The sequence below is a fragment of the Exiguobacterium sp. J17977 genome, from assembly GCF_018616375.1.
GTDB lineage: Bacteria > Bacillota > Bacilli > Exiguobacteriales > Exiguobacteriaceae > Exiguobacterium > Exiguobacterium mexicanum.
In genome coordinates this window covers 1-56,222 of the sequence record NZ_JAEQBB010000005.1, presented here as the reverse complement: position 1 = coordinate 56,222, position 56,222 = coordinate 1, and the positions used below count along the sequence as shown (strand labels likewise).

The following is a 56,222-nucleotide window of genomic DNA, read 5'->3' as shown; positions in this document are numbered from 1 at the left end:
CGAATGGAACTTCAATCAATCAAACAATTTATTGAACAGCACGGGCTTGAACAAGGGGATGACATCTTGGCGGCGTTCACGAAGCGCGTTAACTTGAAGTTTGTACCACGAACGACACGAGAAGAAGTAGCGATTGGTCATTCAAAATTTGGAGGCTATCCAGATTTGCCGAGTGCGTCGGACCACCCTGGAGAGAGCTTGACGTTTCTGGCGCAATTTCGACTTAGTGACTTCGCTGGATTTGAATCGGTCGAAGCGCTTCCGAAAGAAGGCATGTTATCGTTTTTCTATGATTTGGACGAACAACCGTGGGGGGATGGGGACGAACGTCACCTTTGGCGCGTCTTCTATACAGAAGCGACGACACTTGAACGGATCCGAGTCGGCGAGGCGCTCAAGGAAAGGGCGATCACATTCGAGGAGGGCTATGGGCAGAACGCTCACGACTTATTTGATCTTATGAGTGAGGATGAATATGCCGCCTTTGAGGAGTTATTCGATGAGGACGAGGCGCATGCGGTAGGCGGGCATCCGGACGAGGTGCAAGATGATGTGTTTGAAGAGATTGAAGAAACGCATGGGGGACGATTCAGTGACCCGTTCCTCCTATTCCAAATGGATTCAAGCGAAGAACTCGACATCATGTTCGGTGACGCCGGCATCCTTTATTTCCTCATCCCGACTGAAGCGCTCCGAGCCAAGCGCTTTGAAGAGGCGGAAATCATCATGCAATGCTACTGAACGCCAAAAGAGAGTCGACCCCAAAATCGGGTCAACTCTCTTTTTCGTTACACTTCTTTATTCTTACGGAACCGTGCGAAGAACTCATACACGATTGGGACGATGAGGAGCGTCAACAGCGTCGAACTCGTCAATCCGCCGATGACGGTCACACCGAGACCTTTCGAGATCAAGGCGCCGCCTTCAAGGCCGAGGGCGAGCGGTGCGAGGGCACCGATCGTCGCGAGCGCCGTCATGAGAATCGGACGGAGACGCGTACCGGCTGCCTCAAGCAAGGCATCGCGTGTTGAGAAACCGGCCGCTTCTTTATGAATGACGCGGTCAATCAAGACGATGGCGTTCGTGACAACAATCCCGATCAACATGAGCGCACCGATTAAGGCAGATACCGAAATCGTCTCACCCGTGATGAGGAGAGCGACAAGTCCCCCGATAATCGCGTAAGGGAGCGAGAACAGGACGACGAACGGCGTGACGGCACCACCGAACGTGATGACGAGCACCAAGTAGACGATGGCGACGGCCGCGAGCATGGCGAGACCGAGCTGGGTGAACGATTCTTGAATCTGTTCGGTTACACCACCGACGTCATACGAGACACCAGTCGGGAGTTCGATATCAGATACACGTTCCTCGATGGCAGCCGAAGCTTCCGTCGCTTTGTCGGTGCTGAGCTCGACGTTGACGCGAGCTAGGAGCTTCCCGTCACGTTGGACGAGCGTATCCGGTGTCGTGCCTTCCTCGACTTCGATGAAGTCCGAGATTGGGCGAGGGCCGAACGGCGTCGTCACTTCTTGTTCCTGCAAGTCGTCGATGCTGTCGTACGTGACTTGTTCCGTCGGAATGATGACACCGAGCTGCTTGCCATCGATTGTCACGGTCGAGAGCGGGCTTTCTTGTGCTTGGAACTGTCCAATCGTCTGGGCGAGCTGAGCAGCCGAGACACCTGCCTCAGCAGCAGCCTGCTGGTCGACGTTGAACGTGTATTGGACGTACGATTCGCGAAGGTCAGACGTTGCTTGACGGACATAATCCGTCTCTTCTTCAATCGTCTCAATGAACGTCGGTACAATCGCTTCAAGCTCTTCAAGTGAGTTGGCATAGACGTTATACGTCACACCGCTCGTTCCGGCACCGCCGGCGAAGTCTTGTTCTTTCCACTCACCGCCAGAGGCGAGTTCGTTCAAGCGTTCGACGTCAGCGATTTTGACATCGGCGAAATCTTCTGTGTCCGGGTCATACTGGACGATGAAAATCCCTTGCTTGTTGTTCCCAGGGTTGAGCGGGTTTTCGCCACCGACCGTGAACTGAACGTCGGTCGCGTCCGCTTGCTCTTCCATGAAATACGTCTCGGCGATTTCGGCCGCCGCGATTGAATCGTCAAGCGTTTGACCCGGTTCTGGGTCGAACGTGACGTAAAGCGTCTTCTCCGACTCCTGGTTCAAGAAGTTGACGCCGATGGCCGGGACGAGGGCGAAACTTCCGATTAAGAGAAGCGTCGCGAGTCCGAAGACGACGAGTTTATGGTTGAGTGACCAGTTGAGGACGCCGCGATACCATTCAGCGAGCTTTCCTGGTCCTTCTTCCGGTTTCAATTTGTCGCGGTTCTTAAAGAACGAGTCGGCCATCATCGGTACGACCGTGATCGCGACGAGTAGCGACGCGAGCAAGGCGAAGACGACGGTCAAGGCGAACGGTAAGAACAGCTCGCCGACGAATCCTGTGACGAAACCGAGCGGCAAGAAGACGGCGATCGTGACGATCGTCGACGACGCGATCGGAATGAACACTTCTTTCGTCGCGGCGATAATCAGTTCTTTACCGCGCAACGTCTCGTTCGGACGGGTGAGACGACGGTAAATGTTCTCGATGACGACGATGGAGTCATCGACGACCCGCCCGATGGCGACGGTCATCGCGCCGAGCGTCATGATGTTGAGCGTGATGTCGAGCTGTTTCAAGACGATTAACGCCATGAGGAGCGAGAGCGGGATGGAGATGACCGCGATAATCGTCGAGCGGAAGTTACGAAGGAACACGAGAATAATCAAGATGGCGAATAGACCACCGAGCAACGCTTTCGAGACCATCGTCTCGACCGATTCTTCAATCGGTTGACCTTGGTCGAGCGTGACCGATACTTTGGCCGTGTCATAGTCGGCTTCGAAGTCGGCAAGCACATCTTTGACGGCGTTGACGACGTCGACGGTGTTCGCGTCTTGTGTTTTCGTCACTTGAATCCCGATGGAACGTTCCCCGTTCGACCGTGAAATCGATTCCTCGACGCCGCGGTCTTCAATCGTCGCGAGTTCGCTCAAGGCGACGGTCGGGACGGTTGTCGGGACGTTGGCAGGTGGGACGGCACCTGGCACTTCAGTCGGGACTTGTGGGGTCTCACCAGTCGGAAGTTCCGTTGGCGCACCTGGAACTGGCTGTTCCGTTTGTGCGGGTGAGTACGGGATTTGGAGATCGCGGAACGCTTCGAGCGTCTCCGACTTCCCGTCGATGACGACTGCTTGCTCCGTATCGCCGAGTTCATATAGGCCGAGCGCGATGCGGGCATCGTTCGCTTGAATCAACTGTTTGACCGTGTCTTCCGTCAAGTTGTATTCGGCGAGTGCCTCCTCATCGAACTGAAGCTCGACACGACGAATCTCTTGTCCGGCGATTTGGACGGTCTGAGCACCTTCGACCCCTTCAAGGGCTGGTTGTAACTCATCCTCGACCAATTTCGTCAATTCGGCCAAATCGAGACTCTCATCTGAGACGGCTGCCCCGATGACCGGGAATGCGTCAAAGCTGAGACGCGACACTTGCGGGTCTTGGACGGCTTCCGGCAACTCGACGTTGCTGAGCGCTTCTTTGACGAGTTGTTCAGCTTCTTCCATATCGGTGCTGAAATCGTAATCGATTTGAATGTTTGAAGCGTTCTGGAACGAAGACGATCGAACTTGTTCAACCCCGTTCAAGCTCTTCAACCGTTCCTCGAGCACGGTGCTCACTTCGTCGAGCACTTGTTCAGGTGAGGCTCCTGGATAAATCGTCGTCACCGAGACGGTCGGTGTCGTGATGTCAGGCAATGTTTCTAGTTTCATCGTCAAGCCGGCGAAAATTCCGGCGGCCGTCAAGATGATCGTCATCAACCAGACTGCGAACTTGTTGTTGACGGAGAAGGACGTGATTTTCTGCATGGGGTTCATTTCTCCTCTGATGGCTTAGTCTGTTTTACCCGAATCGATATTCCGGGCCCGCTCGATCAAGCGAGCGATAATGTCGTGTTTTAAGGCGGGAGGGGCGACGCCGACGTTGAAGTGCTCGGACATCATCATGCCTTCGAGTGCATAACGGATAATCATCGTCTCGACAGGGTCGCTCGTCTGTTGAAACGCTGCGAAGAACGTGTCGAGGTCGTGCTTCCACCGTTCCGCGTATTCCTGGTCGACAGCGAAAAGCGTCAAGAAGGCAATCATTTTCTCGGCGTCGATGTGAATCGGTGAACGCTCGGGATGGAGTTTCGTCTCGTCAAACAGGCGGACGAACGCTTCGACAGGACCATTGCCGTCGGCTTGAAGCGATTCGTACAAATCGTTTTGCTCGGTTTGAAGCCGTTCGACGATGGCGGTCAACAGCGCTTCTTTGGATGGATAATGATATAAGAGACCACCTTTCGAGACGCCAGCCGTCTTGGCGACTTCATCTAATGTAAGATGATGCACACCATGCTCCATGATGATATCCGTCGCGGCATCCAACAATTTCTGTTTCGTGATCATTGATCGGTTTGTCATGTCATGCCTCCTTTCTGTACCGACCAGACGGTTTGTTCTCTTCTACTATAGGGGGCTGGTCATTTTGAAGTCAAGACATGATGACGTCAAAACTGTTAAGTTATGTGTTTATAACTATGGTAAACGATTTCAAAAAAAGGTTGACGTGAGAATGATTATCAGTGATGATAGTAACTGAGAGTAATTATCATTACCAACTAATAGAGATGAATAAGTGGGGGATTATGAAATGAACAAAAAGTACATGGCACTCGGCCTCTCGGCTGCGCTCACAACATCGCTTCTTGCGGCTTGCGCCAGCACAGAAGAAACGACGACTTCAAGCGACAACGAGACAGCAGAAGAGTCAAAAGTCGTTAACGTTTACTCGAGCCGTCACTATGATGTCGATAAAGAGCTTTACAAGCAGTTCGAAGAAGAGACAGGCGTGAAAGTCAACGTCGTCGAAGGGAAGAGCGATGAGTTGCTCGAGCGTTTGAACACAGAAGGCGACAACACGGAAGCCGATCTCTTCATCACGGCGGATGCCGGGAACTTGTATCAAGCGAAAGAAGCGGGACATCTGCAAGCGGTCGATAGCGACGTGCTTGAGTCGAATGTCCCTGAGAAATACCGTGACACGGATAAAGAATGGTTCGGTCTTACGAAACGGGCCCGCGTCATCGTCTATGCGAAAGACCGCGTAAAACCAGAAGACTTGTCAACGTATGAAGCACTCACGGAAGAACAGTGGAACGGCAAAGTACTCGTCCGTCCGTCTGAGAACATGTACAACATCTCGCTCCTCGCCTCGTTCATCGAAGTGAACGGTGTCGACCAGGCAAAAGAATGGGCGAAAGGTATGGTCAACAACTTTGCACGCGACCCACAAGGGAACGACCGTGACCAAGCGAAAGCAGTCGTGGCCGGTGAAGGTGATGTCGCCATCATGAACACCTACTATATGGGTCTCATGTTGAACTCGGAAGACGCGGAAGAGAAGAAAGTCGCTGAGCAACTCGGCGTCTTCTTCCCGAACCAAGACACGACGGGGACACACGTGAACATCTCAGGAATCGCGATGACAAAAGCATCGAAGAACTCAGACAACGCGAAGAAACTCATGGAATTCATGTCTGACCCGTCAGCACAAGAACAGTTCGCGAGCGCGAACTATGAGTATCCGGTCAACGAATCGGTTGAACCGAACGAACTCCTCCAATCATGGGGTGAGTTCAAAGAACAGGACATCAACCTCTCGGCACTTGGAGAGCACCAACAAGAAGCCATCCGTCTCTTCAACGAAGCGGGCTGGAAATAAGAAGACTTCGGCTTGAACGAACGTTCAGGCCGAAGATTTTTGCGTTTCTCGACACGCTAGCGGTACAACGAGAGCGTTGAACCTGATATGATGGGACAGGAAGTGACTGAACGAAAGAACGGGAGTTGTACGACATGAACTGGTACGCGCTGAAACGACAACTGAATGGATGGGCCATCCTCAGCTTTATCGCGCTGGTGTTCATCGTCCTGCCAGGCGTCGTCGTCTTGGTCGAACTGTTCGCACCGGTCAACGACAACTGGCAACACATCCGCGAGTACTTGTTGCCGACTTACGTGCGCAATACGCTGTTCATCATGCTCGCGACCGGATTGTTGACGACCATCATCGGGACGAGCCTGGCCTGGTTCGTCACTGTCTATGACTTTCCGTTCCGTCGGTTCTTCAAATGGGCGCTCATCTTACCGCTCGCTATCCCGCCTTACATCGGGGGATATACGTATCACGGCATCTTGAACTATACGGGCGTCATTCAGACGACGCTGCGCAATGAGTTCGGCATCACCGTCGACCAGACGTACTTCAACATCATGACGATTCAAGGGACGGTGTTCATCTTCACACTGTTCTTGTACCCATACATTTACACGATCACGCGGGCCTTCCTGCACAATCAATCGTCCTCGATGATTGAGAACGCCCGTATCCTCGGCCGCGGCTCGTGGGACATCTTCTTCACCGTCGTCATCCCGATTTCGCGTGTCGCCATCATCGGTGGGGTCAGCCTCGTCTTGATGGAAGTATTGAACGACTATGGGGTCGTCAAATACTTCGGGATTCAGACGTTCAGCACGGCCATCTTCAGTACATGGTTCGGGATGAAAGATACGTCCTCGGCGCTCAAACTCGCCGGGACGCTCATGATTCTCGTCATCGCCATCTTGACGATGGAACGGCTCGTCCGAGGGCGGAAGCAGTTCAGCTATGCGACGACAAAAGTGAAGCCGCTCAAGCCGAGACAATTGACCGGGTGGCACCGCTACGCCGTGTTCGGCTATGTGGCGACCATCTTCGCCGTCGCGTTCCTCATCCCGTTCGTGCAGCTCGTCGCTTGGACGGTATTGACGTTCGAACAAGTGTTCACGGCCGAGTTTTTCCGCCTCGTCTGGAACACGGTGAGCGTGGCGTTCATTGCGACCGTGATCATTCTCGTGTTCGCGCTCATCATTGCGAACTACACGCGCCTGTTCCCGTCGAACATGACACGCGTCATCTCGAAAGTGACGACGCTCGGCTATTCGATTCCGGGAGCGGCCATCGCCATCGCCGTCATCACGTTGTTCTTGCTGCTTGATGAGTGGGTGCTGAACGTGGCGCTCGCCTTGGATTTAGGCCAGACGTTCGTGTTCAGGACGACGCTCATCATGCTCATCTTCGCCTACGTCATCCGCTTCCTCGCCATCGGCTATAACTCGATCGAGAGTGGATTTGAGAAAGTCGGCAAGTCGTTCACGGAAGCGTCGCGCATGCTCGGGTGGGGGACGGTGCAGACGTTCTTCCGAGTCGACATCCCGATGATTAAAGGGGCAATCATGAGCGCGTTCATCCTCGTCTTTATCGATATTATGAAAGAATTGCCGCTGACGCTGTTCCTGCAGCCGTTCAATTTTTCGACGCTCGCCACACAGGCGTTCAAATATGTCAGTGACGAGAAGATACATGAGGCCGCGCTCGCCTCAATCGTCATCGTGCTCATGAGCGGACTGTTGATCTTTGTGTTCCATAAGGTGCTTGATAAGGAGGCCGACTAATGTTTGTTCAAATCAACGATTTACACTTCAGCTATAAAGGTGCGCAAGCCGAGACGATTAAAGGATTCTCAATCTCGATCACGAAAGGTGAAATCGTCTCGCTTCTCGGTGACAGCGGTTCTGGGAAGAGTACGATTTTACGCCTCATCGCAGGACTTGAGATGCCGAATCAAGGCGTCGTCGTCGTCAACGACTGTGTCTGTTGCGACGATTGCCAGTTCATGCCGCCTGAACAGCGTGGTGTCGGGATGGTGTTCCAAGACTATGCGCTCTTCCCGCATATGACCGTTGAGAAGAACATCCGCTTCGGTCTGCATAAATTGAGCCGGAAAGAGCGGAACGAGCGTGTCGAAGAGATGCTGACGCTCGTGAACTTGTCCGAGTTCCGTCATCGCTATCCGTATGAGCTCAGTGGTGGTCAGCAACAGCGTGTCGCGCTCGCGCGTGCGTTGGCACCGAAACCATCGCTCCTCATCTTGGATGAGCCGTTCAGCAACTTGGACACGTCGCTCCAACATCGCATTCGGGACGATTTGCGCCGCCTCCTCAAACAGACGGGAACGACGACCATCTTCGTTACCCACGATGAAGAGGATGCGGAGGCGCTCGCCGACCGTATCGTCTATCTCGGAGAAGGCAAAATTAAAAAGCAGGTCATGACGGAGAACAATAAGACGTTTAACCCGCAGATTCCGTGTTTCGTATAAAACGTAAGAACCCGCAGACATAAATCGTCTGCGGGTTCTTTTATGGTTATTTCGTCTCTTGAGAAGGACTCGACTCGTTCCCGAGTTGATCGATCGCTGTCACATAATAAGCTGCCTGCTCGTTCGTGACTTCGATGCTCTTCCGGGCGTGCGACGGGATACTTTCGATATGCGTCGCTTCACCGTCGACGACTTCATAGACGCGATAGCCGATGACGGCGTCGTCACGGACGGCATGCCACGTCAATAAGTTCCCGCGGAGTTCGACGCTCGTTGGTGCGTCAAGTTCGACTTCGGTATTGATCTTGGTATCGACAAGCTCGGTATAGACGACGAAACGCTCGTCATAACCGCCGTCACCGAACGTACCGGAACACGTGATCAAATTCAAATGTCGGCTCGACGTGGCCCCGAAGATATCTTCGATTGGTGCATTTTTCGTATCGTAATTCTCTGTTTTTGTGACACGAAACGTCAACGTGTTGCCATTCTCATCAATAATTGTCACGTCATCGCCTGTCTTCAGCTGATCGAGCTCATAGAAGACGGCGGGGCCGGTCTTACTGTCCACATGTCCGGCGATGACGGCATTCCCTTTACTGCCTGGCTTGACGCCGGGCTCGAACCAACCGACTTGGTTCTCGTTTTTTGGGACGCCCATCTGTCCGTTGTCGAGTACGCCGACCTGTTCGATTGCGGTGTCGACCTTGATTTTAGGAATTTGAAGTTGGACGGGTGTCGCGGCCTTGGCACTTTCCTCTTCCTCGGCTAATCGGAGCTTCTTCACCTCTTCCTGTAGAAGTGAGAATTCAGCCGATAAATCTGGGCTCTCCTCTATTTGTTTTTCTTCTACAGGTGGTGACGACGATTCTTGGGCGCTCGTCCACGTCCAGAAGCCAAAACAAAAGAGAGAGAGCGCCAGAAACAAATGGCGCTTGTTCATGGGGCTCCCTCCTTATTGAATTATTGTTCAGACACTTTACGGTTGCGAAGCGTTACGAAGGCGAGTAAGATTCCGCCAAGTACAGCAAGGCCAGCGTAGAGCGTGTTCATTGATTGTTCTTGTGCACCACCGAGACCTGTTTCAGGCATCTCTTCAGGCATTGTTGTTTCAGCGAACTTGTCAGGCATTTGTGTCACGATCGCGTTACCGAGTGTCTCACCAACACCGAACATGAACGCGTATCCTTCACGGAATGACATCCAAGCGGCATCCGCATCACCAGCTACATACTGATCGAACGTTTGAAGCACGAGGGCCTCATGTTGTTTGATGGCTTCTTGGCCAGCTTCTTGTGGCAAGTTACCTTCTGTCGCTGCATCGAGGAATGTGCTGAAATCGACAGCGAACTGGTCGAGCTTCATGCGTGCTTCTTCAATTTTAGCTTCGTCGCCTTCGAGTGTAGCGGCAACGATGTCACCTTGGGCTGTGATGTGGTTCCCGTTCCATACTTTTTCGAATTGGGCCGCACCTTCGTCACCATAGACTGAACCGATGGCTGCTTTGAAATCGAGTGTGTTCTGATCTTCAGCCCAGCTCACGTAGTCGAAGTCTTCTGCTTGATCGTAGCCTTTTTGCATGCCGATTGCTGCGAGGGCGAAGTGCTCACCAGCAAGGCTGTTCAATGTTGAACGAAGCTCGACGGCCGGTGTGTCAGCAGCAGTTTCAAACTTGTCAGGCATCTGTGTGACGATTGCGCCTGAGAGGGCTTTACTGATGTCGAACATGAGCTTGTACCCTTCGCGGTACGTCATGTATGCCGACTCGTAATCACCTGCGACGTAGTTGTCGAATACTGAGAGAACTTGGTCTTCGTGAAGCTCAAGTACGTCAGCGGCTGCGTCTTTTGGTAAGTTACCTTCTGTTGCTGCATCAAGGAATGTTGAGAACTCTTCGACGAATTCATCGACTTCAGCTTCAGCGTCAGCGCGAAGCTCTTTGTCTTCTGATTTAGCCGCTTCGACGAAGTCAGCTGAGTAGTCGTTGTGATCAGCGAAGATTTCTTCGAACTGGGCTGCACCTTCATCACCGTAAATTGAAGCGATGGCCGGTGTCATGTCGAGTGCGTTTTGATCGAGGGCCTTCATCGCGACTTCGGCGTCAGGTGCTCCATCATAAGCTTTCATCATCGATGTGACGGCTAAGACGTAATGCTCAGACAGTAATTGGTCGAGCGTGGCTCGTAAGTCACCTGCTGGTGTGCTTGCTGTCGGCGCGTGATCCGCTGCCTGTGCATTCAATGGTACGAGTAAGCCGAGTGCGAGTGCCGGTGCTACAATCTTGTTCATTGTTTTCTTCTTCATGGGTAATCGCTCCTTTTTTTGAGTGGTTGTCGTTGTTTACACCCATCTAACGGAGCGGTTCAAAAAATGGATCACTCTTTTTTTATTTTTTTTCGTTTTTTTGTTGAAGTGTGCGATAAACCCCTGGTGCGACGCCATATTTTCGTTTAAAGATTCGATGAAAATATGGATAGGAGCGGAATCCGGACAGCTCGGCGATCCGTTCGAGAGAGTGTTGGGTGTACTGCATCTGTTCTTCGGCGAGCTGGAGTCGAATCGATTGGGCATAGGCGACAATCGTCATACCCGTCACTTCTTTGAACAAGTGGACGGTCCGCGATACACTGAGCCCGACCGCGTCGGCGACGTCCGCCACTTTGAAGTCGCTTGTGACGTTTCCTTCTATATAACGCATCATGCGTGACACGACCGGGGGCCGCACGTTTGCTTGCACTTCTTGGACGGAACGGTCCAGCATGAGAAGCAAGGCTTCAATCAGTGTCTCAATCAAATCCGGACTTTGTTCAGTCGTCGGGCGTCGCGCCTCTTCGGTGATATGCTGCCAGAGTGACAGCATGCGAGGGTCGATTGAGATGGACGTGATGCGGGAACGGTCGATCGCCGCCCACCATGCATCGAGTGTCGGACCATCACAGAAGAGATGATAGTCCCCGCTTGCCGGAGTGTCGACATGCAGTTCGTACTCGTCACCAGGTTTGACGAGCAACAAATCGCCAGGCCGTGCCGTATGCGTCTTCCCATTGACGACGATGCGCGCCGTGCCCTCCGTCTGCAAACGAATCAAATACGTCTCCAATCGATTCGGGAAAGGAAAAGTGTAGGTCGTTGTATGATACGAATAGCCACAAAAGCCGATTTCCATCAAATCATCCTTTCTTAATAGCAAAATCGTGCATATTCTCATCATATCATGGATAGAAATCAAGGCGACGAGCGGGTACGATGAAATCGACAGAACGTATGAGGAGGATGAAACATGAAACAATGGTGGAAAGAAGCGGTCGTCTATCAAATTTACCCGCGCAGCTTTAATGACTCGAACGGTGACGGGATTGGGGACATCCCTGGAATCACCGAGAAGATGTCGTATTTGGCGGAACTCGGAATCGATGTCATCTGGCTATCGCCGGTGTACGATTCACCGAACGACGACAACGGATACGATATCCGCGATTACCGTGCCATCATGGATGAGTTCGGGACGATGGACGATTTCGATGCGATGCTCGAAGAAGCGCATCGTCACGGCATCAAAATTATGATGGACCTCGTCGTCAACCACTCGTCGGACGAGCACCAATGGTTCATGGAGTCGCGCTCCTCAAAAGACAGCCCGTATCGGGACTATTACATTTGGAAAAAAGGCGAGAACGGTCAGCCGCCGACGAACTGGGGCGCTTTCTTCGGAGGGAGTGCGTGGCAATACGATGAGGCGAGCGACGAATACTACTTGCATCTGTTCAGCAAAAAGCAACCAGACTTGAACTGGGAGTCGGAGACGTTGCGCCGTGAAGTATACGATTTGATGACATACTGGCTCGATAAAGGGGTCGACGGTTTCCGGATGGACGTCATCAACATGATCTCGAAAGACCCGAGCTACCCAGACGGCGAGACGCGGGGGACGGGTTACGGGGACGGCACACCGTTCTTCTTCAACGGGCCGCGCATCCATGAGTTCATGCAGGAGATGAATCGTGAGGTCTTGTCGAAATACGATACGATTACGGTCGGTGAGATGCCGGGCGTCAGCGTCGACGAGGCGAAGCTTTATACGGGAACAGACCGTGACGAATTGAACATGGTGTTCCACTTCGAACACGTCGACGTCGGCAACGGTAGTTTCGGCAAATGGAACCCGACGGACTGGAAGTTGACGGACTTGAAGACGATTTTCTCGCGTTGGCAAGAAGGGCTCGAGGAAGATGGCTGGAACAGTCTCTATTGGAGCAACCATGATCAACCGCGAGCCATCTCACGATTCGGGAACGACTCGGATGAGTACCGTGTCGTCTCCGGCAAGATGCTGGCGACGCTTCTCCACATGTTGAAAGGGACGCCGTACATCTATCAAGGTGAAGAGTTCGGGATGACGAACGTGGCGTTCGACTCGATCGATGAGTACCGTGACATCGAGACACTCAACGCGTATCGGGATTACACGACAAATGGATTGTTGACGCATGATGAGATTTTCCGCGGCATTCACGCACGCGGACGCGACAACTCACGGACGCCGGTCCAGTGGTCGGCTGAGGCGCAAGGCGGCTTCACGTCCGGCACGCCTTGGATCGGGGTCAACCCGAACTATGTGACCGTGAACGCGGAAGCGGCCCGGCGTGATCCGGACTCGCTCTTCCATTACTATCGTCAGTTGATTCAGCTCCGGAAACAACATCCGATTGTCGTTTACGGGAAGTATGAACTGTTGCTGCCGGACGATGAAGCGGTATACGCCTTTACACGTACGTTCGAAGGCGAGACGTGGCTCGCGCTCTGCAACTTCTCAGCTGAGACGGTGACGCGTGAGCTCCCATTCGACGTGAAAGAGCGGGTGATTGGGAACATGGAACCGATCGAGCCGTTCACGCTTCGTCCGTACGAAGCGCAAGTGTATAAAGTGTGACGAAAAAACTCGCCTCCGTGGCGAGTTTTTGTTGTGTCGTTAGTAAAGGTGACCCGATTCGGGAATAGGGATAGTAGAGTCTGACCGAAAGGGGGAAACGCGATGAATACGTTAATTGCTTACTCGACCCGCTATGGGACGAGTGAGAAAGTCGCCCATCTGTTGGCCGAACGGCTACCAGGGAACGTCCACGTTCAAAACGTGGTCGAACAGCCGGAGGTCGAATGGGCGACGATCGACCATGTGATCGTCGGCAGTTCAATCCGGATGGGGAAAATCCAAGATGAGATGACGGCTTGGTTGCACATCCATGAAGCCCAATTGCTTAAACGCCCACTTGGCCTCTATCTATGTGCCGGGACGCCGACCGCGGCCGAACGGCAACGGGAGCTCGAGGACGCGTATCGGGAAGTGTTGCGCGTGCACGCTTATTTCGTCGAGGTCGTCGGCAACGGCTATGACTTCGAGCGGATGGGCTTTCTCGACAAAGCCATCGTCCGCATGATGGCAAAACAGACGGTGAGTTCGCTCAATTTAGACGAGACGATGCTCGATGAACTCGTCGAGGCGGCTCAAGCGTCGTTGCGTACACGGTCTGAGAACCCGTAAGCAAACAAGTCGTGGGCCTCGATTGGACTACTCGTGGAGATGAGCACATCTCCACTTTTTTGTTCGCCTTCGATTCGCTGGAGTGTGATATTCGTCAACTGGCCACCAATTTTCAAGGCGACCGGGGCCGAGTTGCGACAGATGACGTCCTCGATTGTGACGTGGTCGGTCCGGTTGTCGCCTCCAAACAGTTCAATGTCGGCCCGACCTGAAGCAAATCCGCTCGTCGCAATCCGTTTCAAGCGTACGTTGCGGGATTTATATTGGACGGCGAGGACTGGATTGGCGCGATAGTCGTAATCCGGATTGCCGATGGCCGTGAATCCATGAATCAATACGTCCTGATACGCCGACACGACGAGGCTGCGTGCCGAAGATTTCGTATACAGCTTCGAGCGGATCGGTTCCATCGACACGAGATTCGTGCCCGACAGGAAGCGAGCCGTCTTCGACTGCGGGTCATCGGCCAAGTGATGGCAGATGTGACGGAAATTGAACGACCGATTGTCGTGATATGAAAAGTGTCCGAATATGTGGACGTCGTGAGCGGCTGAAGACGTCCCGTGCGCCTTCACTTCGACGCCCCCGAAACAACCTTCGCTCATATTATTGACGAGTGTGACGTGGCGTGACCCATCATCGATCTCGATTCCGTTCGAGTTCGAGAAGCCATGGGCGTGCGTGCGTCCGTGTGGATGATGGCAGTAACAGTTCGTGATATAGAGGGCGTCGCTATGATGGGTTGTAATGCCGTCGTCCCCGTAATTCGTCGCTTCGCAATGGTCGAGCCACACGTACCGGCTCCCTTTTTTGGCGCGAAGCCCGTCCCCTAAGTAATGATAATGAGGAGATGTGATATCGAAGGCATGCAGTCCCGCGTTTTTCGCCGTGACATGGTGAATCCAGCCGAATTTGACGTGCGCGAACGTCAACGCGCTCGAAGCGGTATCGCCACTAGAGGTCCGATCGACGTCACCGAGGCGTTCCACGTTCCAATCGAGCGTCAAATGTGAGACTTCAATATGATGATTGCCGGCGAACGGGGTCGCGTTTCGAAGCAACCGTCGATGTTTCGGGGCCCGGTCCGACAGCTTGATGATTGTTTCCTGCTGGCCGGCGCCTTCGAGCACACAGTTCGACGGGATGCGGATGCCGCGGACGATATACACGCCGGCCGGTACGTGGACGTGACGGTTCGACCGGAGAGCGAGCCGGAAAGCGAGTGTGCAATCGGTCAAACCATCCCCGATAGCCCCATACTCGGTGACGTCGACATAGTGGCGTGTCGCTTGTCTCAAGTTCAAGTGCTCGGCGTCGAGCCGGCGCATCCATACCGGGCGGACGATTCCGTCCACTGTCTCGAGGGGTAAGGAACTTGTCACCGGGATGATGCGTTCGGTCATCGGCAGGTGGGAGAGATAGGTTTTCGCTTGGTCGGGATAGTGCGCCTGTCGTGTCGCTTCATGCCAATCAAGTGTTTCTTTCAATAGATCACCGAGCGCCCAATTCGAATGGTGGGCGATGGTGGCAGCGATATTCGAGCGATCAATGTGTGCGGTCATATGGTTCATCCTCCTAGCGTTCACTACAATTGAATGTACCCGTTTTAAAAGTATTTTTAGCAAACCGAAGTATTTAGTAGACAGAAGCATTTATCCATGGTATATTCTATATGTGCTTAATTAAGAATAGCTGGAAACATAATTCACAAAACGCTTTGGATTATTTTTCGTTTAAGATAATCCTAGAGGTTTGTGCTTTTTTTTGGTCAGTTTTTTCTAGTAAGGCACTACTAGAACGCACAGCGTTTATTTCAGGAGGGTTCATTATGAACACAGGTAAAGTAAAATGGTTTAACTCAGAAAAAGGTTACGGCTTCATCGAAATGGAAGGCGGAGACGACGTATTCGTACACTTCTCAGCAATCCAAGGCGACGGCTTCAAGACACTTGAAGAAGGCCAAGCAGTAACTTTCGAAATCACTGACGGAGCTCGTGGACCACAAGCTTCTAACGTTGAAAAAATCTAATCTTCCTTTCTAAGGAATTTTATAACCTGCTCGCTTCGGCGAGCAGGTTTTTTGTTGTCCGCGTGTTTAATCACTTGTCCCAGGGGAATCAATATACGAGTGACTATCACAAGGAGGTTTTTCAGAATGGATGCAATGCAAACGGCAAGACAGATTTTAGATCATAGTAACGTGGGCACGATGGCGACGGTCTATAAAGGCAAACCGCATAGCCGTTATATGACGTTTTTCCATGATGAACTCACACTCTACACGGCAACGTCGAAAGACACGGATAAAGTAGATGAGCTGAAAAATAATCCATATACGCATATTCTGATTGGCTATGACGGCGATGGCGTCGGGGATACGTATCTCGAGATTTTGGGGGAGACAACGGTATCCGATGACGAATCGATGAAAGAGAAAGTCTGGAACGAGAAACTCGAAGGCTGGTTCGATGGTCCGGACGATCCAAAACTCGTCATCTTAAAAATCGAGCCACAGTCGATGCGCGTGATGAATAAAAAAGGACAGCCGCCTCAAGAAGTGAACCTGTAAATCCAACAAAGACGTCCCTCGTGGACGTCTTTTGTAATTGACCAATTTCCAAAAAGTGACTGACCTGTGACACACATATGAACGAAACGTGAACTCTTGTACTAACCTATGTGAAAAGTTGAACATGGATGGTATATTGTGAATGTAATCACATATAAGTTATCATTCACTCATTCAAAGGAGGAATTATCATGTTCACAAAATTTTGGCAGAACCACAACATCGCCACCGGTATATTGACCGTCCTTCGTCTCTGGCTAGGCTACCACTGGCTCACGGCAGGCTGGGGCAAAATCACGGGCGGATTCGCTTCAGAAGGTTTTCTCAATAACGCACTGACCCTGGCGACCGGCGAACATCCAGCCGTAGCGAGTTGGTGGGCAGCATTCCTTGAAAACTTTGCGATTCCTAACGCCCAGCTCTTCGATATTTTGATTCCATATGGTGAATTTTTAGTCGGCCTCGGTCTCTTGCTCGGTGCCCTCACACGTAGCGCCGCTTTCTTCGGTCTCGTCATGAACATGGCGTTCTTGCTCTCAGGTACGGTCAGCACGAACCCGACGATGTTAATCGTCTCGGTCCTCATTCTCGTCGCCGGCTACAATGCTGGTAAACTTGGTGTCGATGGATTGTTCCTTCGCAAGTTTGTCGAAACGAAAGTGCTACATCGTTCACCAAATCGTCAAATAGCGTAACGACTTTATGACGTTCTCTTGTGACAAACATCACCTCTTTCGGCTACGATGGACGTAGCATCGATTGAAAAGGAGAACGAATATGAACGCGACACGTTTTAAATGGCTCGGATACACAGAAGGGATGTCTTTCTTACTCTTATTGTTCATCGCGATGCCGCTTAAGTATTTGGCGGGTATGCCGCTCGCTGTCAGCATCGTCGGCGCGGCCCACGGTTTCCTGTTCGTCGCTTATGTGGCGGCAGCCGTCTATATGGCATGGCGTTTCAGCTGGGGCTTCAAAGTGTTGGTCCTCGCGGTCATGGCATCCGTCATCCCGTTCGGACCGTTTTTGTTAGAGAAACGAGTCCTCCCATCTACAGAAAAGACATCGAATTGAGGTTCGATGTCTTTTTTGCGTTCATGCACTCTCTGCTTGCGCTGACACAGCGGCTTTTTCGGCAGTGATGTCGTGACGGATCCGATACATCGCGAACAACGTGATGGTGAGCAGGCAGAGCATGCAAATCGTATAGAGTGAAGCGACCGGCATCCATTCGCTTAATAGGCCAAACACGATGAAGCCGAACGGTGTGATGCCCATCGCGAGGGATTCGAGGACACCAATCACGCGACCGAGATAACTCGGTTCCGTGTTCGTCTGTAAATAGAGCTGGATGGGGATATTGACACGGATGATGAAGAACCCGCTTAATAAGGCGAAACCAGCGAAGAAGACGATAGCTGGTGTGACTGAGAAGTCGAAATAGAGCGGGACGGCCGGTCCGATAAAGAGGCAACTCATAATGATGAGCGCGGTTCGGGTCGTGGCTAGCCGATGTTTGATTTGAAAGACCGGCAATGCATGGGCGAGCGAGGCGACTAAAAATCCGACGGCGAACATGCTTTCTAAAAATCCGAATTGAAGCGGGCTGACGCCGATTTCTTGTAGGGCGGCAATCGGGAACAGCACTTCGGTGGCAACAAAAAAGAAATTGAGCAAGGCGGCCAAGAGGGTCAACGTCCAAAGTACGCGCTGGCGTTTCAAGTAGCGGAAGCCAGACCGGACCTCGGACCAAGTCGATTGCTCGCTGGGGACATGGTCGTACGCTTTAAAGTGGAGACGAGAGGCGACAAGAGCGGCGATCATAAATAAGAGAGACGAGCTGAAGAGAAACGCTGATACCGGAAGTAACGTGAACAGTGCCCCGGCGAGCAGCGGCGTGCCGATGCTTGAGATGGAGATGGTACTTTGAATGAGGGAATTGGCGCGTTGGAGTCCGTCTTCGTCGAACAAGAATGGAATCGAACTCGATAATGTGACGGATAAGAAAGTCGAGACGACAGAGAGCAGACATGTGATAATCAAGAAAGCAGGAACGCCGAACGTCCAGACGAGACTCGCGATGCCGGCAGCTAAAAATAATAAGGCGTTCACGGACTCCATCGTAATGATCACGCGCTTGCGATCCAGTTTGTCGGCAAACGCCCCAGCAAACGGAGATAATAAGACACGTGGCACTGTGCCGGCAAGCAAGACGAGTGCGAACTGTAGTCCCGAACCGGACGTCGTCAGAACCGTCAGTCCCGCGACGAACGTGAAGAGACTGGATGCAAACAACGACATGAATTTTCCGAGCAATAATACATACAAGTTTGATGAAGTGGTCGTCATATCGATTCTCCTTTACAGTTAAGTTCAATCTGATTTAACTTTATAGTAAACGATGACACTCGATTTGTATACAATAAGTTCAATTAAATTTAACTTTTAAGAGGTGCTCTATGATTGGACAACGGATTAAAGCGTTACGCAAAGAAAAAAAACTGACGCAAAGCCAGCTCGCTGAAGGCATCATCACGAAATCGATGCTCAGTATGATTGAGAACGGCAAAGCAGAGACGTCGATGCGCAGCCTTCGTGAAATCGCGAAACGACTCGACGTGTCGGTACAGTCATTGCTCGTCGATCCTCGCGAGGAGGACTTACAGAAAATCGTCGAGGAGATTGAATATACGCAAGGAGGTCTCCACTCATGGGAAGACGAGGCCGTTCAGAAGGCGCTCCTCCCTTACGTGGACGTTGAGATGAACTCGGTATGGCAAGGGAAGGCGTACACGTTACTCGCGGACAGTGTATTTTATAGTGGGAATCAACAACAACTGTTGGAGTGGTATGATCGGGCAATCGCGGTGTTTGAGCGGCTCGAGGAGAAAGAAGAATTGATTATGGCCCGCATCAGCCAAGCGTTTTATCTGCTTATGTGGAATCGGTTTGATGAGGCAATTGAACGGATCGATACGATTGAATTGATTGATTCGAGAAGCATGAAGACGAAGACCCGCGTCGAATTCAGCATGTTGATGGTGTTCCGAAATATGTTGTATGACGACGATTTACCGGGCGCGATTCGTCGTCTCGAGGACACGCTCGATTATATGAAACGAACGAAAATGTATTATCGGGTCGACGATGTGTATCGAACGATTGCGATTTGTGCCCTCTATTTGAAAGATGAAGCGGCGATTGTCGATGCGCTGCAAAAAGCGAAACAATACACGAATTTCACGGACGACGTGACGATGAAAATACGCTTGGCGATGACGGAAGCGCTCTATGCGATTGAATATCGGAAGACGGAGCTGCTCCATCAACAGATTGTGGTCATGAACCAACTGCTAGACGGAAATACAGAATTCATCGCGGCGTTCGAGATGAGTAAAGGTGTCTATTTCGCCTTGACCGGTGAGACAGAGGCAGCCCGGCAATCGTTTTTGAAACTGTTGGAGCATCATGATCAATGGTCGAAGCATGGATTTGTCGATCAAGCGATTTATTTCGAAGGGTTATTAATTGGAACGAGTCACGGGTGTGGGGATGAATGGGTCCCGTTGATCGAACGAGAAGTGGGTCTGTTCCCGGAAGGTCGTTTCCGCAGCCATCTGATGTCGCTCATCAAAAAAATCAAGGGCTGACGCGTCAGCCCTTGAACGTTTGAATGAGTGTCCCTTTGCCGTCCTCGACTTGAATCGAGGCGTGGGCACCGTTGATGAGTGTCATTTGCGGCGGGACGTGCCCGCAGTCGATATCGTAAATGACAGGGACGTCGAGCAAGTACTGCAGTTCCGCATACACGTCTTCTGCCGTGTAGCCTTGGACGGGCTGTTGGGCCGCGCTACGCCCGAACAGAATGCCAGACGTATGATTGAACCAACCGCCCCACTTCATTTGAAGCAGGGTCCGTTTGAGTGCCGGGACATCGAGCTCGGCGTTTTCGAAATACCAAAGGATCGGCTCCCCGTTCAAATGGGTCTGTTGGAACGTGGCGACGTCGCCGTACGGTGTACCAATCGTATGCATCAGGACATCGATACAGCCGCCGAGCAGTCGTCCGGTCGCTTCTGTCCCGCCGAGTGATTTCCACTCCGTCGGTTCGGTCAAATGATAGACGTGCGGGCTCGGGTTCTCATGTTGCCACTCTTTTTGGAACTGTTCCGAGGCGAGCTGGATGACCGTCTCGCCTTCTTTCGCTGAAACGACGTCGAGCCAACGTGAGCTCGTCGCATCCCATTCTTCGCCGCGCAGGTCGACGAGGTTCGTCCCGTGAGCAGAGGCGATGCCGGTCTTGAGCGTATACACGAATAGGAATAAGCTGACGTCCGAATAGCCGAGCATCCATTTCGGCGGGAGCGCGTCCCAGTCAATCGAGTCTAGCAACTCAATCAAAAGGACGCCGCCCCATGGCGGGATAATTAAATCGATGGCGTCATCGTGGAACAAACGCGTCAATTCATCGGCCCGGACTTTTGCCGGTGCCGATTTTGCTTTGTCTTGCGTCCAGACCGATGGCTCGAATTGGAGCGTGAACCCGTGGCGGCTGAATGTCGCCTCGGCTTCATGGAGCAGGCCGTGCAATTCAGCGGGAACGCCAGATGAAGGGGCCGTCACACCGAAGTGATGTCCGGTCAATTGTGGATAACGAATCATGTGAGCCTCCTGTGGATAAGTGATAGATGGGAATACGGAAACGAGTTATCCACATGTGGACAATCATTTTTGGCGCATCCGTTCTGCGTGTTGGATGCCCCAAGCGTTCATCGTCTCGAGCACTGGAATCAATGTCTTCCCATACTCGCTCAAGCGATAGTCCACACGGGGCGGCACTTTGGGATAGACGGTGCGGATGATGATGTCTTGCTCCTCTAAATCGCGAAGCTGTGCCGTCAAAATCTTTTGGCTGATATTCGGGAGCGAGCGTTTCAACTCGCTGAACCGTAACGTGTCTTCATTGATGAGCGCGAGTAAAATCGACGGTTTCCATTTTCCCGTGATCATCTCGAGCGCGGTATCGACTTCGCAACTTGAAATCAGTGGCATCAGTCTCACTCCTCTCTAAAGTATCCTTTAGGTAACTATACCACCTTTTTGTGCCGTCTTCTGTCGATTCTACTTAGCGGGTATACTGAGGATAGAGGTGATCAAGGATGAACTTAACAAACATTAAACTCGGCGCCGTCACGTTGCGCGTCAACGATTTAGAAACGATGAAAACGTATTATGAGCGCATCATCGGAATGGATGTACTCGAGACGTCAGAACATCGCGTCACGCTCGGAACGAAGGAAATGGCGCTCGTCGTCTTACATGAAGTGAGCGGCGTGCGTCCAAATCCACGAACAGCGGGCTTGTTCCATATGGCCATCCTATTGCCAAACCGCGTCGAACTCGGACGGATTCTCCGTCACTTGATTGAACAACGAATCGAAGTCGGACAAGGTGACCATTTGGTCAGCGAGGCGTTCTATTTGAGTGATCCGGAAGGTAACGGCATCGAGCTCTACGCCGACCGTCCCCGCGAGCAGTGGGAATATGAAGCGAATGGTCATGTGAAGATGTCGACGGACCCCGTTGAGTATGAATCGATGCTCGAGGCGGCAGCGGATCGTCCGTTCACGGGTCTGCCGAACGGGACGACGATGGGACATGTACACTTCAAAGTACGTTCCCTAGAAGCGGCAAAATTATTCTATCAAGATCGTCTCGGTTTCACGGTGACGACCGATTCATATCCGGGTGCCTTATTTTTAGCGGCCGATGGTTATCATCACCACATCGGAACGAACGTCTGGGCCCGGCCGAGCCAACCGATGGGACAAGAGGCCGGTCTGGAAGCGTGGACGCTCTTGGTCGATGCGGCCACGAATCGCGAACTCGGTGGGACGACATCGGAATGGTCGCTCACCGATGACGACGGCATCACGGTCAATATAAAAAGCGTGGACTAATGTCCGCGCTTTTTTAGCGTGCTGAAATTTTCTTTTGACTTGAATCAAACGAGAGGCGAATGCCGCGCTTTTGATACGCTTGTTCGACACGTTTTGAATTGATGCTGAGCTCAAGATGAGCGAGTTTCAAATGTTCAAGTTCTGGCACCGTGACATCGAGACGGACGAGCTCCATGTTGCGCTCGGCCTTTTTACGTGTGCGTCTCAAGTTACGGGGCACTTCTTCTGACGTCAGTGCCGCGATCGTTTCATTGATCAATTGTCGTTTGTCGCCTTTGACGCTGAGCGCCGTATAGAGCTTGTCGAGCGAACCGAAGCGTTTGATTAACTGGACCGATTGACTTTCATCTAATCCGGCCACAGGTGGAATCCCGTCTGAACGGTCTCCTGTCAATGCTTTGACTGCTGAGAGCTGTTTTGGCTTCAATCCCTCGTACAATGCCGCAATCTCCTCAGGGCGAATCTCGAGATGTCGCTTGAGCGGGAGCGGGCGATTGTCTTTGATGTCGCATCGAGCCTGCATTTGTTGCAGCTCTTGCGTTTGAAGCCAGACGGTGATGCGTGGGCTCACGAGCTGAAGCAAGTCCTTGTCTTTCGTCATGATGACGACAGGGGCGCTACAGCTGAACTTCCGAGCGATATGAGCAATCAAATCTTCACCTTCATAGCCTTCGACTTGATATTGCGGAATGCCGCTCTCTTCAAGCAATTGGCGCATGAGTTCCATTTGTGCTTTCAACTCGGGTGGTGTCTGGCGGCGACGGCGTTTATAGCCTGGATAAAGCTCGCGGCGCCATAATGTTTCACGTGAGACGTCCCACACGACGACAAAATGAGTCGGACGATGTCTGCGTAGAATCGTCCGGATGAGGCCGGTCATACCGATGACGGCACTCCGATCGTTTTTAGATACCTCGCGTCCTTTTTTCGTTCGGCTCGCGGCGGCACCATAGTAGGCACTGGCCAGCATGGAGTTTCCGTCAATTAAAAATAGTTTACGTTCCATGCGTAACCTTCTTTCTGTAGTTGTTGGACCGAACATTGATGAACTGTTCGGTGATGTTGTGTCAATGAGTGACACGCACTCAAATTAGCAACATATGTGCAGTATATCACGACAGGACATGAAAATATAGCGACAGTTCGACCGCTCCACGAAAAGCCCTCCCCGAAAAATCGGGGAGGGCGGTCCATTGAGTCAGTCGAGTTCAGGTTGAATCTCGTCTTTATGGGCTAAAATCAAATCGACGAAAACGACGCGGTGATTGTCGATTTCACGGACGATCAGTTCATGTTCGCCCGGTAAGACGAACCGTTCACCGGTGCGGGCATTCGCTTTTTGCGATAAGACGAATCCGCCGATTGTATCGACGTCATCCTCGATTTCGATGCCGAACCGTTCTTCAATCTCTTGCGTCAAGACGAGACCGGACAAGCGGTAATGACCGGGTGTGACTTCGGTGATTTCAGCCTGTTCGTCACGGTCGAACTCGTCACGAATCTCTCCGACGATTTCCTCGAGGATGTCCTCGATCGTGAGAAGACCGGCCGTACCGCCGTACTCATCGATGACGAGACACATCATCGTCCGCGCGTTCTGCATTTTCACCATCGCTTCTTGGAGCGGTGTGAATTCCGTCACGAGCGGAAGCTGATGAATGAACGTCTCGAACGGGGCATCGCTTTTGACGAGTTGAGCGGTGAATAGCTGTTTGGCGTTGATGAAGCCAAGCACGTCATCGCGGTCGCCCTCACGCGTGACCGGATAACGGGTGTATTGATGTTCTTGGACGGTAGCGATAATCGTCTCAATCGAGTCTTCTTCGTCGATGGTCACCATGTTCATTCGTGGGACCATCGCGTCCTTGGCGATCCGTTCGTCGAAGGAGAAGATGTTTTGAACGTAGGCGAGCTCATTCTCGTTGATTTCTCCGCTGCGGAAGCTCTCGGTCATGATGATCTTAAGTTCCTCTTCCGAGTGCGCCGTCTCTTGTGCGGTCGTCTGCACGCCGAACAAGCGCAACGTCAACCGGGCCGTCCCGTTCAACACATGGATAAACGGATACAGTAATTTCGTGAAGAAATAGAGCGGTCGGGCGACGAGTAACGTCAAGCGTTCGGCTTCATGCACAGCAAGCGTTTTCGGGACGAGTTCCCCGATGACGACGTGTAGAAAGGCAATCAGCAAGAAGGCAATCAAGAAAGATAGGATGGTCGCGAGCGACGATGAGACGTTCAAGCGGTCGACGAGCGGTTGAATCATTCCTTCGATTTGGTCCGCGCCAATCCAGCCTAGCCCGAGGGCTGCGAGTGTGATGCCAAACTGTGAGGCCGATAGCGAGTCATCGAGATTCTCAATCACTTTCTTGGCGACAGCGGCCCGTCGGTTCCCTTCGAGCACGAGTTGGTCGAGTCGGGCACCGCGCACTTTGACGATGGAGAATTCGGCCGCCACGAAAAAGGCGGTCATAAAAATGAGCAAGGCGACGATCAATAAGCTGAGTAACATGGGACTGTCCAAAAATTCCCCCAAAAATCGGGGAGTCACCTCCATTAACGTTAAGTCGTATGTCGTTCAGGAGAATCCCTGAAAACGAATAGTTTGTTTCAGTATAGTAGATTTACCAAAAATATTCAAAAAACAGGCGGAAAGGTTTCACCAAGAGGGGAATGAGGGAACTACAAATCGAGAAGAGACGAAGGAGGAATTGATATGGCTAACTATCCAGAACTAAAAGGAAAAGTCGCGGTCATCACCGGGAGTTCGAAGGGACTCGGGCGAGCCATCGCGGAACGATATGCGAAAGAAGGGGTCCATGTCGTCTTGAACTATCGTAGCAGTGAGGACGAGATGAACAAGGTCATTGAAGGCATCGAGGCCGCTGGCGGGAAAGCGGTCGCGGTCAAAGGGGACGTCGCGGAAGAGGGCCTCGCCGAGAAGATGATTGAAACGGCCGTGTCCGAGTTTGGGAAGATGGACATCTTTGTCAACAACGCCGGCGTACAGGTCGAGGCGAAAACGCACGAGATGGAGCTCGATAACTGGAAGAAAATCATCGACACGAACTTGACGGGAACGTTCCTCGGTGTACGTGCCGCCCTCAAATACTTTGTCGACCACGAGATTCAAGGAAACATCATCAACATGTCATCGGTGCACGAAGTGATTCCGCGTCCGGGCTATACGCATTATGCGGCGAGCAAAGGTGGCGTCAAGATGTTCACGAAATCGGTCGCGCTCGAGTACGCACCGAACAAAATCCGTGTCAACGGCATCGCGCCAGGTGCCATTGATACACCAATCAACGAAGAGACGATGCAAGACCCTGAAGAGAAGAAAGGGCTAGAGGCACTTATCCCGACCCATGAGATTGGACGTCCGGAACAGATTGCGGCCGTTGCGGCATGGCTCGCTTCAGACGAGTCATCGTACGTCACCGGCGCAACGATTTTCGCGGACGGAGGCTTGTCGCTCTATCCATCATTCGGTCCTGAAAATAAAGTGCAATGACAACAGGGAGGCTCCGCGTCAAGCGAAGCCTCCCTTTGTTTATTAACTGCTTAGTTGATCTTCCGCCGCGTATTTGGGCAAGATGATGGTGAACGTCGAGCCGTGGCCGACGCTCGAATCGACGCGAATCGTTCCGCCGTGTCCTTCGGCAATTTCTTTACAGATGGCGAGGCCGAGGCCCGTGCCACCGATTTTACGACTAGCCGAGTTGTCGACGCGATAAAACTTGTCGAACAGTTTCGGCAGCGCCGACGTCGGAATGCCGATGCCGGTGTCTTGAATCGAAATCTCGATGACATCGGACTTGTCATTCGTGACGCAGACGGCGACTTTTCCGCCTTCTGGTGAATATTTGATCGCGTTGTGGAGCAAGTTCGTGAACAGTTGACTCAAGCGATCCCGATCACCGTATACATATAGATTCGTATCACATTCGAGGTCGAGCTGATGATGTTCACTCGCGCCTTGATGGATAGCAATCGTCTCTTTCAAGATGGCATGTAGGCTCTCGGGTTGGCTATGGTACGTCTGTTTTCCGGACTCCATCCGTTGCACATCGAGCAGGTTGGAGATCAAGTCTTCGAGACGGAGCGTCTCTTGGTGAATCATCCCTAAATATTGATCGATGCGCTCCGCGGGCATCGTCCGATAGCGAAGCAACTCGGTGAAACCGATGATGCTCGTGAGCGGTGTGCGCAGTTCGTGCGACACGGTCGACACGAGTTCCGTTTTCAAACGGTCGACCTCGGTCTCTTGCGTCACATCCCGGAAAACGAGCATCGTGCCGTGACGGGTGCCGCGCAAGTGGATTTTCTCCGCATACATCTGAATGAAGCGTTCTTCTTGATTCATCGAGAACGTCACACTTTCTTCCATGCTCTCGCCATCAAACGCGCGGCGCATGAATGAGAAGAACGAGTCTTTTTGATCGACTTGGAAACCAAGTTCTTCTAAATCGGCATCCAAACGATACAAGTCCATCTCGTTCCGTTTCGTGGCGGCTTGATTGAACATGATGAAGAGGGCCTGGTTGGCGAACTTCTCATGTGTCGTATGCTCGACATAAATGACCGCATCACGAATCGAGTGCAGGAGGCGCGCCGTTTTCTCGCGTTCTTCCTCGACTTGGTTGCGTTGTGTCGCGAGCGAAGAGGCCATTTGACGGAATGAGTTCGTCAATTGTCCGACCTCGTTTCGTGAAGATACGGCCGCTGGAATCGGAATGATGCGTTCATCCGCCAATCGTTCACTGTTGACGATCAACTCTTGAAGTTGACCGGTTAATCGTTTCACGTAAGGACGAGCAGCGATAAAGAGGACGAGCAACACGGCGAGGAGGGAGAGGAGCCAGAGCACTTGCGCCCACTTTGTATGAGTGGCGAGTTGTTCTCGCAACTGATTCTCTTCTTCATTCAACGAGTTGCGGTATTCGGTGAACACCGTCTCCATATCGACGATGCTCGCACTCATGTCAGCTGCACTTTTTGAGTTGATTTTAAATTTGCGGTCGGCAGGCGGTTCCGCTTGCGGTGTCACTTTACCGAGCGTCGGCATTTTCAAGAACGGTTCTGTGACCGTCCCTTCGCGTTTGGCGATGACATATCGCTCTAGACTCGGCATGACGCGTTGTTGATAGGCCGAAAAGAGCGTCCGCGCGTCGCTTGCATACGTTTTCTCTTTTTCAGTGACCGCGTTCGTCTCGAACCATGCGGTCTGAATCTCAATTAAGTCTTGTTTTTCTTTCACGCGAGCGAGCATCGCCTCGTCGCCGAGGATGACATACCCGCGCATTTCATATTGCATCGACTGCCACGTCTCGAATAGTTCAGTCGCGTTCGTGCGACGTTCACTAATGTTCTCGAGCGATGACGTCGTTTGTTCGATTCGGTTTTCCGTATACATGTACACGGCGAGTGAGGTAAGGAGGATCAGTCCGATGAATAAATAGAAGACGAATAAAAACTGTCTTCCGATCCGCTGGTCAATCCATGCTTTCATAAAGACCGTTCCTTCCTGGAACTGCGTACGTTCCTACTGTGACAAATATCCTGCGAGTGTCGTTCCTTCATTGTACAGATTTGAACCAGTTGTTTCCACCAATCAAGAAATAAGCGGAAATTTAACTATTATCTATTGAATAATAGTGAATGATAAGCTATTGTTTAATGTATAGTAGAGGAGGCGAAGAAATGAACCCTCAGTTCAAGAAAGGCGTACTCAATTTATGTGTGCTCGCGCTCGTCGAGACGCATGACCGCTACGGGTATGAGCTCGTACAAGCCATCTCGGCAAAAGTCGCCATCTCGGAAGGGGCCGTCTATCCGCTCCTGCGGCGACTCACCTCGGACGGGTACTTCACAACGTACTTAAAGGAGTCGGCAGAAGGACCACCGCGAAAGTATTACACGATCACAGAGCAGGGGAAAGCTCATTTGGCAGAACTACGTGCGGAATGGGAAGCGTTCACGACCGGTGTCAACGAATTGATTGAAGGGGGAACGGACAAATGACAGAAGAACAATATTTATTGGAACTCGAACGGTTACTGATGGGAATGAGCGTCATCGAGCGGGTCGACATTTTACGGGATGTGTCGGAATACTTTGCGAGTGGACGAATCGACGGGAAGACAGATGCGGCGATGATTGAGGAACTCGGGGCGCCAAGCGCGCTCGCGAGCGAGTTGCTCGAATCAAACGAGGCCTCGTCTGAGGTGCGCAAAGAACCGGCCGTTGTCAAAAGCCAGAACGTGGCGTTTCGCAACGTCTCAATCAACGTCCTGCAAGCACACGTCCAAGTCGTGCCGTCTCATGACGGCTTTGCCTACGCCACGCTCGAGACGGAACGGGATCATGGGGTGACGATGGAAATCGTCGGGGACACCCTGGAGATTCGAATCGAGTCGGAGCGCCGGTTCGGTCTGTCGAACTTGTTTGCCTGGGCGGTGACCAAGGCACCGGTGTTACACGTCGAGCTGCCACGCCATGCGTATGAGCAGGTCGTCTTGAAAAATCGTCTCGGCTCCTGTGATGTGCGCAATCTCGAGGCTGCATCGGTCGAGGTCGAGAGCGAGAACGGGACCATCACGGCCCATACCGTTAGCGCTAAGCGAGGCTCATTCCGCTCTTCGAACGGGAAAGTCAGTCTCACGTCGATGACAGGCCAGGACCTTGACGCGCAATCGTCGAACGGACGCGTGGAAGTGCTTGGCTCGACTGTCGATCGTCTCGAGGTTCAGTCGTCGAACGGCCGTCTCGATATTCATGACGTGACTGGGACGGTCGAGGCAAAGACATCGAACGGACGCATCGACTGTGTCATCGATGCGCTCGAGCATCCGGTCCGTCTGAAGACGAGCAACGGTCGCATCGATGTGCGTCTGAAGCGAGATCCGCGTGATGCCGTCATCCGGGCCAAGACACGGAACGGCAAAGTCGAACTGTTCGGAGACCGGGCGAACGAGCGAACGTTCGGCGACGGGACGGTCGAACTCAAACTGACGAGCTCGAATGGGAGCATCACTGTCGAATAAGCATGAAAAAAGACTCGCGCGTGAGTTGTTCACGCGCGAGTCTTTTTGTTTACAGATCATGGACGAGCACGTAGGCGACACGAATCGGTCCGTGTACCCCGACAATCAAGTTCATCTCGATATCGGCCGAGTTCGATGGGCCCGAGATGAAGTTGACCCCGTTTGGCGACGCGAGGTCCCCGTCTCGATCTAACGCACTGAGCCGTTTGGCCGCCTGCGTCATCCGTGGGACGAGCACCGATTTTGGGATGATAGCGATATGGTCACGTGGCAATAAGCTGACCGTACGTGATTTCCCAGGAGCTGCGTACTGGACGATCGTCGCACTCTCGGCAAGTGCCTGATCGGCGATCGTGATACCGATATCGGCTTTTATGGCGAGGGCACGGCTATCTTCCGGTCGCTCCGCATCCCACCAGTCGAACGATGCGCTCGTGTTGGGGGCCCACGCCTGAATCCGGTCATCATGCTCGGCGATGATGGCCTCTCCTTCATACCGGTCAATCAACAGGCGGAGCGTATCGTCGAGGTTGGCCGACTCGCATTCGACGACGTCGGTGTGGATACGCGTCGCGACCATACGGAACGTCTCGAGCAGTTCCTCGTCGGACGCGTCTTTCAACACCTCGTCTTGCGGCCGGTGCTTATATGCTCGTTTTGGCGGCGTCAAGTCGACGTCACGTCCGAGTTGCCCCGCAATCCGTTTTAGAAAATCCTCGCGATTGGTGATCGTGCCTGGATTCATTTTGCATCCCCCCGTTTCTTGAACCAATCCCGTACCGTCTGCTTGGCCGGTTGTGGCAAGTCTTTCGAATCTGTCCATGCCGGTAACCCTTTGTCGATTTGTCCCGCTTTCGTGAACGGGGACGACGCATAAGGGGCGATGTGTTCGGCCGCTTCAAATAAGAACGGACTTGAGGACGTGACAGCGAAGCCTTTCATGGCGATGCGCTCGACGAACGGTGATTGTTTCTTCTCTTCGACGATGACCCGGCGATGCTCAATCAACAGTTCGTGAAGCGGGATTTTGACCGGACAGGCTTCCGTACAGGCACCGCATAGGCTCGAGGCGTATGGCAACTCTTTATAGTTTTCGTAGCCGTCAAGGAGCGGGGCGAGCACGGCACCGATCGGTCCGGAATAAATCGAGCCGTAGGCATGGCCCCCGATGTGGCGGTAGACCGGACAGACGTTGATACAGGAGGCGCAACGGATACATTGAAGCACCGATTGGAATTGCGTGCCGAGGATACCAGAGCGTTTGTTGTCGACGATGACGAGATGGAACTCCTCGGGTCCATCGACTTCGCCGTGGCCGCGCGTACCGGCAAACGTCGTGATATATGACGTAAGGCGTTGACCGACAGCGCTCCGGCATAACATGTTGACGAGCACTTCGAACTCCTCATACGACGGCACAATCCGTTCCATTCCCATGACCGAGATGACCGTGTCCGGAAGCGACGTTACCATGCGGCCGTTTCCTTCGTTTGTCACGAGCCCGACGGCACCGCTCTCGGCGATAGCGAAGTTACAGCCGGTGATGCCGACATCCGCTTTTAAAAAGTCTTTCCGCAACTCACGGCGAGCGTAACGTCCGAGCTCGGTCGGGTCGTTCGACCCTTCATAGCCATGCGTCGTGAACGTCTTATGGACAGCGTTACGGTCTTTGTGCAGGGCCGGGGCGATGATATGTGAGGGTGGTTCGTGATCGAGTTGCAAAATCCATTCCCCGAGGTCGGACTCGACGACCATACATCCTTCCGCTTGGAGCGCATCGTTCAAGCCGATCTCTTCTGTCACCATCGACTTGGCTTTGACGATGTGCTTGGCATTCTTGGCGCGGACGACTTCCCGGATGTACCGGTTCGCTTCTTCCGGCGTCTCGGCGAAGAAGACGTTACCGCCTCGTTTGGAGATATTTTCGCTCAATTGATATAAGTAATAGTCGAGATGCTCGAGCACGTGTTGCCGAATCTCTTCCGAATGGTCCCGAAATGCTTCCCAATCCCCTAACTCTTCGGCCGCGTGCAGCCGTACGTCACGCAGACGGTTCTGGGCCGAACTGACGGCTTGCCGCATGAACGGATTATCAATTCCGTCTTTGCGTCGATCTTGAAACTTCTCATCTAACCGAATCCCCATGCTCATGCTTGTTTCACCCCTTCATTCAACACTTCCGCGATATGCATCACTTTAATCGGATGACCTTGTTTATGGAGGCGTCCCCCGATATTCATCAAACACGAGGCGTCCGCCCCGATGAGCACCTCGGCTCCCGAGTTCAAAATCGATTCAACTTTCTCATCGACCATTTGCACCGAGACGTCTGGCATCTTGACGGAGAATGTTCCCCCGAAACCGCAACAGTTGTGGACATTGTCGAGCGGGAGCATCGTCAAGCCGTCGACATTTTTGAGCAACTGCCCCGGTGCCGCCTCGATGCCGAGCAGGCGCGTCATATGGCACGAGGCGTGGTATGTCGCCTTAGCCGGGAACTTGGCCCCGACGTCCGTCAATTCGAGTACGTCGACGATGAACTGCGTCAACTCGAACGTCTTCGCCGCATGGGCCTCGGCCCGCATCTTCCAGGCAAGGTCATCTTTGAACAAGTGTGGATAGTCGCGCATCATCATGACACATGAACCGGAAGGGCCGACGATATAATCGGCATCGGCCTTCTCGAACGTCTCAATCATATGCTTCGCAATCTTCTTCGTCTCTTCATGGTAGCCGCTGTTATAGGCAGGCTGCCCGCAACACGTCTGCTCAAACGGGAAACTGACGTCACAACCTAGATGTTCTAATAGTTCGACCGTCGCTTGTCCTACCGATGGGAACAACGTATCAGAGAGACAAGTGACGAACAGTGCCACTTTAGGCATGTCCATTCCTTCTTTCCTGTTCATAGTTATATTCGTAAACGGTTTCACAGTTATTATTCCATAACAAACAGCCACAAAACAGAAAAATGGGACGAATCTCTCAAATAAATGTAAAATCCTACCTAATTGAGAACTAAATGATAATGAATCAATATTCAGGATAGAACTGATATACGACAGTGTTCCCGTGCTGAATAACAGAAAAACCCTCGTCGGTCGACGAGGGTCCGAATCTAACTTATAAGAAAAACATTTCCAAGATGAATAGCGCGCCGAACAAGTAGATGAGCGGGTGGACCGTCTCTTTGTTCATCGCTTTAAAGATCGGATACAGGATGAACCCGAAGGCGATCCCACGTTCGATACTACCCGAGAGCGGCATGATGAGAATTGTCATGAACGCCGGGAAGTATTCGCTGAAGTCTGTCCAGTCGATATAGCGGACGTTCGTTAACATGAGCGCGCCGACGATGATGAGCGCCGGCGCCGTGATGGCGGCGACACCAGAGATGGCACCGATGAGCGGGCTGAAGAACAACGTCAGTCCGAACAAACCGGCCACGACCGCTGTCGTGAGACCGGTCCGTCCGCCTTGGGCGACACCGGCAGCTGATTCAATGTAGGCCGTCGACGGGCTCGTCCCGACGAGCGAGCCACCCATCGTCGCGAGCGAATCGGCGAACAAGGCACGGTGCCCGTTCTCGATCGTCCCATCCGCTTTCAACAGGTTGGCCTGTTTTCCGACACCGACGAGCGTTCCCGTCGTATCGAACAATGTGACGAGGAAGAACGACAAGACCGCACCGAACAAGCCGTATTGGATGACGTCCGAGAACGCCGTGAGCGGGTTGACCATGAGTCCTTCCGGCAACGTCGGCATCGCCGTCACGCCTTCAATTTTTAAGAGACCCATGAAGAAGGCCGCGATGCCCGTGAGCACCATCCCGATGAGGAGCGAGCCCGGGACGTTCCGGGAGAACAAGAGCGCCGAGACGATCAAGCCGCCGAGGACGAGCAGGACGCTTGGCGACGATAAGTCTCCGAGACGGACAAGGTTCGCTTCATCGGCGACGATGAGGCCTGACAACTTCAAACCGAGCGAAGCGATGAACAAGCCGATTCCGGTCGTGATGGCGTGCTTGAGCGACGCCGGGATGGCTTGAATCAGTTTCGTCCGAATCGGTGACAGCGACAAAATCAAGAAGAAGACCGACGAGACGAAGACGACGCCGAGCGCGGCCGACGGCGCGATCTGTTGCTGGGCGACGAGCGTATACGCGAAGAATGCGTTCAGTCCCATCCCTGGTGCGACGGCAATCGGAAGGTTGGCGTAAAACGCCATGAGCCCCGTACCGATCAAGATGGCGATGATTGTCGCCGTGAACGCTTGCGCGAACGGGATACCGGCGTCTGACAGAATCGCCGGGTTGACGACAGAGATGTAAGCCATCGTCACGAACGTTGTGATGCCGGCCATCACTTCTTGTTTAACGTTCGTTCCATGTTGTTTCAATTGAAATAAGTTCATGAGTAGGACTCCCTGTGATTAGTAATTTCCGAACAATATCGTTCGACAATCGTCGAATTAACGTTATCAACTTGATGACTATACAAAATGAGTCGGCTGTCGTCAATGATTTTGAGTGAAAAAACTTTAAATATTCTCATGTAAGCGTTGAATGTTCGGAAATAGATGAAATAAAAATAGTGCTTGCTCTGAAACGCGTTTCAGACTGTACGGTTAAGTCAAAGGAGGGAAAGCTCATGAATCCGACAACGTGGAAGACATGGTGTAGTGGGATCGTCTACGAACTCGTCATCAATCAGTTGTATACGCCGCTCGGAAGAATGTTGTGCGCCCGTTTCCAAGACGAGTTTCTTCATCTACCCGTCGAAGAACGGTTTCGTCTCGTCCAAGCCATCCGGAAACAAGTGATTGCGAAAGGTGACAGTGAGGAGTCAGAGTGGGTACACTATATGCAAAGACTGACAGATTGAGGTGAAACGGGATGGCGAACATTCGAGATATCGCGAAATATGCGGACGTATCCGTGACGACGGTGTCGCGCGTGCTCAATGAGCACCCATACGTGTCGAAAGAGAAACGCGAACGGGTGCGACAGGCGATGGCCGAGCTCGGCTATTTACGGAATCAGCAGGCGCTGACGTTATCGACCGGTCGCACGCAACGCTTTGTCGTCGTCTTGCCGTATTTAGATCATCCGTATTATGGACTGTTCGTCAACGGGCTCGCGAAAGCTGCCCTCCCAAAAGATTACCGACTCGTCATGTGGCAGACAGAGTATCAACTCGACCAAGAGCGGCAAGCACTTGATTTATTGAAGCACCGTGAAGTCGATGGGGCGATTCTGTTATCGCATACGATGTCATTCGATGAGATGGAAACGTATCGACAGTTTGCTCCGATCGCGGTCGCGACCGTCGGGGCGCCGCAGACGATTTCTTCGGTCCACGTCGATCATTACACCGCGTTCGTCGCCGGTTTGCGCGTGTTGATGCAAGCCGGATATAACGAGATCGGCATCGTGTTGTCACGACAAGACAGTCCAAGCTCAATCGCGCGTCAGCAGGCGTACTTCGATGAAGTCGAACTTGCGCGTGAGCGATGGGTCTGGACCGGCTACTTGACGAGTGAGGACGGAATCGGACTGGCCGATGCGTTTCTGCGTCAACAAGAGCGTCCTCGAGCGCTCTTTTTCTCGTCCGATTATGTGGCGCTCGGTTTTTTAGGGGAATTACGCCGTCGCGGCGTCAGCATCCCGGGTGAAGTCGCCATCCTGGGCTTCGATGGTCATCCGATCGGTCAGGCATTCGGTCTGTCGACAATGCACTCGCCAAATGAAGACATCGGCCGGACGCTGTTCGACGTGACGTTTGATGAAATGAACGGTGCAGCTTCGGTCACAAACAGTTTAACGGTCACGTATTTGCCGGGGACGACACTCTAGGCAACTTCCTCGCTCGTCTTTTCTGAAACGATTAGAATGGAGACAGAAGTCGAGAGGAGGATGACAGATGAAGATTAACGTGACAGAAGAAGCACTCCAATTTTTTAAAGATGAGATGGAAGTCGAGGCTGGCCAGACGGTGCGTTTATTCGCCAAATATGGGGGTTCGACCGATTTGACGCACGGTTTCTCAGTGGGTGTCATCACAGAAGATATCGACAACGCGGCGGTCGAAACGGAAGCGGACGGGATTCGCTTCGTCGTGGCTGAACAGGATGAATGGTTGTTCCAAGGACAAGACGTTAACGTCGAGATTCGAGGCGACGAGGTCGTATTCGTTCAAGCGTGACATCACAGTTTGTTAACAGAAAGAATACATCCGTTTGAAGCCATCCAGCTCGGGGAACAGTCTACGACATGACAAAACCGAAAGGATGAGACAGATGTCAGACAAAGACAAACGTGAACAAGAAGAACAAGAGAAGTTGAAACGAGATCAACCGGATATTTCGCACGAAGAAGATTCGAAGGGTGACCATTCGGACCTCGAAGAGACGGATGAAGACGAACAAGCATAAGAGCCCTCGAGGCTCTTTTTGTTTGGCAATTGAAAGAATAAGGATAGACGGTATAATGGATAAGGGAAAACTATCATAGTGAGGAGAATGTATGATGAGTACAGTACTAGTCTTTGGACATAAAAATCCAGACACGGATACGATTTGTTCGGCGCTCGCTTACGCAGAGCTCAAGAAAAAGTTAGGGATGGACGCTGAGGCGATCCGTCTCGGTGAAGTGAACGGGGAGACGCAATATGCGCTCGACCACTTCCGCGTCAAGGCACCACGCCTCGTGGAACGCGTATCAGACGAAGCGAACTCGGTCATCTTGGTCGACCATAACGAGTTCCAACAAAGTGCGGAAGACATCGCGGACGTACGCATCCTCGAAGTCGTCGATCACCACCGCATCGCCAACTTCCAAACAGCGGATGCCCTCTACTATCGGGCGGAGCCGGTCGGATGCACGGCGACGATTTTGCTCAAACTCTATAAAGAGCACGGTGTCGAAATCGCGCCTGACATGGCAGGATTGATGCTATCGGCGATCATCTCGGACTCGCTCTTGTTTAAGTCACCGACATGCACGGACGAGGACATCAAAGCGGCAAAAGAACTCGCAGCTATCTCTGGTACAGACATCGAGACGTACGGTCTCGAGATGTTGAAAGCCGGAGCGGACCTTAGCCAAAAGACGATCCCAGAACTCATCTCGCTCGACGCGAAAGAGTTTGCGATGGGCGACTACCGCATCGAGATTGCTCAAGTGAACACGGTCGACGCGAACGATGTGTTGAGCCGTAAAGCTGAAGTCGAAGCGGCGATGGCCGTGAAGATGTTAGACAAAGAACTCGATTTGTTTGTCTTCGCCATTACGAACATCTTGACGAACGATTCGGAGGCACTCGTTGTCGGTAAGAAGACTGACCTATTCGAACAGGCGTTCAACGTCAAATTGGTCGATGGTCTTGCGACACTCCCTGGTGTCGTCTCACGTAAAAAGCAAATCGTACCGGTGCTCACAGCAGCGGCGACGAACTAAGAAACGAAAAAGGCATGGAGCAGATTCATCTGCTTCGTGCCTTTTTTGATATTCGATTAGACAGCGAGCGACTTCTTCAAGTAATACTGCTGGTGCTCTGGTGTCGGATGGCCGTGAATCACACCGACGACCTCATAGCCGAGGGCGATGTAAAATTCAGGTGCCTGAAAACTGAACGTGTCGAGTTGAATCAGTCTGCAGGCTTGCTCGATAGCCAATTGCTCGATGTCACGCATCAATTGTTTTCCATATCCTAACCCGCGAATGCTCGCATCGAGCCATAAAAAGTTGACGTGCAGCGTCCGCCAAAAGATGGTCCCCGTTACACCACCGACGATGTCTTCATCCTCATTTCTTAAGATAAAACTGACTTGTTGAACGGGGTGTTTGATTTCTTCGGGAAGTTGAGCTGAATTGTATTCAATCAATCGCTGTCGAATCCATTCACTATCTTCCTGATTCCACTGTTTTGTGATATTCATGTCATCCTTCCTTTCTCCATTGAGTTAAGACCCTGTACTGGCGAACGCCCGGAGCCCGAATAGCCAAAAACGATAGGCGAGGATGAGACTCAACGCCGCGACGATCGGTGTTGCCAATGCAAACAGCGTGAAGCCGCGTCCCTCGAAAAAGTACATGGCCGGATAGAATGCGGTGAACCCGAATGGGATGATATACGTTAACACGAACATGATGACTTTTGAGTAAATCGTCATCGGATAGCGAGCAAAGTCGCTCAAACTGAAGACGGCGAAGACGACCGGCAGACTGTCAATCATCCAAAACGAGAACGTCGCGAAAAACAGATTGACCGCGATGTAAATCATGCCGCTCGCGAGCACCATGACAAAGAGGACAAAAAGGTCCATGACACTCCATACCATGCCGAGTTCGTTCGAGGCGAGCCAGAGGACGCTCCCGCCAATCAACAGTTGACCGAAGCCGTCCTGTTGCACCCGCTCGGCGATGATTTGAAACAGCGGATTGACCGGGCGCATGAGAATCCGGTCCAAGTTTCCCGTCCGAATGTACTGCCAGCCAATCGTCCATAAGTTATCGAAAAAGATATGGTGGATGGCCCGGCCTAGAAAGGCGATGCCGTAGATGAATAAGATTTCATAAAAGCCCCAGCCGTTGAGCGACTCGATATGACGAAACACGATTGATAAAAAGAAGAGGGCGGCGAACTGTTGACCGAAGACGGACAAGACCCCAATCAAGAAGTCCATCCGGTATTCCATCATCACTTTGAAATGATTTTTGGCATATAACCAATATAGTTTTGCGTATCGTTTCATCCTCCGAACACCGTCACTTTCCGAACCGCATAGGCGAACAATAGACGCACGAAGATGAAGAACGCCGCGACCCATCCAAGTTGGATGAGGATGGATGGCCAAATGCCGGATGCTGCGATTTCACCCGTATAAATGGCGACCGGGACGTAGACGAGCGATGCGAACGGCAAGTAAAGGCTGACCGTTTGAAACCAGTCCGGGAAGAGCGTCAACGGCACGAGTGCGCCCGACATGATGGTGATGACGGCTTCCTGCAGGACGGACAGTCCCCAAACGTTGACCGTATAAAACGATAACACCCCGACGAGCAAGTCGATTAGCGTCGCCAGCAACACCGCGAGTATGACACTGACGGCGAAAGCGGACGCGGCCTCAATCGACGTCGGCGGATCGACACCGATGAATACCATCGCGATGACGAGGAGCGGCAACGTCGCCCGAAAGAACGTCGATGTCTTGGCACCGAGATCTTGAGCGAGCAATTTATCGAGCAAGTGATACGGGCGCAACAACTCGATGGCGACACCGCCATGTTTAATCAGATGGGCGAGCTCACGGCCGGCGCTGCCGCGGAACTGATCGAGCATCGTCGCGAGGATGGCATACGTCAACATCGTCGAAAGTGCGATCCCCGAGACGTCCGTCTTATTCTCATAGACGGCCTGCCAAAAGAAATAAAGGATGAACAAGCGCATCGTCACCGAGAACATACTGGCCCAATACCAGGCGGCATACGCCATGTCGACTTTGATTTGCGACACGGCGAGCGCGATATATTTACGAATCCTCATGCACTCACTCCGCTCTTATATAGATTCCGGATGAGCGCCTCCATTTTCGGCACGACGACGGACAGGTCTTTCACTTGATTGCAGTTGACGATTTCACGAATCAGTTGTCCGCTCGAAATCTCATGGTGGTTGAAGGCGAGCTGAATCGTCTCATCTTCTGTCTCGAGTCGCATGACGCGTCCTGTCACAGCCGGAGGCAACTCGAACGTGCTTCCTTCGTCGAGGGTGATTTCAAGCGTACGCTCGTTGTTGAACGTCTGCTTGAGCGTCTCGATGCGGTCGTCATAGATGATTCGCCCTTCATCGAGCACGATGACCCGGTCACACACTTCCTCGATGTCTTGCATGTCATGTGTCGTCAAGATGACGGTCGTCCCCCAAGCATCGCTAATCTCACGGATGAACGCCCGAATCGTCTCTTTGATGTCGATATCGAGACCGATTGTCGGTTCGTCCAAATAGACGACGCGCGGACGATGTAAGAAGGCGGCGGCGAGCTCGCAGCGCATCTTTTGTCCGAGCGACAACTGACGGACCGGGACGTCGAGCAGCGACTCGAGTTGCAATCGTTCGATGAACCAGGCGACTGTCTCTTGAAATTCGTCACGCGGTACTTCATAAATCTCGCAAAGCAAGTCGAACGATTCCCGAACCGGGATGTCCCAGAACAGTTGCGTCCGCTGACCAAACACGGCCCCGATTTGCCGAGCATTTTTGATTCGTTCTTCATGCGGATCGATTCCATAGACGTGAACCGAGCCGGCATCAGGACGCAACACGCCAGCCAGCATTTTAATCGTTGTCGATTTCCCGGCACCGTTAAACCCGATATAGCCGACGCGTTCGCCGGGTGCAATCGAGAGGTCGATGCCTTTGACGGCCTCTTTGATACGATATTTTCGGGTGAAGAGGGCTTTGATGGCGCCTTTTAGTCCGGCATCGCGTTCCATGATTTTATATTGTTTGACGAGGCCTTTCACCTCGATGGCTAACTGTGACATACGTTCCTCCTTGTTCATGCAAGCGTTTTCCTCAATTAGGATAGCATGAGTTTCTGGGATTTCCTACCTGCACAAAAAAAGACCGAACGAAATCGTTCGGCCTTTAAGCGGTATCCTTATTTTTTTGAAGTCCATACGTTCCGATGCGCCATACTTTTTCGAACGGGCCGTATCGATGCGATTTCAGCCACCACATCGAGAAGAACGCTTGGGCAATCAAAATCGCGATACTTAAGAACAATCCTTCCGTCAACGACAGGCGACCGTAGTAGCCGAGGGCGATGACCGGGAGGACGACGACGAGGGTGTGCGTCAAATAGTTCGTCAGTGCCATGCGGCCGAGCGCCTGCAACGGACGGAATGCGCGCCCGTTGCGGACGGCAATCGTGAACAGACAGACGTACGCCGTCGCGAGCAGTTTGCCGGAGACGAGGACGGCGGCAGAATTTGTCGCCGAATATTCGGCACCGTCACCGTAATGGTGCCAAAGGATGATTGCAAAGAACGGAAGGGCCGCTACTACACAGATGATGGCCGTCCGTGTCAACCCTCGGATGCTCCACGTGAGGAGCTTCCGTTCCCGTCCGATATACAGGCCGAATAAGAACAGGCTAAAGATTTCAAAACCGGCGAACAACGAATTTTGGAACATGTCAAAAATCTCATTATCCAAGCGATAGTCGAACCAAGGTCCGAATCCGGAATTGAATGCGGTCGGGAACGGTCCTGCAATAGACGTATAGCCTAATGCCCATTCTAGATAGATTGATGAGCCATAAAACAGTACAAAGCTTGTGATCAACAAGCCCCATGCCCACGTTAAAATCGCCCGGTTACTCAATCCATAAAACAACGGGAGCAACAAGCCCCACATCGCATACGTATGTAAGATGTCACCCGACCAAATGGCCAGGTGAACGAGTCCGAAGAGAAACAAGATGACGATGCGGCGGATATAACGGGCGACCGAATCCCCGCGCGCATATGAGCGCTCGAGGAAAATCGAGAAGCCGATTCCGAACAAGAGCGAGAAAATCGTGTAAAACTTTGTCTGGACGAACAAATCGAACAGTGTGCGGACGAAGAGGTCGCTTCCTTCATACATCGGATTACCGAAAATCCAGTCGCTCCCGAGCATGCTTGGGATGTTGACGAGGAAGATGCCGCACAGGGCAAACCCTCGAATGATGTCATACAGAACGATGCGTTCGTTTACTTGAATCGGGCCAGCCATACGCCACTTCCTCTACACGGATTAGAATACTTTTGTCGTCCACGATTCACAGTTCCAGACGTCGGTGACGATGTCTTGATAGAACTCCGGTTCGTGACTGATGAGTAGGATACTGCCTTTATATTCTTTCAACGCACGTTTCAACTCTTCCTTCGCGTCGACGTCCAAGTGATTCGTCGGCTCATCGAGGAGGAGCAAGTTCGATTCGTTGTTTTGGAGTTTACAGAGACGGACCTTCGCCTTCTCTCCACCACTGAGCACTGCGATTTTACTCTCGATATGCTTCGTCATGAGACCGCATTTCGCGAGCATGGCCCGGACTTGTTGCTGGTTGAGTGATGGGAACTCGCTCCAAATCTCTTCGATACACGTGTTGTTGCTGACGGCCGCTTCTTGTTCAAAGTACCCGATCTCCAAGAACTCACCGCGTTCGACGGTTCCTTCAAGCGGGTTGATCATGCCAAGAAGGCTCTTCAACAGTGTCGTCTTCCCGATCCCGTTCGCACCGACGAGGGCGATTTTCTGACCGCGCTCCATTTGGAGGTCGAGTGGGCGTGAGAGCGGCTCATCATAACCGATGACGAGATTTTTGGCGTCAAAGATGAGACGACCTGACGTGCGTGCCTGCAAGAACCGGAACTCTGGTTTCGGACGCTCTGCGCTCAGTTCGATGACGTCCATCTTATCGAGTTTCTTCTGGCGCGACATCGCCATGTTCCGCGTCGAAACGCGTGCCTTGTTGCGGGCGACGAAGTCTTTCAAGTCGGCGATTTCAGCCTGCTGGCGTTTATAAGCCGATTCGAGCTGCGAGCGTTTCATCTCGTACACTTCCATGAACTTGTCGTAGTCCCCGACATAGCGTGACAAGTCTTGGTTCTCCATATGGTAAACCAAGTTGATGACGCTGTTTAAGAACGGGATATCGTGCGAAATCAAGATGAAGGCGTTGTCGTAGTTTTGGAGATAACGCTTCAACCACTCGATGTGGGCCTCGTCCAAATAGTTGGTCGGCTCATCGAGGAGAAGGATATCCGGTTTCTCGAGAAGCAATTTCGCGAGCAATACTTTCGTCCGCTGACCACCTGAGAGGTCCGTGACGTCACGGTCGAGTCCGACATCTAAAATACCGAGACCGCGAGCTACTTCTTCGACTTTCGCATCGATGATATAGAAGTCGTTCGAATCGAGCATCTCCTGCAGTTCGCCGACTTCGGCGAGCATGTCGTCCATCTGTTCCGGCGTCGCATCGCCCATTTCCATGTAGAGCTCACCGATGCGTGTCTCGGTGTCAATCAAGTATTGGAACGCGCTCTTTAACACGTCTCGAATCGTCATCCCTCGCTCAAGGACTGCGTGCTGGTCGAGGTAACCGACACGGACGTTTTTCGCCCACTCGATTTTGCCTTCGTCCGGCTGGAGCTTACGTGTGATGATGTTCATGAACGTAGATTTTCCTTCACCGTTCGCTCCGATGAGGCCGATGTGTTCACCTTTCAATAGACGGAAAGACACGTCATTCAAAATGGCGCGGTCACCGAAACCGTGGCTCAAGTTTTGTACTGTTAATATACTCATATTTCTTATTCGTTCCCTTCAAAGTTGACTATCCGATATTGTAGCATGGATTCAAAAAAATTAGTACGCCAGTCCGACCGATTGGCGGATGAAGAGTTGGTCTTCAACGGCGTTCAGCATGAACTGGGCGACATCGGCCCGTGAAATCTGTTTCCCGTTGTCTGGAATGCTGTCGACGGAGGTGCGATACGCTGACGTCCGAGGACCGTCCGTCAATTGCATCGGCCGCACAATCGTGTAATCGAACGACGAGTTGCGCCATAAATCGACCGCGGCCCGGTGATCACGGAGCGGTTTCCGAAGCATGAACGTGACGACCGTGCCGGCGATACCTGGAATCTCTTTGTCGATTCCGGCCGACGCGAGATAGACGACCCGATTGATGGCGTTTGCTTTCAGTGCCGGGACGAGCGCATCGGTGACGCGGGCCAAGAAGTCCGAATCGCTCAAGTCGGTTCCGAGACAGCTGATGACGGCGTCATGACCAGCGAGTGCGTTCGTCAGTGCGGCGCTGTCTGTGACGTCGCCTTCGATGATTTCAAGTTGCGGGGTCGGAATCAATTTTTTCTGTTCCCGTACGAAAGCGGTGACATGATGACCATGCTCGATGGCTTGATCGACAAACTGATGACCGGTCCGACCGGTGGCACCTAAAACGAATAGCTTCATAATGGATGTGGCTCCTCTCGTTTTTCCAGTATCTTTAGTATACAGCAGTTTCAGAAAAATCGAACTTTTAGCCGTCTTTTCCAAAACGGGTTGCAATTTATAAAATATCGTCTAGAATAAGTCCTATCTTATATAACTAAAAGATTCGCACTCGTATATCCGTGAGAATATGGCTCACAAGTCTCTACCGAACCACCGTAAATGGTTCGACTACGGGTGACGCTTGTCGTGTGCATTCGTTTTGTTTCCATGCGGTTCGTCGTCCCCGGGTTGGGGTGACGAATCGCATTTTTTTATTGGAGGGAAAACAATGAAGCAGTTAGAAGACAAAATCAGAGATGAAGGACAAGCGTTGTCCGAACACGTATTGAAAGTCGATGCCTTCTTGAACCATCAAGTCGATCCGGTCTTAATGCTAGCCATCGGACGCGAGTTCGCAGACCGATTCCGTGACGCGGGAATTGACCGCATCGTCACATTGGAATCGAGTGGAATCGCTCCGGCGATGATGACGGCACTTGAGATGAACATCCCGTTCGTTTTCGCCCGTAAACGTAAATCACTCACGCTCCAAGACGATCTCGTTGAAGCGGACGTCTATTCGTTCACGAAACAAGAGACGAACCGCATCAGTTTGAGCCGACGCTTCGTCCAACACGGGGAGCGCGTGCTCGTCATCGATGACTTCCTTGCCAACGGGGAAGCTGCTCTCGGTTTGACGCAGCTCGTCGAATCCGCCGGGGCGGTCGTCGCCGGTGTCGGCATCGTCATCGAGAAGTCGTTCCAACCGGGACGGGGCAAGTTGCTCGAGCGAGGCTATCAAGTCGAATCACTCGCCCGGATCGCAAAGCTTGAAGCGGGTGAGATCTCCTTCGTGGAGGTGGTCCGATGAATACGTTTAAGACAGCCAGCCTTGGTTTTCAACACTTACTCGCCATGTACACGGGCGCGGCTATCGTCCCGCTCATCGTCGGGGGTGCCATCGGACTCGGTCCGACAGAACTCGCGTATCTCGTCGCCATTGATTTATTCATGTGTGGTGTTGCGACGTTGTTACAAGTATGGACGACTCGTTTTACCGGCGTTGGTCTCCCGGTCGTGCTCGGTTGTACGTTCACCGCGGTCGGTCCGATGATTGCCATCGGTAGCTCGAGCGGAATCACCGCCATCTATGGGGCGCTCATCGCGAGCGGAATCATCGTCATCTTGATTTCAGGTTTTGTCGGAAAACTGGCCCGCTTCTTCCCGCCGGTCGTGCTCGGCTCAGTCGTGACGATTATCGGTCTATCGCTCATCCCGGTCGCCATCAATGATATCGGCGGAGGGATGCCAGGTGAGCCTGGTTTCGCCTCGATGCAAAACTTGGCGCTCGGTGGTTTGACCATCGGTTTGATTCTCGTCTTGAACCGAATCGGTACCGTGTTCACGCGAGCGGCCGCCGTCTTGTTTGCGGTCTTGATCGGTACAGGTGTCGCCGCATTCCTCGGTCTCGTCGATTTCAGCCCGGTCCGTGAGGCCGGTTGGTTCCAAATGGTACAACCGTTCTACTTCGGGATGCCGACGTTTGATATCTCGGCCATCCTCGTCATGACGCTCGTGGCCATCATCTCGATGATTGAATCGACGGGTGTCTTCTTGGCACTGAGCGATATTACGAAAAAACCGATTGGCTCAAACGAGTTGACGAAAGGGTATCGGGCCGAAGGGGTCGCGACGATTCTCGGCGGGATTTTCAACAGCTTCCCGTATACGACATTCAGTCAGAATGTCGGACTTGTGCAATTGTCAGGCGTCAAATCGCGTCGCGTCATCTTCTGGACGAGCGGTTTATTGATTTTGCTCGGCTTCTTGCCGAAAGTCGCGACGTTCACGACATTGATTCCGAAACCGGTTCTCGGTGGGGCGATGCTCGTCATGTTCGGCACGGTCGCGGCTTCAGGGATTCGGATTTTGAGCCAAGTCGATTTTGCGAAAAATGAGAACTTGATTACAATCGCCTTGTCGATCGGTGTCGGACTCGGCATCACGGCCAATCCGGCCATCGTCGCCAACATGCCAGAGGCGGTGCAGTTGTTTACGGACAGTGCCATTGTCGCCGGATCGTTCACCGCGCTTCTGTTGAACGGGTTCTTCCGACTCGTCGACCGGTTTCGTCCGGCCGAGGTCGTTGCCGATAACCGGCAAGTCAGCTAGACTGAAAGGAACTACGTAACTAGGGGGAACAAGCATGGGGAAAACTGCACTTGTCGTTGGCGCCACTGGATTGATTGGACGTGAACTCGTCGAACAGTTGCTCGAACAAGAACGGTATGATCAAGTTTGGATGATCGTCCGCCGCTCGAAACGATGGAGTCATCCGAAACTACATGAAGTCGTCGGGTTTGAAGGGATGGACGAGGTGTTGCCACACATTGATGACGTCTACTGTGCACTCGGGACGACGATTGCCGTCGCCGGTTCACGTCAGGCGTTCAAACATGTCGATCTCGACTTGCCGCTCGAAGTGGCGCGCGTCGCGAAGCGACACGGGGCGACACGTTATGCCGTCGTCTCGGCACAAGGCGCGTCACTTCGGTCACCGTTCTTCTACAACCGCGTGAAAGGTGAGCTCGAGAACGGGCTTAAAGTGTTCGGCTTCGAACACTTGATTATCGCCCGACCGTCGCTCTTGCTCGGGGACCGTGAGGAGTTCCGTCTCGGCGAGAAGACGGCCGAAGTTGTCAGCCGTCCGCTCCAACCGTTCTTGCTCGACAAACTCCCAGACGCCGCACCGATTCAAGCGCTTCATGTGGCGCGTGCCTTGATTATGGCCGCCGAAGAAGGACAAGGCATCGAAGTGTTGACGTCTGGTATGATGCAGAGGATGAGCCAATGAAGCGACTGACGAAAAAACGGACGAAAGCCGTATTGATTGATAGCGTCATCGCTGGATTGGTCAGTTACGGCGTCGAACAGCTCGTCCGTAAAAAAGTGAAGAGCGAGTTCGTCCATACCGTCATCACACCGACGCTCGTCGCCTATGCGCTCGAGGCGTGTCAGATGCGTCGCGGCGGACAGACGCTCGGCTATAAACTGATGGGTCTTGAGTTGAAAAACGACGACGGGACACCTGTCACAGCCGAGCAGGCGTTCAAACGAGCACTGCACCGCGATACGATTTCGATTGCTGCCTACGTCAAGGACCGTGCGCACTTCGAGGCCGAAGATGGTGCCGTCTTGCCGCACGATGCAGCGTTCCATATGCACGTAACCGAAAAAAACTGACCTCGCGCGAGGTCAGTTTTTTTAGTCGTGGATGCGGCTAAGGATGGCCGTCGTCAAGGCGACGATTGTTCCGAGGACGAGTCCGTTCGAGAACACGGTCGCCAAGAGTGGCGGCAAATCGTTCATTGCTCCAGGCGGGAGCAACATCGCGCCGGCTCCGATGACGAGCGGGAGCCCGACAGTGAGTGACGCCGTCTTTTGATTCAATTCGAACGCCGCCTCGTTAATCCCGATGATAATCATCGTCGCGATGAGCGGGGTGACGATGGCGTATCCGACGGCGGCCGGGATGCTCGCGATGAGCGAGACGAACGGACCGATGAGGGCGAGCACCATCATCACAGCATGGGCCACGAGATGGGGTGAGCGATGGACGCTCTCCGTCGAAGATAAGAAACCAGCCGTTCCAGAGATGGCGACCGGTCCCGGTGTCCCGAACATGCCCGCCACCATCTGACTGATGCCACTGACGACGCCGGACGCCGGGACGTTGCCTTCGATTTGACGCTTCTCGCGCGAGCTGACGATACGCTCAATCAATTTGATATTGGCAAGGACGTTCGTCATGAGCAGGAGCGTAATGACGAACGCAGTCGGGAGCAAGTTCCAATCCCACACCCACGTTCCGAACGGGAACAGTTCAGGGACGAGGAAGAATGACTCGGAACGGACGATCGGGTTGCCGAGTCCGAGCAAGTTGAACAACCAAAATCCGGCGATGAGCGTCATGACGAGTCCATACTGTTTGAACCGGCTACGCTCGAGCGTGAGCGCGAACAACACGAGACCGGCCGTCGCGACGGCTTGAACGATATTGATACCGTCCTCGGTCACGCCAAAGCCGCCTTTGATGACGGCACCCGACAGTTGCAGGACGAGTAGTATCATATAGACCCCGAGAACTTGTGGGGTGAACAACGACAGCATCCGTCGCAACAGGCCGGTGACGGTCATGATCACACCGAGTACACCGCTCAAGAACAGCATGAACCCGAGTGCCTGGAGCGTCTCTTGTCCGCTTCCATAAAGCGCTGGACCGATGGAGGCGTAGAGCGTGAACACGCCCCACCAAATCCCGGCCGGTCCTTCGAGAATCGGCAGACGGTGTCCGAGCAGTGTCTGGATGATGCTGAACAGTGCGAAGACGAACAGTGAACGTGAGATGAACGTCATCGTCTCGGCCGGCGACAGTTCGAATAAGGCAGCGATGGAGAGCGGTGGTACAATGTTTGTAGCTAAAATAAAAATAAACCACTGAATCGTCGTGGTTACAGAACTTTTGGTCATGGTGTCCCCCTGGTATTTCCCTTTTTTACTACTAGTGTACCGTGACGGGGAAGTGGATGCAAATGGAGGTATATAATGAAGAAAAAACTGAAGTGGATTGGCCTTGGCCTATTAGGGGTCATCTTGGTCGCCATCATCGGCTTCCTCGTGTGGACGCAACTGACGTACGGACCGACGGAAGAAGCGCGCGGTTACGCGGCTGAGGCGACGGAAGTGGACAATCGTCTCGAGTTTGGGCAGACCGACAGCGAGGTTGGTGTCATCCTGTATCCGGGAGCGAAAGTCGAGAAAGAGGCGTACGCCTATTATGGAGCAAGGTTAGCGGAAGAAGGAATCTTCGTCGCCATCCCATCGTTGCGCTTGAATCTCGGGATAGCCGATATCGATGCCGCAGATGCCATCATCGCCGCCCATCCAGACATCGAGCGTTGGGTCGTCGGGGGGCATTCACTCGGCGGTTCGGCCGCGTCCGGTTACGCGCTCGAACACGAGGAACAAGTCGAGGGCGTCATCTTCCTCGCGTCGTACCCAATCAGTACGATGGCGGATAGCAATCTGCGTGTCTTGTCCGTCTCTGGGGAAATCGACGGTCTGGCCACACCGGCTGATATCGAAGCGAGCCGTGACAACGTCCCGAATGACGCCGTCTTCCATCAGATTAAGGACGGCAATCACGCCAATTTTGGGATGTACGGACCGCAGGATGGGGATAACGACAGCCCGCTCAGCGCCAAAGAGCAACAAGACGAGACGATCGACCAAATCATCGATTGGTTATGAAAACAGCGTGCCCGACGTGGGCACGCTGTTTTAACGTTGGTCGAGCTTATAACTGACGGTGGTTAACAATGCCGTCAAGAGTGCTACGGCTCCCCCGACGAGGGCGAGCGTCATGACGGGTGCGTTCGCATAGACGAGCCCGCCGAGCGCTGAGCCCATACCGATGCCGACGTTGCTCGCGACCGGCATGAGCGATGAAGCCAGGCCTTTGGCGTCCGGATTGAACTTCTCGGCCAAGTCGATCAAATAGATTTGCGTCGATGTCGTCAGTAGAATCGCCATGAACGACATGAACGCGATATTGATCAGGCCGAGCGTCACGTTCGACGTCGTCACATACAACGCCGCCAAGACGAGCGCTTGAATGAGGAAGACGTATCGGAGCCGACCGATCGGATTGTGACTGGCGATTTTACCGGCCGCCATATTGCTGAAGATGGAGATGAACCCGTAAGCGAACAGGATTGGACTGATCCATGCGATAGGGACGCCGAGCACACTTTTCAAAATCGGGACGAGGTACGTATAGACGACGTACGTCGCGCCGAAGCCGAACGCCGGGATGAAGAACGCGATTAAAATTCGCGGGTTCGTCAAGAGGCGCAATTGATCGGCAATCGACGTCTTGGTGCTCGTTAATTGACTCGGGACGACGCGATAGACGGCGAAGAGCGCGATGACACCTAAGGCGGTCGTCAACAGGAACGTCGTTTCCCATCCGGTCCGTTGGCCGATGAACGTACCGAGCGGGACGCCGAATACGTTCGCCATCGTAAAGCCACCGAAAATGAACGAGACGGCAATCCCGCGCTTCCCGGTCGGTACCGATTCACTGGCGACGAGCATGGCGAGCGAGATGAGCACGCCCGTCACGACGGCGGTCATCATCCGGAGCACGAGCAAGATCCCGTACGTCGGAGCGAGACTGCTGAATAGGTTGAAGACGATGAACAGAGCGGTGAGCACGAGCATCAGTTTTCGTTTCGGTAAATGGCTCGTCAATGACATCGTCAGTGGCGTGCCGATGGCGAACGTGATGGCGAATGCCGAGACGAGCGTTCCGGCCGTGGCAATCGAAATCGATAGACCGTCGGCGATATCAGGCAAAATCCCGACGATGACAAATTCACTCGTCCCGAGCACAAACGTGAGCAGGGCGAGTGATAAAATAAGCGTCCAGTCGGTCCGACTGAGCGTTGAAGAAGTCGTCAAAAGAAATCACTACTTTCAAAAAAGAATGGTCGTTAGACATCAGTCGTTTCCAACCATACCGAATTTTCGTCAAAAGCAAAACCCTTTTCTCTCACATTGTGAAAGAAAAGGGTCTGATTAGCGCCAGAATGCCGTCGCTTCGACACCGGCATGGTCGGAGACGATCGGACCGTTCTCGCCGTCAAAGACGACGGCATGGCGTGAGACGTGAATCGGGGCGTTTGTCAGCATCAAGTCGATGCGAAGCGCCTGCTTGTTCTCGTCCCAGCCGGCAATCTTGCCTTGGACGGTCGCATCACCTTCACGCTCGGTCGCCAAATGGAACAAGTCTTGGAGGCCGTGCTCGATCAAGTAGTCGTACCCTTCGCCACGGATGAACGCGTCGTTATTGAAGTCACCGAGCAACAAAGCACGGTCGTCGTCCTCGACGCGGCGCAACAGTTCATCGAGCTGATGGCGCACCGGTTCGTCGGCATCATGCCACCAACCGAGGTGACACGAGTAAATTGCCGTCGGTGCGTCCATGCCGTCCACGATCGCCTTGACGATTTTCCGAGATTTGTAATCGTTCGGGTCGGTCGTCTGGGAGACGAAGAACGATTCGGTCGACACGAACGGGGTGCGCGACAAAATGGCGACGCCTTCCTCGTAGATGTCATAGCCGTAATGGGCGAAGTCCCATGTCATGTAGTAATCGACGCCTTGCTCTTTCAAACGCTCGACGAGCACATAGGCGAAGTTGTTCTCTCGAATCAAGCCGTCGATGAGCGGGGCTTCTTTATGTTGATTCACTTCTTGGAGTGCGATGATGTCATATTCCTCGCTCGCGATTCGTTCGACAATCGAGTCGATTTTCTCTTGTTGACGGTCCTCTAACCAGGCGTGACAGTTCAGCGTTAAAATATTCACGGTAGTCCTCCTTTAGAAAAAACAGGCCAACTCGTACGAGCTGGCCTGTTGATTATGCACCGATGACGTCTTGAATATCTGACTTCAATACGTCGGCTTTCGGGCCGTAGATTGCTTGGACACCGCGGTCTTTTAAGATAAGACCCATGGCGCCGTTCTTTTTCCATTCGCTCTCTTCTGAGACGAGCGACATGTCTTTGACTGTGACACGGAGACGCGTCATGCAGGCATCGACGTCCTCGATGTTCTCTTCCCCACCGAGTAGAGCGATAATCCCCATGACCTGCTCGTTGCCGGTCACGTTCGATTTCTCAGTTGTTTCTTCCATATAGTTCCCGTTACGGCCAGGCGTCGGAAGGTTCATCTTCTTGATGAAGAAGTTGAACACACCGAAGTTCAAGAAGAAGAAGACGGCCGACACGAGGAAGAAGTTAATCAAATCTTGGAGCAACCCTGCTTTGACAATCATCGGGATGCGTGTGAGCAATTCAATCGCACCGAACGCGTGGACACGAAGATCGATGACATCCGCTAAAGCGAAGGCGGCACCGGCCATGAGCGCGTAGACGACGTAAAGGACTGGCGCGACGAACATGAACATGAATTCGATTGGTTCTGTGACACCCGTCAAGAAGACGGCGAGACCAGCCGACAAGAACATCGGTTTGTATTGTGCTTTCTTGTCTTCGTCAACGTTGCGGTACATCGCATAAGCGGCACCGATCAAGGCAGCGAACGACAAGATGACTTGACCGACTTTGAAGCGGGCCGGTACGACGTCAGCGAGCAAGGCGTTGTAAGCGGCTGTATCACCAGCGGCGCGAAGGTTAACGAGGTCTGTGACCCAAGCCAACCAGAGCGGATCTTGACCCGCAACGACCGAACCGGCTGTCGCACCTGTCAAAATCGTGTACGTGCCACCGAGCTCCGTGTAGTTCATCGGTACGGTGAGCATGTGATGCAAACCGAACGGCAAGAGGAGACGCTCGAGCGCACCGTAGATGAACGGCGCGAGGACTGGTGCCGTGTTGCGTGATGTGGCAATCCATTCACCGAAGCTATTGAGCGCGCCTTGAATCGTCGGCCAAATGATCGACAAGGCGATGGCGGCAACGACCGAACCGAGAATGACGACGAATGGGACGAAGCGCTTCCCGTTGAAGAACGAGAGGGCGTTCGGCAATTTGTTGAAGTTATAGAACTTGTTATAAAGGGCTCCACCAAGGAAACCGGCGATAATCCCGACGAACACGCCCATGTTGAGAGCTGGTGAACCGAGTACAGATGTGAAGTAGTCGGCGACGACAAGGTCAGCTCCGAAGAGAGACTGGACAGTCGCTTCCGGGTCTTGGAGCATTGCTCCGTTGACGCCGAAGATGGCACCTGTGACACGGTTAATCAAGATAAAGGCAATCAGTGCAGCGAAGGCACCGCCGGCTTTATCTTTCGCCCACGAGCCACCGATGGCGACTGCGAACAAGATATGTAAGTTGACGATGATTCCCCAACCGAGATCTTCAATGATGCGAGCCGTCGTGAGCAAGATGCTGACGTCTCCGGCTGACATGCCAATCAATTTACCGATCGAGATCATGAGACCCGCGGCCGGCATGACGGCGATGACGACCATTAAGGCCTTGCCGAGTTTCTGCCAAAAGTCGAACGAGATGAGTTGTTTCATGTGATACGCTTCCTTCCTATGCGGAACTTTTTATCTGTCTATGGCGACTGTCAATGCAATCGCTTGCATAGATGATTGTAATCGATTGCATAACTTTGTGCAACCGTTTTCCTAATTTTCATAGATTTTCATAATCGAACCCAATTTGACTCGTTCCTCCATTAGCTTGTCAGTCGGAACGAATCTCGCTACAATACTAGAGGTTGAAAGGGGCGAGAACGATGGGATGGAGACAGACGACATCGGCATTATCAAAAGAAGAGCAGGCGACCATGCTTGAGGAGTTGTTGCAGTCGGGCCTTTTATTAGAAGAAGACCGACTGCTATATAGCATGTTGATGCCAGACCGTGTCAAACGGATGCAGGAAGTGTTGGATTTACGGACGAACCATATCACGATTTTGACGGAAGGGGTCGATGACCCACACAATCAGTCGGCCGTGCTCCGGTCGGCGGACGCGTTCGGTGTCCAGACATTGCACGTCGTCGAAGGACGAGCCAAGTTCAAACCGAACTCGATTATTGCCAAGAGCGCTGATCGTTGGGTCGACGTGGTCGAACACCCTTCCATCGAGGACGCAATCGATCGGTTGAAGGCCGACGGTTATCAAGTGCTCGCGACGGCACTCAGTGAAGAGGCGGTCCCGCTCGAGGACATCGACGTCTCGAAACCGACCGTGCTCTTATTCGGGAATGAACATCACGGCGTATCGGAACGGGCGCTCGCCAAAGCGGACGGCAATTATTTGATTCCGATGCAAGGCTACGTCCAAAGCTTGAACATCTCGGTCGCTGCCGCCATCTCGTTATACGATGTGACGACGCGGGCGCGCCACGTCGTGACGGACGGCTATGGACTGAAGGCAGAAGACAAACAGCGCATCTTAAAAAATTGGATGGTGAAGAGTCTTCCGAAGCGGTCACTCGGCGTATATAAGCAAAAAGGTTTGACCGCTTTTGCGCGCGAGACAGGAAAAACGGAGTAAACGGCGAAAGGTACAGGCGTACGAGCAACTTGTCCATATACTGAAAGGGGATGGAAAGATGAGTACGACCAGTTCATTTATCGTGAAAGATGTGACAACGAATTTCAAAGACTATGAAGAGGAATTCTTTAACCTGTATCGGACGTTATACGGGGACATCGATCAACTGCGTTTTAAAGAACGGCTGTATCGCCATGCCAACCCGCTCGTGTTGCTCGCATTCTCAGACGAGCGTCTCGTCGGCTTCAAAATCGGTTATGAGGCCGAGCCGTATCGCTTCTATAGCTGGGCCGGCGGCGTCCACCCTGAGTTTCAAAAGCATGGGATTGGCCGCAAGCTGATGGACACGCAACTCGAGTGGGTGAAAGCACAAGGGTTCCATTCGATTCGAACGAAAGCGCGCAACACGAACAAAGGGGTCATCATTTTGAATCTGTTGTGTGGCTACGACATCATGGGGGCGTACACAGAGGATAACGAGCCTCGAATCATGATGGAGAAACAATTGAACTGACCGCTGAAGCCGTGGCGCATGCCACGGTTTTTTTATTGTCTTGAAACCAAATGGGACTGCGTCCGTATTTATAGGAAAAGGGGGCAACATCATGGTCCATACGTTTGCATTTGGAGAAGAGGTTTACATCGATTCGACGGGGATGGGGGATTCGTTTTTTAGTGGGGCGCCGATCATTTTCCCGATTTTCTTTTTCTTGATTATCGGTATTATCGTGTTCGCTGTAATTGGGGGCATCGGTAAGCAAGTGAAGACGAACAGTCTCTTGAAAGACATGCAACAATTCGCGTCAGACCTGGCCGACCATCCGAGTGACGAGTCGGCCAACCGGCTCGCCGACTACTTGCGGGATGTGACATCGTTCCCGGTCGAACGGACACAGATGGAGCCGTTCCGGGTCGCACTCGGCAGTTATCATTTGGTCATGGAGTCGCCGCACGTACACGACGAGACGAAAGAGCGGATTGACCGCCAATATAAACGGCTCGGTATTTTGGACGGGGAGAAGTTCGCCGACGAGCCGGCACCGCGCCGCCGTTCAAGCTCGCATCATCAGGACCATCATAATCACCACATGTGAAAAACGCGCCAGGGAATGTTCCCCGGCGCGTTTTCGGCGCACTTGAATCGTGTCTGGTTAGGAACGAGTGACAAGTAAAGGTGTCATCGGTCATCGGTAATTGGTTGGTCCATGGCCGTATGCTCATCCTAGACGTAGGAACAAGTGATGGCGCCAATCCTTGACCCGGAGTCTCACCGGGCCAAGGTCACATGTAACGACTCGGGTCAAAGTCAATCTCCGTGCGATAGTTGGCCGCGTTGATGGCGTTTGAGATGCGGTTCGCCCGCTTCTCGACGTCTATCGCTTTCAAGCGATATAGCTCCGGATCGTAGAGTGCATGCTTGATGACGGCAGTTCCTTCACCAAAACCGTATTGAAACTCGCGCTTCGGACGCTCGGATAGTTCTTGATACATGCGGGCCTGAGCACGTAGTTGAATCGCGAACTCAATGGCCTCGACGAGCGGGAGTGGCCCGTCGTGCGTCTCGATTACCGTCTTCAAGTTCGCCTCATAAACGAGACGATCGAGACAACGCATATCTCGACGAATCGACTCGAGTTCGACTTCGATATCCTCGAGTGAGCGCGATTGAATCGTCGGGAGCGGCTCGTCTTTCTCGAGTTCGATGAACGCGACGCGCTCGACTTCTTCTAACAATTTATCAATCTGCTTATGGAGCAGGCTCTTCAGTTTGATGGCATCTGCCAAGTACATAGGGATTCCTCCTTCTGCTTTTTCTAACCGTACCATAATGTGACTCCTAAAAAAAGGAAGGCGTTACTTTTTCGAGACGAGGCGATATGATGAAAGAAAGAGAGGAGGGCGACCGATGAACAAGTGGAAAACGCAGTGGATTATTGCCATCGTCTTGGTCGTGTTCGGGACGGCGATGTTCCTCTATCAATGGATTGATTTGCGACCGGCGGAGATTCGGGATTATATCGTTCAATTCGGATGGCTCGCCCCGCTCGTCTATATCATCTTGTTCACGTTCCGTCCGCTCATCCTCTTCCCGACGTCCGTCTTGTCCGTCGCCGGCGGCTTGGCGTTCGGGACGTTCGCCGGCGTTGTCTATACGGTCATCGGGGCTACACTCAGCGCGCTCGTCGCGTATTACGTGGCAATCCGCTTTGGTGACCGCTTTTTGCATCATTTCGAAGCGAGTAGCTATGAGAAACTCCAACATAAAATCGAAGAGGACGGGTTCTTCTATGTGTTGATCTTACGCCTAATCCCGCTCGTCAACTTTGACTTGGTCAGTTATGCCTCCGGGCTGGCGAAAGTGCGACTACCGGCTTACGTGCTCGCGACGACGGTCGGCATGATTCCGGGAGCGTTCGCCAACAACTTTCTCGGCAGCAGTCTCGCGAGCGGGGATGTGAAGATGGTCTTGCTCGCCCTCGCGGTTTTAATCGTGTTGACGCTCGTCGCGACCGTGTTTCGTGAACCGATTAAACGACAACTTAATCGTTATAAAAAGAAGTAGGCGCCGATGAGCGCCTACTTCTTCAGCTTGTTGACTAACATCAATAGAATCGCTCGTCCTTCCGGCGCCCACGCTTTCCGCAGGCAATCCCGGAGCC

The 56,222-nt window shown here is 52.8% G+C and carries 57 protein-coding genes and 1 riboswitch; of the genes, 29 read left to right on the top strand and 28 right to left on the bottom strand.

Features of this window, described 5'->3' with window-relative positions; translation table 11 throughout:
- Window positions 1–3 precede the first annotated feature (3 nt).
- The gene (locus tag KNO58_RS10105; RefSeq protein ID WP_214753600.1) at window positions 4–741 is read left to right on the top strand and encodes a YwqG family protein; all 738 of its coding nucleotides are present in this window, start codon (window positions 4–6) and stop codon (window positions 739–741) included.
- Window positions 742–788: 47 nt separating this feature from the next.
- Here the strand turns inward: KNO58_RS10105 and KNO58_RS10100 are convergent, their stop codons facing one another.
- Window positions 789–3,932, bottom strand: a complete 3,144-nt coding sequence (locus tag KNO58_RS10100) for an efflux RND transporter permease subunit (RefSeq protein ID WP_214753598.1) — start codon at window positions 3,930–3,932, stop codon at window positions 789–791.
- Window positions 3,933–3,956: 24 nt separating this feature from the next.
- Window positions 3,957–4,529 (bottom strand): TetR/AcrR family transcriptional regulator, encoded by a 573-nt coding sequence (locus KNO58_RS10095; RefSeq protein WP_214753596.1) that lies wholly within the window; start codon window positions 4,527–4,529, stop codon window positions 3,957–3,959.
- Window positions 4,530–4,758: 229 nt separating this feature from the next.
- On the opposite strand from KNO58_RS10095, the gene KNO58_RS10090 reads away from it, so the two are divergent.
- From KNO58_RS10090 to KNO58_RS10080, 3 genes are all read left to right on the top strand, one after another.
- On the top strand, window positions 4,759–5,829 hold the full coding sequence (locus KNO58_RS10090) for a Fe(3+) ABC transporter substrate-binding protein (protein WP_021068046.1): 1,071 nt from the start codon (window positions 4,759–4,761) through the stop codon (window positions 5,827–5,829).
- 134 nt (window positions 5,830–5,963) lie between these two features.
- Complete coding sequence (locus KNO58_RS10085; protein WP_058765398.1) at window positions 5,964–7,601, top strand: ABC transporter permease; 1,638 nt, start codon at window positions 5,964–5,966, stop codon at window positions 7,599–7,601.
- Window positions 7,601–8,308, top strand: a complete 708-nt coding sequence (locus KNO58_RS10080; RefSeq protein WP_138860111.1) for an ABC transporter ATP-binding protein — start codon at window positions 7,601–7,603, stop codon at window positions 8,306–8,308. The genes KNO58_RS10085 and KNO58_RS10080 overlap by 1 nt, the downstream gene beginning before the upstream one ends.
- A gap of 46 nt (window positions 8,309–8,354) precedes the next feature.
- Here the strand turns inward: KNO58_RS10080 and KNO58_RS10075 are convergent, their stop codons facing one another.
- From KNO58_RS10075 to KNO58_RS10065, 3 genes are all read right to left on the bottom strand, one after another.
- On the bottom strand, window positions 8,355–9,251 hold the full coding sequence (locus tag KNO58_RS10075) for a class F sortase (protein ID WP_214753594.1): 897 nt from the start codon (window positions 9,249–9,251) through the stop codon (window positions 8,355–8,357).
- 20 nt (window positions 9,252–9,271) lie between these two features.
- Entirely contained in the window at window positions 9,272–10,612 is a 1,341-nt protein-coding gene (locus KNO58_RS10070) for a globin family protein (RefSeq protein ID WP_214753592.1), read from the bottom strand.
- Window positions 10,613–10,694: 82 nt separating this feature from the next.
- Complete coding sequence (locus KNO58_RS10065) at window positions 10,695–11,474, bottom strand: helix-turn-helix domain-containing protein (RefSeq protein ID WP_214753590.1); 780 nt, start codon at window positions 11,472–11,474, stop codon at window positions 10,695–10,697.
- 114 nt (window positions 11,475–11,588) lie between these two features.
- Here KNO58_RS10065 and KNO58_RS10060 point away from each other — a divergent pair, with 114 nt between their 5' ends.
- Window positions 11,589–13,238 (top strand): glycoside hydrolase family 13 protein, encoded by a 1,650-nt coding sequence (locus tag KNO58_RS10060; protein WP_214753588.1) that lies wholly within the window; start codon window positions 11,589–11,591, stop codon window positions 13,236–13,238.
- Window positions 13,239–13,340: 102 nt separating this feature from the next.
- Window positions 13,341–13,847 (top strand): flavodoxin domain-containing protein, encoded by a 507-nt coding sequence (locus KNO58_RS10055; RefSeq protein WP_214753586.1) that lies wholly within the window; start codon window positions 13,341–13,343, stop codon window positions 13,845–13,847.
- On the opposite strand, the gene KNO58_RS10050 is transcribed toward KNO58_RS10055, so the two are convergent.
- Window positions 13,811–15,409 carry a glycoside hydrolase family 55 protein gene (locus KNO58_RS10050; RefSeq protein ID WP_214753584.1) on the bottom strand — a complete coding sequence of 533 codons (1,599 nt, stop codon included), beginning with the start codon at window positions 15,407–15,409 and terminating at the stop codon, window positions 13,811–13,813. The two genes, KNO58_RS10055 and KNO58_RS10050, sit on opposite strands and share 37 nt — an antisense overlap.
- Before the next feature lie 266 nt (window positions 15,410–15,675).
- Between KNO58_RS10050 and KNO58_RS10045 the strand changes: the two genes are divergently transcribed.
- The 4 genes from KNO58_RS10045 to KNO58_RS10030 all read left to right on the top strand — a co-directional run bounded on the left by KNO58_RS10045 (window position 15,676) and on the right by KNO58_RS10030 (window position 17,490).
- Window positions 15,676–15,876, top strand: a complete 201-nt coding sequence (locus KNO58_RS10045) for a cold-shock protein (RefSeq protein WP_016507985.1) — start codon at window positions 15,676–15,678, stop codon at window positions 15,874–15,876.
- 126 nt (window positions 15,877–16,002) lie between these two features.
- A complete protein-coding gene (locus KNO58_RS10040) occupies window positions 16,003–16,416 on the top strand; it encodes a pyridoxamine 5'-phosphate oxidase family protein (protein ID WP_214753582.1) in 414 nt (137 codons plus the stop codon).
- A gap of 191 nt (window positions 16,417–16,607) precedes the next feature.
- Complete coding sequence (locus KNO58_RS10035; RefSeq protein ID WP_214753580.1) at window positions 16,608–17,111, top strand: DoxX family membrane protein; 504 nt, start codon at window positions 16,608–16,610, stop codon at window positions 17,109–17,111.
- A gap of 82 nt (window positions 17,112–17,193) precedes the next feature.
- Window positions 17,194–17,490 carry a DUF3817 domain-containing protein gene (locus KNO58_RS10030; protein ID WP_214753578.1) on the top strand — a complete coding sequence of 99 codons (297 nt, stop codon included), beginning with the start codon at window positions 17,194–17,196 and terminating at the stop codon, window positions 17,488–17,490.
- A 21-nt stretch (window positions 17,491–17,511) separates the two neighbouring features.
- Here KNO58_RS10030 and KNO58_RS10025 read toward each other — a convergent pair whose 3' ends face one another.
- Complete coding sequence (locus KNO58_RS10025; RefSeq protein WP_214715122.1) at window positions 17,512–18,765, bottom strand: MFS transporter; 1,254 nt, start codon at window positions 18,763–18,765, stop codon at window positions 17,512–17,514.
- 110 nt (window positions 18,766–18,875) lie between these two features.
- Here KNO58_RS10025 and KNO58_RS10020 point away from each other — a divergent pair, with 110 nt between their 5' ends.
- Entirely contained in the window at window positions 18,876–20,066 is a 1,191-nt protein-coding gene (locus KNO58_RS10020) for a helix-turn-helix domain-containing protein (RefSeq protein WP_029596300.1), read from the top strand.
- Window positions 20,067–20,070: 4 nt separating this feature from the next.
- On the opposite strand, the gene KNO58_RS10015 is transcribed toward KNO58_RS10020, so the two are convergent.
- Together KNO58_RS10015 and KNO58_RS10010 are read right to left on the bottom strand one after the other, a co-directional pair.
- Entirely contained in the window at window positions 20,071–21,078 is a 1,008-nt protein-coding gene (locus tag KNO58_RS10015; protein WP_214753575.1) for a S66 family peptidase, read from the bottom strand.
- Between the two features lie 63 nt (window positions 21,079–21,141).
- The gene (locus tag KNO58_RS10010; protein WP_214753573.1) at window positions 21,142–21,468 is read right to left on the bottom strand and encodes a winged helix-turn-helix transcriptional regulator; all 327 of its coding nucleotides are present in this window, start codon (window positions 21,466–21,468) and stop codon (window positions 21,142–21,144) included.
- Window positions 21,469–21,575: 107 nt separating this feature from the next.
- On the opposite strand from KNO58_RS10010, the gene KNO58_RS10005 reads away from it, so the two are divergent.
- The gene (locus KNO58_RS10005) at window positions 21,576–22,376 is read left to right on the top strand and encodes a VOC family protein (RefSeq protein WP_214753570.1); all 801 of its coding nucleotides are present in this window, start codon (window positions 21,576–21,578) and stop codon (window positions 22,374–22,376) included.
- 13 nt (window positions 22,377–22,389) lie between these two features.
- Here KNO58_RS10005 and KNO58_RS10000 read toward each other — a convergent pair whose 3' ends face one another.
- Together KNO58_RS10000 and KNO58_RS09995 are read right to left on the bottom strand one after the other, a co-directional pair.
- On the bottom strand, window positions 22,390–23,382 hold the full coding sequence (locus tag KNO58_RS10000; protein ID WP_021068063.1) for a 5'-3' exonuclease: 993 nt from the start codon (window positions 23,380–23,382) through the stop codon (window positions 22,390–22,392).
- 192 nt (window positions 23,383–23,574) lie between these two features.
- Entirely contained in the window at window positions 23,575–24,897 is a 1,323-nt protein-coding gene (locus tag KNO58_RS09995) for a hemolysin family protein (protein ID WP_251026197.1), read from the bottom strand.
- 192 nt (window positions 24,898–25,089) lie between these two features.
- Here KNO58_RS09995 and KNO58_RS09990 point away from each other — a divergent pair, with 192 nt between their 5' ends.
- A complete protein-coding gene (locus tag KNO58_RS09990) occupies window positions 25,090–25,887 on the top strand; it encodes a glucose 1-dehydrogenase (protein ID WP_029596296.1) in 798 nt (265 codons plus the stop codon).
- Between the two features lie 42 nt (window positions 25,888–25,929).
- On the opposite strand, the gene KNO58_RS09985 is transcribed toward KNO58_RS09990, so the two are convergent.
- Entirely contained in the window at window positions 25,930–27,885 is a 1,956-nt protein-coding gene (locus KNO58_RS09985; RefSeq protein WP_214753568.1) for a HAMP domain-containing sensor histidine kinase, read from the bottom strand.
- A gap of 191 nt (window positions 27,886–28,076) precedes the next feature.
- Here KNO58_RS09985 and KNO58_RS09980 point away from each other — a divergent pair, with 191 nt between their 5' ends.
- On the top strand, window positions 28,077–28,397 hold the full coding sequence (locus KNO58_RS09980; protein WP_021068067.1) for a PadR family transcriptional regulator: 321 nt from the start codon (window positions 28,077–28,079) through the stop codon (window positions 28,395–28,397).
- Window positions 28,394–29,419: a DUF4097 family beta strand repeat-containing protein gene (locus KNO58_RS09975; RefSeq protein ID WP_214753566.1), complete on the top strand. Its 1,026-nt coding sequence runs from the start codon at window positions 28,394–28,396 to the stop codon at window positions 29,417–29,419. Before KNO58_RS09980 ends, KNO58_RS09975 begins: the two co-directional genes overlap by 4 nt.
- 49 nt (window positions 29,420–29,468) lie before the next feature.
- Here KNO58_RS09975 and KNO58_RS09970 read toward each other — a convergent pair whose 3' ends face one another.
- The 4 genes from KNO58_RS09970 to KNO58_RS09955 all read right to left on the bottom strand — a co-directional run bounded on the left by KNO58_RS09970 (window position 29,469) and on the right by KNO58_RS09955 (window position 33,832).
- Window positions 29,469–30,164, bottom strand: coding sequence for a LutC/YkgG family protein (locus KNO58_RS09970; protein WP_214753564.1), 696 nt, complete (start codon window positions 30,162–30,164; stop codon window positions 29,469–29,471).
- Window positions 30,161–31,564, bottom strand: a complete 1,404-nt coding sequence (locus tag KNO58_RS09965) for a LutB/LldF family L-lactate oxidation iron-sulfur protein (RefSeq protein ID WP_376778142.1) — start codon at window positions 31,562–31,564, stop codon at window positions 30,161–30,163. Before KNO58_RS09965 ends, KNO58_RS09970 begins: the two co-directional genes overlap by 4 nt.
- 2 nt (window positions 31,565–31,566) lie before the next feature.
- Window positions 31,567–32,304 carry a (Fe-S)-binding protein gene (locus KNO58_RS09960; protein WP_214753560.1) on the bottom strand — a complete coding sequence of 246 codons (738 nt, stop codon included), beginning with the start codon at window positions 32,302–32,304 and terminating at the stop codon, window positions 31,567–31,569.
- 238 nt (window positions 32,305–32,542) lie between these two features.
- Entirely contained in the window at window positions 32,543–33,832 is a 1,290-nt protein-coding gene (locus tag KNO58_RS09955) for an NCS2 family permease (RefSeq protein ID WP_214753558.1), read from the bottom strand.
- Window positions 33,833–34,068: 236 nt separating this feature from the next.
- Between KNO58_RS09955 and KNO58_RS09950 the strand changes: the two genes are divergently transcribed.
- The 5 genes from KNO58_RS09950 to KNO58_RS09935 all read left to right on the top strand — a co-directional run bounded on the left by KNO58_RS09950 (window position 34,069) and on the right by KNO58_RS09935 (window position 36,875).
- Window positions 34,069–34,302: a hypothetical protein gene (locus KNO58_RS09950; RefSeq protein ID WP_214753556.1), complete on the top strand. Its 234-nt coding sequence runs from the start codon at window positions 34,069–34,071 to the stop codon at window positions 34,300–34,302.
- Window positions 34,303–34,313: 11 nt separating this feature from the next.
- Window positions 34,314–35,273 (top strand): LacI family DNA-binding transcriptional regulator, encoded by a 960-nt coding sequence (locus KNO58_RS09945; protein WP_214753554.1) that lies wholly within the window; start codon window positions 34,314–34,316, stop codon window positions 35,271–35,273.
- 67 nt (window positions 35,274–35,340) lie between these two features.
- Complete coding sequence (locus tag KNO58_RS09940; RefSeq protein WP_021068075.1) at window positions 35,341–35,622, top strand: HesB/YadR/YfhF family protein; 282 nt, start codon at window positions 35,341–35,343, stop codon at window positions 35,620–35,622.
- A gap of 94 nt (window positions 35,623–35,716) precedes the next feature.
- Window positions 35,717–35,851, top strand: coding sequence for a hypothetical protein (locus KNO58_RS15430; protein WP_260570657.1), 135 nt, complete (start codon window positions 35,717–35,719; stop codon window positions 35,849–35,851).
- A gap of 94 nt (window positions 35,852–35,945) precedes the next feature.
- Window positions 35,946–36,875: a manganese-dependent inorganic pyrophosphatase gene (locus KNO58_RS09935; RefSeq protein ID WP_214753552.1), complete on the top strand. Its 930-nt coding sequence runs from the start codon at window positions 35,946–35,948 to the stop codon at window positions 36,873–36,875.
- Between the two features lie 56 nt (window positions 36,876–36,931).
- Here the strand turns inward: KNO58_RS09935 and KNO58_RS09930 are convergent, their stop codons facing one another.
- From KNO58_RS09930 to KNO58_RS09900, 7 genes are all read right to left on the bottom strand, one after another.
- A complete protein-coding gene (locus tag KNO58_RS09930; protein ID WP_214753550.1) occupies window positions 36,932–37,357 on the bottom strand; it encodes a GNAT family N-acetyltransferase in 426 nt (141 codons plus the stop codon).
- Window positions 37,358–37,381: 24 nt separating this feature from the next.
- Complete coding sequence (locus tag KNO58_RS09925) at window positions 37,382–38,173, bottom strand: ABC transporter permease (protein ID WP_214753548.1); 792 nt, start codon at window positions 38,171–38,173, stop codon at window positions 37,382–37,384.
- Window positions 38,170–38,964 carry an ABC transporter permease gene (locus tag KNO58_RS09920; protein WP_214753546.1) on the bottom strand — a complete coding sequence of 265 codons (795 nt, stop codon included), beginning with the start codon at window positions 38,962–38,964 and terminating at the stop codon, window positions 38,170–38,172. The genes KNO58_RS09925 and KNO58_RS09920 overlap by 4 nt, the downstream gene beginning before the upstream one ends.
- The gene (locus KNO58_RS09915) at window positions 38,961–39,965 is read right to left on the bottom strand and encodes an ABC transporter ATP-binding protein (RefSeq protein ID WP_214753544.1); all 1,005 of its coding nucleotides are present in this window, start codon (window positions 39,963–39,965) and stop codon (window positions 38,961–38,963) included. Before KNO58_RS09915 ends, KNO58_RS09920 begins: the two co-directional genes overlap by 4 nt.
- 103 nt (window positions 39,966–40,068) lie before the next feature.
- Complete coding sequence (locus tag KNO58_RS09910) at window positions 40,069–41,199, bottom strand: DUF418 domain-containing protein (RefSeq protein ID WP_214753542.1); 1,131 nt, start codon at window positions 41,197–41,199, stop codon at window positions 40,069–40,071.
- Window positions 41,200–41,220: 21 nt separating this feature from the next.
- Entirely contained in the window at window positions 41,221–42,774 is a 1,554-nt protein-coding gene (locus tag KNO58_RS09905) for an ABC-F family ATP-binding cassette domain-containing protein (RefSeq protein WP_021068083.1), read from the bottom strand.
- A 60-nt stretch (window positions 42,775–42,834) separates the two neighbouring features.
- A complete protein-coding gene (locus KNO58_RS09900; RefSeq protein ID WP_214753540.1) occupies window positions 42,835–43,443 on the bottom strand; it encodes an NAD(P)-dependent oxidoreductase in 609 nt (202 codons plus the stop codon).
- Window positions 43,444–43,574: 131 nt separating this feature from the next.
- A riboswitch (purine riboswitch) is annotated at window positions 43,575–43,676 on the top strand.
- Between the two features lie 77 nt (window positions 43,677–43,753).
- Here KNO58_RS09900 and KNO58_RS09895 point away from each other — a divergent pair.
- Genes KNO58_RS09895 through KNO58_RS09880 form a run of 4 tightly spaced genes read left to right on the top strand, consistent with a single transcriptional unit; the run spans window position 43,754 to window position 46,707 of the window.
- Window positions 43,754–44,335 carry a xanthine phosphoribosyltransferase gene (locus KNO58_RS09895; protein ID WP_214753538.1) on the top strand — a complete coding sequence of 194 codons (582 nt, stop codon included), beginning with the start codon at window positions 43,754–43,756 and terminating at the stop codon, window positions 44,333–44,335.
- Window positions 44,332–45,636 (top strand): nucleobase:cation symporter-2 family protein, encoded by a 1,305-nt coding sequence (locus KNO58_RS09890; RefSeq protein ID WP_214753536.1) that lies wholly within the window; start codon window positions 44,332–44,334, stop codon window positions 45,634–45,636. The genes KNO58_RS09895 and KNO58_RS09890 overlap by 4 nt, the downstream gene beginning before the upstream one ends.
- Before the next feature lie 34 nt (window positions 45,637–45,670).
- Entirely contained in the window at window positions 45,671–46,318 is a 648-nt protein-coding gene (locus KNO58_RS09885; protein ID WP_214753534.1) for an NAD(P)H-binding protein, read from the top strand.
- The gene (locus KNO58_RS09880; protein ID WP_214753532.1) at window positions 46,315–46,707 is read left to right on the top strand and encodes an RDD family protein; all 393 of its coding nucleotides are present in this window, start codon (window positions 46,315–46,317) and stop codon (window positions 46,705–46,707) included. The genes KNO58_RS09885 and KNO58_RS09880 overlap by 4 nt, the downstream gene beginning before the upstream one ends.
- Window positions 46,708–46,728: 21 nt before the next feature.
- Here KNO58_RS09880 and KNO58_RS09875 read toward each other — a convergent pair whose 3' ends face one another.
- Window positions 46,729–47,994, bottom strand: coding sequence for a purine/pyrimidine permease (locus tag KNO58_RS09875; protein ID WP_214753529.1), 1,266 nt, complete (start codon window positions 47,992–47,994; stop codon window positions 46,729–46,731).
- 75 nt (window positions 47,995–48,069) lie between these two features.
- On the opposite strand from KNO58_RS09875, the gene KNO58_RS09870 reads away from it, so the two are divergent.
- Complete coding sequence (locus KNO58_RS09870; RefSeq protein WP_214753526.1) at window positions 48,070–48,774, top strand: alpha/beta hydrolase; 705 nt, start codon at window positions 48,070–48,072, stop codon at window positions 48,772–48,774.
- 30 nt (window positions 48,775–48,804) lie between these two features.
- Here the strand turns inward: KNO58_RS09870 and KNO58_RS09865 are convergent, their stop codons facing one another.
- The 3 genes from KNO58_RS09865 to KNO58_RS09855 form a co-directional block, all read right to left on the bottom strand.
- Window positions 48,805–49,986 (bottom strand): MFS transporter, encoded by a 1,182-nt coding sequence (locus KNO58_RS09865; protein ID WP_214753525.1) that lies wholly within the window; start codon window positions 49,984–49,986, stop codon window positions 48,805–48,807.
- 117 nt (window positions 49,987–50,103) lie between these two features.
- Window positions 50,104–50,895, bottom strand: coding sequence for an endonuclease/exonuclease/phosphatase family protein (locus KNO58_RS09860; RefSeq protein WP_214753523.1), 792 nt, complete (start codon window positions 50,893–50,895; stop codon window positions 50,104–50,106).
- 52 nt (window positions 50,896–50,947) lie between these two features.
- Window positions 50,948–52,576 (bottom strand): PTS transporter subunit IIBC, encoded by a 1,629-nt coding sequence (locus tag KNO58_RS09855; protein ID WP_214718486.1) that lies wholly within the window; start codon window positions 52,574–52,576, stop codon window positions 50,948–50,950.
- A 221-nt stretch (window positions 52,577–52,797) separates the two neighbouring features.
- On the opposite strand from KNO58_RS09855, the gene KNO58_RS09850 reads away from it, so the two are divergent.
- The 3 genes from KNO58_RS09850 to KNO58_RS09840 all read left to right on the top strand — a co-directional run bounded on the left by KNO58_RS09850 (window position 52,798) and on the right by KNO58_RS09840 (window position 54,656).
- Window positions 52,798–53,562 carry a TrmH family RNA methyltransferase gene (locus KNO58_RS09850; RefSeq protein WP_214753520.1) on the top strand — a complete coding sequence of 255 codons (765 nt, stop codon included), beginning with the start codon at window positions 52,798–52,800 and terminating at the stop codon, window positions 53,560–53,562.
- Between the two features lie 58 nt (window positions 53,563–53,620).
- On the top strand, window positions 53,621–54,076 hold the full coding sequence (locus KNO58_RS09845; RefSeq protein WP_021068095.1) for a GNAT family N-acetyltransferase: 456 nt from the start codon (window positions 53,621–53,623) through the stop codon (window positions 54,074–54,076).
- A gap of 91 nt (window positions 54,077–54,167) precedes the next feature.
- Window positions 54,168–54,656 carry a hypothetical protein gene (locus KNO58_RS09840; protein WP_214753518.1) on the top strand — a complete coding sequence of 163 codons (489 nt, stop codon included), beginning with the start codon at window positions 54,168–54,170 and terminating at the stop codon, window positions 54,654–54,656.
- A 187-nt stretch (window positions 54,657–54,843) separates the two neighbouring features.
- Here the strand turns inward: KNO58_RS09840 and KNO58_RS09835 are convergent, their stop codons facing one another.
- Complete coding sequence (locus tag KNO58_RS09835; RefSeq protein WP_058765452.1) at window positions 54,844–55,353, bottom strand: hypothetical protein; 510 nt, start codon at window positions 55,351–55,353, stop codon at window positions 54,844–54,846.
- 115 nt (window positions 55,354–55,468) lie between these two features.
- Between KNO58_RS09835 and KNO58_RS09830 the strand changes: the two genes are divergently transcribed.
- Window positions 55,469–56,125: a TVP38/TMEM64 family protein gene (locus tag KNO58_RS09830; RefSeq protein WP_214753516.1), complete on the top strand. Its 657-nt coding sequence runs from the start codon at window positions 55,469–55,471 to the stop codon at window positions 56,123–56,125.
- Window positions 56,126–56,222: the final 97 nt, after the last annotated feature.

Excerpts from the sequence above, each read along its gene's own strand:
- KNO58_RS10105 (WP_214753600.1), top strand. The coding sequence starts at position 4 with ATGGAACTTCAATCAATCAAACAATTTATTGAACAGCACGGGCTTGAA.
- KNO58_RS10100 (WP_214753598.1), bottom strand. The coding sequence starts at position 3,932 with ATGCAGAAAATCACGTCCTTCTCCGTCAACAACAAGTTCGCAGTCTGG.
- KNO58_RS10095 (WP_214753596.1), bottom strand. The coding sequence starts at position 4,529 with ATGACAAACCGATCAATGATCACGAAACAGAAATTGTTGGATGCCGCG.
- KNO58_RS10090 (WP_021068046.1), top strand. The coding sequence starts at position 4,759 with ATGAACAAAAAGTACATGGCACTCGGCCTCTCGGCTGCGCTCACAACA.
- KNO58_RS10085 (WP_058765398.1), top strand. The coding sequence starts at position 5,964 with ATGAACTGGTACGCGCTGAAACGACAACTGAATGGATGGGCCATCCTC.
- KNO58_RS10080 (WP_138860111.1), top strand. The coding sequence starts at position 7,601 with ATGTTTGTTCAAATCAACGATTTACACTTCAGCTATAAAGGTGCGCAA.
- KNO58_RS10075 (WP_214753594.1), bottom strand. The coding sequence starts at position 9,251 with ATGAACAAGCGCCATTTGTTTCTGGCGCTCTCTCTCTTTTGTTTTGGC.
- KNO58_RS10070 (WP_214753592.1), bottom strand. The coding sequence starts at position 10,612 with ATGAAGAAGAAAACAATGAACAAGATTGTAGCACCGGCACTCGCACTC.
- KNO58_RS10065 (WP_214753590.1), bottom strand. The coding sequence starts at position 11,474 with ATGGAAATCGGCTTTTGTGGCTATTCGTATCATACAACGACCTACACT.
- KNO58_RS10060 (WP_214753588.1), top strand. The coding sequence starts at position 11,589 with ATGAAACAATGGTGGAAAGAAGCGGTCGTCTATCAAATTTACCCGCGC.
- KNO58_RS10055 (WP_214753586.1), top strand. The coding sequence starts at position 13,341 with ATGAATACGTTAATTGCTTACTCGACCCGCTATGGGACGAGTGAGAAA.
- KNO58_RS10050 (WP_214753584.1), bottom strand. The coding sequence starts at position 15,409 with ATGACCGCACACATTGATCGCTCGAATATCGCTGCCACCATCGCCCAC.
- KNO58_RS10045 (WP_016507985.1), top strand. The coding sequence starts at position 15,676 with ATGAACACAGGTAAAGTAAAATGGTTTAACTCAGAAAAAGGTTACGGC.
- KNO58_RS10040 (WP_214753582.1), top strand. The coding sequence starts at position 16,003 with ATGGATGCAATGCAAACGGCAAGACAGATTTTAGATCATAGTAACGTG.
- KNO58_RS10035 (WP_214753580.1), top strand. The coding sequence starts at position 16,608 with ATGTTCACAAAATTTTGGCAGAACCACAACATCGCCACCGGTATATTG.
- KNO58_RS10030 (WP_214753578.1), top strand. The coding sequence starts at position 17,194 with ATGAACGCGACACGTTTTAAATGGCTCGGATACACAGAAGGGATGTCT.
- KNO58_RS10025 (WP_214715122.1), bottom strand. The coding sequence starts at position 18,765 with ATGACGACCACTTCATCAAACTTGTATGTATTATTGCTCGGAAAATTC.
- KNO58_RS10020 (WP_029596300.1), top strand. The coding sequence starts at position 18,876 with ATGATTGGACAACGGATTAAAGCGTTACGCAAAGAAAAAAAACTGACG.
- KNO58_RS10015 (WP_214753575.1), bottom strand. The coding sequence starts at position 21,078 with ATGATTCGTTATCCACAATTGACCGGACATCACTTCGGTGTGACGGCC.
- KNO58_RS10010 (WP_214753573.1), bottom strand. The coding sequence starts at position 21,468 with ATGCCACTGATTTCAAGTTGCGAAGTCGATACCGCGCTCGAGATGATC.
- KNO58_RS10005 (WP_214753570.1), top strand. The coding sequence starts at position 21,576 with ATGAACTTAACAAACATTAAACTCGGCGCCGTCACGTTGCGCGTCAAC.
- KNO58_RS10000 (WP_021068063.1), bottom strand. The coding sequence starts at position 23,382 with ATGGAACGTAAACTATTTTTAATTGACGGAAACTCCATGCTGGCCAGT.
- KNO58_RS09990 (WP_029596296.1), top strand. The coding sequence starts at position 25,090 with ATGGCTAACTATCCAGAACTAAAAGGAAAAGTCGCGGTCATCACCGGG.
- KNO58_RS09985 (WP_214753568.1), bottom strand. The coding sequence starts at position 27,885 with ATGAAAGCATGGATTGACCAGCGGATCGGAAGACAGTTTTTATTCGTC.
- KNO58_RS09980 (WP_021068067.1), top strand. The coding sequence starts at position 28,077 with ATGAACCCTCAGTTCAAGAAAGGCGTACTCAATTTATGTGTGCTCGCG.
- KNO58_RS09975 (WP_214753566.1), top strand. The coding sequence starts at position 28,394 with ATGACAGAAGAACAATATTTATTGGAACTCGAACGGTTACTGATGGGA.
- KNO58_RS09970 (WP_214753564.1), bottom strand. The coding sequence starts at position 30,164 with ATGAATCCAGGCACGATCACCAATCGCGAGGATTTTCTAAAACGGATT.
- KNO58_RS09965 (WP_376778142.1), bottom strand. The coding sequence starts at position 31,564 with ATGGGGATTCGGTTAGATGAGAAGTTTCAAGATCGACGCAAAGACGGA.
- KNO58_RS09960 (WP_214753560.1), bottom strand. The coding sequence starts at position 32,304 with ATGCCTAAAGTGGCACTGTTCGTCACTTGTCTCTCTGATACGTTGTTC.
- KNO58_RS09955 (WP_214753558.1), bottom strand. The coding sequence starts at position 33,832 with ATGAACTTATTTCAATTGAAACAACATGGAACGAACGTTAAACAAGAA.
- KNO58_RS09950 (WP_214753556.1), top strand. The coding sequence starts at position 34,069 with ATGAATCCGACAACGTGGAAGACATGGTGTAGTGGGATCGTCTACGAA.
- KNO58_RS09945 (WP_214753554.1), top strand. The coding sequence starts at position 34,314 with ATGGCGAACATTCGAGATATCGCGAAATATGCGGACGTATCCGTGACG.
- KNO58_RS09940 (WP_021068075.1), top strand. The coding sequence starts at position 35,341 with ATGAAGATTAACGTGACAGAAGAAGCACTCCAATTTTTTAAAGATGAG.
- KNO58_RS15430 (WP_260570657.1), top strand. The coding sequence starts at position 35,717 with ATGTCAGACAAAGACAAACGTGAACAAGAAGAACAAGAGAAGTTGAAA.
- KNO58_RS09935 (WP_214753552.1), top strand. The coding sequence starts at position 35,946 with ATGAGTACAGTACTAGTCTTTGGACATAAAAATCCAGACACGGATACG.
- KNO58_RS09930 (WP_214753550.1), bottom strand. The coding sequence starts at position 37,357 with ATGAATATCACAAAACAGTGGAATCAGGAAGATAGTGAATGGATTCGA.
- KNO58_RS09925 (WP_214753548.1), bottom strand. The coding sequence starts at position 38,173 with ATGAAACGATACGCAAAACTATATTGGTTATATGCCAAAAATCATTTC.
- KNO58_RS09920 (WP_214753546.1), bottom strand. The coding sequence starts at position 38,964 with ATGAGGATTCGTAAATATATCGCGCTCGCCGTGTCGCAAATCAAAGTC.
- KNO58_RS09915 (WP_214753544.1), bottom strand. The coding sequence starts at position 39,965 with ATGTCACAGTTAGCCATCGAGGTGAAAGGCCTCGTCAAACAATATAAA.
- KNO58_RS09910 (WP_214753542.1), bottom strand. The coding sequence starts at position 41,199 with ATGGCTGGCCCGATTCAAGTAAACGAACGCATCGTTCTGTATGACATC.
- KNO58_RS09905 (WP_021068083.1), bottom strand. The coding sequence starts at position 42,774 with ATGAGTATATTAACAGTACAAAACTTGAGCCACGGTTTCGGTGACCGC.
- KNO58_RS09900 (WP_214753540.1), bottom strand. The coding sequence starts at position 43,443 with ATGAAGCTATTCGTTTTAGGTGCCACCGGTCGGACCGGTCATCAGTTT.
- KNO58_RS09895 (WP_214753538.1), top strand. The coding sequence starts at position 43,754 with ATGAAGCAGTTAGAAGACAAAATCAGAGATGAAGGACAAGCGTTGTCC.
- KNO58_RS09890 (WP_214753536.1), top strand. The coding sequence starts at position 44,332 with ATGAATACGTTTAAGACAGCCAGCCTTGGTTTTCAACACTTACTCGCC.
- KNO58_RS09885 (WP_214753534.1), top strand. The coding sequence starts at position 45,671 with ATGGGGAAAACTGCACTTGTCGTTGGCGCCACTGGATTGATTGGACGT.
- KNO58_RS09880 (WP_214753532.1), top strand. The coding sequence starts at position 46,315 with ATGAAGCGACTGACGAAAAAACGGACGAAAGCCGTATTGATTGATAGC.
- KNO58_RS09875 (WP_214753529.1), bottom strand. The coding sequence starts at position 47,994 with ATGACCAAAAGTTCTGTAACCACGACGATTCAGTGGTTTATTTTTATT.
- KNO58_RS09870 (WP_214753526.1), top strand. The coding sequence starts at position 48,070 with ATGAAGAAAAAACTGAAGTGGATTGGCCTTGGCCTATTAGGGGTCATC.
- KNO58_RS09855 (WP_214718486.1), bottom strand. The coding sequence starts at position 52,576 with ATGAAACAACTCATCTCGTTCGACTTTTGGCAGAAACTCGGCAAGGCC.
- KNO58_RS09850 (WP_214753520.1), top strand. The coding sequence starts at position 52,798 with ATGGGATGGAGACAGACGACATCGGCATTATCAAAAGAAGAGCAGGCG.
- KNO58_RS09845 (WP_021068095.1), top strand. The coding sequence starts at position 53,621 with ATGAGTACGACCAGTTCATTTATCGTGAAAGATGTGACAACGAATTTC.
- KNO58_RS09840 (WP_214753518.1), top strand. The coding sequence starts at position 54,168 with ATGGTCCATACGTTTGCATTTGGAGAAGAGGTTTACATCGATTCGACG.
- KNO58_RS09835 (WP_058765452.1), bottom strand. The coding sequence starts at position 55,353 with ATGTACTTGGCAGATGCCATCAAACTGAAGAGCCTGCTCCATAAGCAG.
- KNO58_RS09830 (WP_214753516.1), top strand. The coding sequence starts at position 55,469 with ATGAACAAGTGGAAAACGCAGTGGATTATTGCCATCGTCTTGGTCGTG.